A 57671-nucleotide genomic window follows, 5' to 3' on the forward strand; every position below is an offset into this window, starting at 1 on the left:
GCTCGCTGTCATGAGCAGGATTGTGGTCTAAACATGGGTCAACTTAGGATGCAAATTTCCGGGGAAAGTGGGTCAGTTTTTAGTGCAATTCAACATATAGGCCTCTTTGTTTCACCAGTCCCCAATCAGCTTGTCCTGATGTTGGGTTTACTGTGCCAAAACATTCCTAAAATAATGGCGGCCTAAAATCTTCAAGTTATTGATTTTAAGGGTTTTTTTGGTGCGAGGAGGGGGACTCGAACCCCCACACCATTGCTGGCGTCAGGACCTAAACCTGGTGCGTCTACCAATTTCGCCATCCTCGCTGAAGGTGTCGGGCACCGGTGCGATAGCAGTCTGGCAGCGGGTGCGCCGCAGACCTGCCGCTACCGATGCAGGTAGCAATTCGTCAAAGCGCGCCATTGTACTGCAAGGTGTTGTCACTGTGGGCGTTTTTCTGTGGGGACATTTTCTCGTCGCCGCCCATCGGTAGTACCATGCCGCCTGTCTTATTACCGGGCAGGATTCCCATGACACGTTATCGTCACTACAAGGGCGGCATTTATGAATATATCGACGAGGCCATCCTCGAGGCCGACCTGACTCCCATGATCGTCTACCGCGCCGCCGATGGCCGGCTCTGGCTGCGTCCACGCACGGCCTTCTTCGAGATGGTGGACGTCGAGGGCAGGCAGGTGCCGCGTTTCGAGAAGATCGAAGACTGACGCTGCTTGCTCCCCGTCGACGTCGCCGTCCCACCGCGGCGGCACAGCGCTCAAGCTGAACAATGCCTGCGTACGGCGGTCTATCGCACTGTTGTCTGTCTTTTTCTCTGTTTGATTCACTTTATCCGGGCATCCTCATGAACCATCAAGCACGCGCCCTGGTTGGCGCGATGTTCTCCTTCTTCGCAATCGCCGCCGCTGTTCCACATGCCGCCTCGGCCGAAGAGCTGGCCGATGTCAGCACGGCCTTCCGCTGGCTCGGCAAGAACGACCGCGTGGTCATCGAAGCCTATGATGATCCCAAGGTGGTCGGCGTGACCTGTTACGTCTCGCGCGCCCGCACCGGCGGCGTGAAAGGCACGGTTGGCCTGGCCGAGGACAAGTCCGAAGCCTCCATCGCCTGCCGCCAGGTGGCACCGACCCTGCAATTCCAGGACAAGCTGCCGGTCCAGGAAGATGTCTTCAGCGAGCGCATGTCGATTCTGTTCAAGCGCCTGCACGTGGTGCGCGTGGTCGATACCAAGCGCAATACGCTGGTCTACCTGACCTATTCCGACAAGCTCATCGATGGCAGCCCAATGAACGCGGTGACCGCCGTGCCGGTGGCACCTTCCACGCCGATTCCGGTGAAATGAGGGAAATTCTCTAAATTCTTTACGCCGGACTTTGCCGGCAGGCAATCCATCAGCGGCGGTAGCGCGTTGGCGGGCCGCGCCGGGGCTGGTCCTGCGGGCTTTGGAGGGGATTTGCCGCTCTTTGCAGCGTGGCAAGCCCATTTTTGGACTATCGGCGCTTTTTGCGTATAAAATAGCGAGCTTTAGCGCGGCCGGGCAGGGCGCTTTTCGTCTGCAGTCTGATGATTGGGATGGAAGACAGCATGCTCCGGCTTACGGAATTCTTAACATTTGGACGATTTAAATGGCAACTGCAGTCGAAACCCTGAGCAAACTCGAACGTCGTATGACCCTGTCTTTCCCGCTGGCCGATGTTCAGGCTGAAGTGGAAAAGCGCCTGAAGGTGCGCGCCCGTACCGCCAAGGCACCGGGTTTCCGTCCGGGTAAAGTGCCGATGAAGATGGTTGCCGCCCAGTTCGGCTACCAGGTCGAAACCGAAGTCCTGAACGACAAGGTCGGCCGCGCATTCAACGACGCCGCTGTCGAAAACAACCTGCGCGTGGCTGGTTTCCCCCGCATCGAACCCAAGACCAGCGAAGAAGCCGGTGAAGGCAAGCTGGCCTTCGACGCCACCTTCGAAGTCTATCCGGAAGTCACCCTGGGCGACCTGTCCGGCGCTGAAGTCGAGAAGACCACCGCAGCCGTCTCCGACGCCGAAATCGACAAGACCATCGACATCCTGCGCAAGCAGCGCGTGCACTACCACGTCAAGGGCGAGCAAGGCGCGCACGGCGACGGCGGTGCCGACCAATCGGCCCAGAACGGCGACCGCGTGACCGTGGACTTCGTCGGCAAGATCGACGGCGTCGAATTCCAAGGCGGCAAGGCCGATGCCTTCCCGTTCGTGCTGGGCGAAGGCCGCATGCTGCCGGAATTCGAAGCAGCGACCATCGGCCTGAAGGTCGGCGAGTCGAAGTCCTTCCCGCTGGCTTTCCCTGAGGACTATCACGGCAAGGACGTGGCCGGCAAGACCGCTGAATTCACCATCACCGTCAAGAAGATCGAATGGGCCCACATGCCTGAAGTCGATGCAGTCTTCGCCCAATCCCTGGGCATCGAAGACGGCGACCTGACCAAGATGCGCGAAGACATCAAGAAGAACCTGGAGCGCGAAGTCACCGCCCGCACCAAGGCCAAGACCAAGGACAGCGTCATGAACGCCCTGATCAAGGCGTCGGAACTGGAAGTGCCCAAGGCCCTGATCGATCAGGACGTCGAGCGCCTGTCCGAAATGGCCCGTCAGGACATGGCCCAGCGCGGCATGGACCCGAAGGTCATGCAACTGCCCAAGGAACTGTTCACCGCCCAGGCCGAGCGCCGCGTGCGCCTGGGTCTGATCCTGGCTGAAGTGGTCAAGCAGAACAAGCTGGAAGCCACCGAAGAACAGGTCAAGGCGCAGATCGAAGATTTCGCCCAGAGCTACGAAGATCCGCAACAAGTGCTGAAGTACTACTTCTCCGACCGTCGCCGCCTGGCTGAAGTCGAAGCTCTTGTTTTGGAAGAAAACGTCGTCAACTACGTTCTCGGCAAGGCCAAGGTCTCGGAAAAGCCGGTTTCGTTCGACGAACTGATGGGTAATCAGGCGCAAGCGTAATCCGGTTTTCTCTAGTAGTATCAGAAAACTCTTACGCTTAAGGATGCATACATGACAGGTCTGATGAAGCAATCTGCACTGGATACGCAAATGCTCGGCATGGTGCCGATGGTGATCGAACAGAGTGGTCGTGGCGAACGTGCTTACGACATCTATTCGCGCCTGCTGAAGGAACGCATCATTTTCCTGGTCGGACCGGTCAATGATGCGATGGCCAACCTGATCGTGGCCCAGCTGCTGTTCCTGGAAAGCGAAAACCCGGACAAGGACATTTCCCTGTACATCAATTCGCCTGGCGGTTCGGTCTCGGCCGGCATGGCGATCTTCGACACGATGCAATTCATCAAGCCGCAAGTGTCGACGCTGTGCACGGGTCTGGCCGCGTCCATGGGGGCTTTCCTGCTGGCTGCCGGCGCCAAGGGCAAGCGTTTCTCGCTGCCGAACTCGCGCATCATGATTCACCAGCCCCTGGGCGGCGCCCAGGGCCAGGCATCGGATATCGAGATCCAGGCACGTGAAATCCTGTACCTGCGTGAACGCCTGAACACCATCCTCGCTGAAAAGACCGGCCGTAGCGTCGAGCAGATCAGCAAGGACACCGATCGCGACAATTTCATGTCGGCCGAGGCCGCCGCGGAATATGGCCTGATCGACCAGGTGCTGACCCAGCGCGCTTGAGTTTGCGTCATCGCATTGGCGACCATCCAACGCGAAAAAATGCCCGAACGTAATACGGTTCGGGCATTTTTTTTGGCCAAATTTTGACGAAATTGGCACAGAGCGGCTTTTTGGGTTCTGTTTGCTTGATAAATGGCACCTGGGCTGACATATAACGGTCATACGGCAGTCCTGTGAAGCAATTTGGGACATCAAAAATGACCAAGCCGTGACGAATCCGGATTTCGCGGGTATGATCGGGTCGTAACTTTTACTCTAGTAGCTCTATGTCCGAGAAAAAATCTTCCAGCGGCGAAAAACTGCTTTACTGCTCCTTCTGCGGCAAAAGCCAGCATGAAGTGAAGAAGCTCATCGCCGGTCCTTCGGTCTTCATCTGCGACGAATGCATCGATCTGTGCAACGACATCATCCGTGATGAAGCCGCCAGCGTGGAGAGCGTTACCGGCACCAAGTCGGATCTGCCGACCCCGCAGGAAATCACCGACCTGCTGGACCAGTACGTGATCGGACAGGCTACCGCCAAGCGCATCCTGTCGGTGGCGGTCTACAACCACTACAAGCGCTTGAAGCACCTCGGCAAGAAGGATGACGTCGAACTGGCCAAGAGCAACATCCTGCTGGTCGGCCCCACCGGCTCCGGCAAGACGCTGCTGGCACAGACCCTGGCGCGCATGCTCAACGTCCCGTTCGTGATCGCGGATGCGACCACCCTGACCGAAGCCGGCTATGTCGGCGAGGACGTCGAGAACATCATCCAGAAGCTGCTGCAAAACTGCAATTACGAAGTCGAGAAAGCCCAGAAGGGCATCGTCTACATCGACGAGATCGACAAGATTTCGCGCAAGTCGGACAACCCCTCCATCACCCGCGACGTCTCCGGTGAAGGCGTGCAGCAGGCCCTCCTGAAGCTGATCGAAGGCACCATGGCTTCGGTGCCTCCGCAGGGTGGCCGCAAGCATCCGAACCAGGACTTCGTGCAGATCGACACGACCAACATCATGTTCATCTGCGGCGGCGCCTTCGATGGCCTGGCCAAGATCATTTCCGACCGTTCCGAGAAGAGCGGCATCGGTTTCTCGGCCAGCGTCAAGAGCCAGACCCAGAAGAGCAATTCGGAAGTGCTGTTGAATGCCGAGCCGGAAGATCTGGTCAAGTTCGGCCTGATCCCGGAACTGGTCGGCCGTCTGCCGGTGATCGCCACCTTGAACGAGCTGGATGAGGAAGCCCTGATCCAGATCCTGGTCGAGCCCAAGAATGCGCTCATCAAGCAATATGCCAAGCTGTTGCAGATGGAAGGCGCCGAGCTGGAAATCCGTCCGGCCGCCATGCATGCCATCGCCAAGAAGGCCCTGGCGCGCAAGACCGGCGCACGTGGCTTGCGGTCCATCCTTGAGCACGCCCTGCTGGATGTGATGTATGAACTTCCGAGCGAGCAGAACGTGGCCAAGGTGGTGGTCGACGAAAACACCATCACCAACGGCGCCAAGCCGCTGTTGATCTATCACGACCAGCCGAAGGTGTCGGGTGGTTGATTGTCCCGGCAGGTGAAGTAAACAGTAAAGAGTAAAGAGCAGGAAAAGGAAGGCCTCATCCGGGGCCTTCCGGTAGCAAGAAGCCACCACGAAGTCCGGTCACCGCAAACACGGTAAAATAAACCGGCGCACATTACTGGCTTCCATCGAAAAGCCACCCGGAGCTAGCTTCGCGTGTGGCTTTTTTATTTTGTTGCGATCATGACAACGCGCAGCTGGTGAATATTTATTCCGCCGGACTTGTGTTTTGGTCACTCGTGCCAACATCATTCACAGTACTTATTGATAAGGCCCGCCATGACGACTCCTATACTCACAGAACAATCGCAATTGCCGCTGTTGCCCTTACGGGATGTGGTTGTCTTCCCGCATATGGTGATCCCGCTCTTCGTCGGCCGCCCGAAGTCGATCAAGGCGCTGGAAGCGGCCATGGAGCAAGGCAAGAGCATCATGCTGGCAGCCCAGAAGGCGGCTGCCAAGGATGAGCCTTCGGCCGAAGACATTTATGAAATCGGCTGCGTGGCCAATATCCTGCAGATGCTGAAGCTGCCTGACGGCACCGTGAAGGTGCTGGTCGAGGGCGCGCAGCGTGCCCGCATCCATCACATCAGCGAACTGGAAACCCACTTCGTCGCCGAACTGACCCCGGTCGAATCCGAGCAGGGCGACGAGGCTGAAGTCGAAGCCATGCGCCGTACCATCGTGCAGCAGTTCGACCAGTACGTGAAGCTGAACAAGAAGATCCCGCCCGAGATCCTGACCTCGCTGGCCGGTATCGACGACGCCGGCCGCCTGGCCGACACCATCGCCGCGCATCTGCCGCTCAAGCTTGAGCAGAAGCAGGTGATCCTGGAGATTTTCAACGTCACCAAGCGCTACGAGCATCTGCTGGGCCAGCTGGAAGGCGAACTGGACATCCTGCAGGTGGAGAAGCGTATCCGTGGACGCGTCAAGCGCCAGATGGAAAAGTCGCAGCGCGAGTACTACCTGAACGAACAGGTCAAGGCCATCCAGAAGGAACTGGGCGAAGGCGAAGACGGTGCCGATCTGGAAGAGCTGGAAAAGAAGATCGCCGCCGCCAAGATGCCCAAGGAAGCCCTGGAAAAGGCGCAATCCGAGCTCAAGAAGTTGAAGCTCATGTCGCCCATGTCGGCTGAAGCGACCGTGGTGCGCAACTACATCGACACGCTGGTGGCGCTGCCCTGGAAGAAGAAGTCCAAGGTCAACAATGACCTCACCAATGCCGAGAAGGTCCTCGAAGGCGATCACTATGGTCTGGAGAAGGTCAAGGAACGCATTCTGGAATACCTCGCCGTGCAACAGCGCGTGGACAAGCTGAAGGCACCGATCCTGTGCTTCGTCGGTCCTCCGGGCGTGGGCAAGACCTCGCTGGGCCAGTCCATCGCCCGTGCGACGAACCGCAAGTTCGTGCGCATGGCGCTGGGCGGCGTGCGCGATGAAGCCGAGATTCGTGGCCACCGCCGCACCTACATCGGTTCCATGCCGGGCAAGATCCTGCAGAGCCTGTCCAAGGTCGGCGTGCGCAATCCGCTGTTCCTGCTGGATGAAATCGACAAGCTGGGCATGGATTTCCGTGGCGATCCGTCGTCGGCCCTGCTGGAAGTGCTGGATCCGGAGCAGAACCACACCTTCTCCGACCACTACATCGAAGTCGATTTCGACCTGTCGGACGTGATGTTCGTGGCGACCTCGAACTCCTTCAACATCCCGCCGGCGCTGCTGGACCGGATGGAAGTGATCCGCCTGTCGGGTTACACCGAGGACGAGAAGACCAGCATTGCGCAGCGTTACCTGCTGCCCAAGCAGATCAAGAACAACGGCCTGAAGGAAGGCGAGATCAGCGTGGCCGAATCGGCCATCCGCGACATCATCCGCTACTACACCCGTGAAGCCGGTGTGCGTTCGCTGGAACGCGAAGTCTCGAAGATTTGCCGCAAGGTGGTCAAGCTGCTGCTGCTCAAGAAGCAGGAGAAGAAGGTCACCGTCACCTCGCGCAACCTGGACAAGTTCCTGGGCGTGCGTCGCTATGACTTCGGCATCGCCGAGAAGGAAAACCAGATCGGCCAGGTGGTCGGCCTGGCATGGACCGAAGTCGGTGGCGACCTGCTGACCATCGAAGCGGTGAACATGCCCGGCAAGGGCCAGATCATCCGCACCGGTACCCTGGGTGACGTGATGAAGGAATCGATCGAAGCCGCACGTACCGTGGTCCGCAGCCGTGCCCGCAAGCTGGGCATCAAGAACGAAGTGTTCGAGAAGAGCGACATCCACATCCACGTGCCGGAAGGTGCGACGCCCAAGGATGGTCCGTCGGCGGGTATCGCGATGACCACGGCGCTGGTGTCCATCTTCAGCGGCATTCCGGTGCGGGCTGATGTGGCGATGACTGGTGAAATCACGCTGCGCGGCGAAGTGCTGCCCATCGGTGGTCTGAAGGAAAAGCTGCTGGCGGCGCATCGTGGCGGCATCAAGACCGTCCTGATTCCTGAGCAGAATGTGAAGGATCTGGCCGAGATTCCGGACAACGTCAAGAACAAGCTGGAGATCATTCCGGTGCGCTGGATCGACAAGGTCCTGGAAGTCGCGCTGGAACGCCAGCCGGTTCCGCTGACGGAAGATGAAGCCATTGTCGAAGCGGCCGTCAAGCCCAAGGAAGGCGCGACGGATCCGGTGGTGAAGCATTGATCCGGCGGGAGTCTTCCGCCTTGAAAGGCGCCTCAGTTGAGGCGCCTTTTTTATGTGCCAAAAGGATTCATGTATCGGCTCATGGGAATGAGCTTGAAAATCTCACTGAAAATCGCATCAAGCCTGCAGCTTGGCTTGACAGGGCTCTGGACGGGCTTGTTTAATAGCCGCTGCGGAAAATTTCCGTCAGGCAAGCGATGGTGTGGAGGGCTCTGTCGCGATGTGTTGGAGCCGAGGCACCGTCGTTTGAAATCAAACAACCAGAAACTTGTTCGAGGGGCGTAAGTGAATAAAGGCGAACTGATTGAGCACATTGCCGGCGAGGCCGACATCTCCAAGGCAGCAGCGGGACGTGCGATAGACGCATTCATTGGTGCAGTGAAGAACACGCTGAAGAAGAACGGCACGGTCACCCTGGTAGGTTTCGGGACCTTCGCCGTGGGCAAGCGCGCTGCGCGGACGGGCCGCAATCCGCAGACGGGGGCTGCCCTGAAGATCAAGGCATCGAAGGTTCCTAAATTTAAAGCTGGCAAAGCTTTAAAAGATGCTATAAAATAATGTTCTTTCGTTGCTGAGGTAACAAAGCAACGAGACTGTCAAGTTTGCCGGGGCGCTTAGCTCAGTTGGTAGAGCGGAGCCCTTACAAGGCTTAGGTCGGGAGTTCGAGCCTCTCAGCGCCCACCAGCATCTTGCAGTCGGCACCAGTTTAGGAGCGGTAGTTCAGTTGGTTAGAATACCGGCCTGTCACGCCGGGGGTCGCGGGTTCGAGCCCCGTCCGCTCCGCCAAATAAAACGCCTCATTCGAAAGAATGAGGCGTTTTTGTTTTTGCGAAGCAAAAACCTGCGGAGTGGAGGGAGCCGCCTGCGCGGCTCCCGGCTGGGCGAGAAGGGAATCGCTTGCAAGCGATTCCGCGGCCTGCGCTTGTGTAGGAGAGCCCCGTCCGCTCCGCCAAATAAAACGCCTCGTTCGTAAGAACGGGGCGTTTTTGTTTTTGCAGATGAATTTTCTCTCACTCGCCGCATGAATCCGATCTGAGAAAATTACGCCACACGTATCAAATAAATGTGAGTTTCAAGTACTTTTCCACATGGAAATGTTTACACTGGTCTCGAATTTGCAGTTTCTGAAAAAACAGGAGACCGGCACAGCCGGGGCAGACAATGTTTTTGAGGGAACCCGGCCCGCTGCATGCGAGCCGAGGAAGAAGGGCAAGAGCCGCTCCCCAAAGATGTGAAGAGAACCCACGAAACGCATTGCGGATTCGCAAAGTGGTGCAGTGTCATGGGCAAGCAGGGCAATGAGTGACGGCGCGGGGCAGCGTCGTCCGGCCAGGGCCTGCACGTGGACATCAAATGGGATCAACAAGGGGGTAGCGATGAAGCTCGCCAATTTCAATATCGGCGTCCGCCTGGGCGCCGCGTTTGCAGTAGTTTTGCTGCTGATCGTGGTCACGGCCATGGTGGGCATCAGGAACCAGGCTTCCAACAATGCTGAAATCAACAGCATCGTCAACGAGAAATACCAGCTCATCGCCTTGAGCAACCAGATCAAGAACAATGGCTACAAGGCCAATGCATTGCTGTCCAACATCTTGCTGGCGACCGCGCCCGAGGCCTCGGCGAAGTACATGGATGACTACGCCGGCCTGCGCAAGGCCAACACCGAGGCTTACCAGAAGCTGGAAGGCATGCTCGATTCCGACAAGACCAAGTCGCTCTACGCCGAACAGACCACCGCCCGCTCGGCCTACGGTGTGGCCGTGCGCAAGTTCTTCGAACTGATGAAGAGTGGCGAGCGGACCGAGGCGACCACGCTCTACCAGGGCGACATGTCACGCCTGCAGGTGGAGTACTTCGTCATGGTCGACAAGATGGTCAATTCGCTGGCACAGGAAATGGTGGAAGACTCACACCAGGTCGCCGTGGATGGACAACTGGCCGTGATCCAGATGATCGTGCTGGCAGGCGTAGCCGTGGTGCTGGCGTCGGTCATCGGCGTGCTCATCACGCGCTCCATCACCGCTCCGGTGCGCCACGCGGTGGTGCTGGCCGAGGCCGTGGCGCAGGGCGACCTGTCGTATCGCCTCAATGCCGCCGGCAAGGATGAGATCAGCCGACTGCTGCAGGCACTGCAGCACATGAGCGATAACCTGCATGACACCGTCTCCAACGTGCGCAATGGCACCTCCGCCATTGATATGGCCGCGCGTGAGCTGGCGCAGGGCAACCTGAGCCTGTCTGACCGCACCGAACAGCAAGCCAGTTCGCTGGAAGAAACCGCCTCGGCCATGGAGCAGCTCACCTCGGCTGTGCGCCAGAACGCCGACAATGCGCGTCAAGCCAGCGAACTGGCCGTCTCGGCCTCGGATGTGGCCGTGCGCGGCGGGGCCTCGGTGGAGCAGGTGGTCAACATCATGACGGCCATCAGCACCTCCTCCGGCAAGATCGCCGACATCATCACGGTCATCGATGGCATCGCCTTCCAGACCAACCTGCTGGCGCTGAACGCGGCCGTTGAAGCGGCGCGCGCCGGCGAGCACGGACGTGGTTTTGCGGTAGTGGCCAGCGAAGTGCGCGGCCTGGCCCAGCGCAGTGCAGTGGCAGCCAAGGAAATCAAATCGCTCATCGAGGGCTCGGTCGGCCATGTGAAGGCCGGCAGCGCCATCGTCGAACAGACCGTCTCCACCATCGACGAAGTCATCGCCAGCATCAAGCATGCCACTGACCTCATCACCGATATCAGCGCCTCCAGCAAGGAGCAGAGCGAGGGCATCGAGCAGATCAACCAGGCCATCAGCCAGATGGACCAGATGACCCAGGAAAATTCGGCCCTGGTGGAACAGAACGCGGCCGCCTCCCAGGCCTTGCAATCGCAGGCCGAGCAGCTGTCGGCGCTGATGGGCCGCTTCCGCCTCAGCGAGTTGCTGGCCAACGGCGCTGCCGGCGGCTACGCCACTTCCCCGCGCAACGGTCCGCGCGAAAAGATCATCCAGCCCGAGCTGTCCCTGATCCAGGGCTGAGGCTTCCCCCGGGCGGCGTGCCTGCCGCCTGACCCCGTATCTGCGAGGAGACCGCGCCCGCTGCATCACTGTGGGCGCGACAACAACAAAGTGTCCCCCTGCAAGCTGCTGCCGCACCAGGCCGGAAAAGGCCTGGCAGCCGGCTGGCAGGAGCGGACACGTCCGTTGCGTGCGTCGCTGCTGCTGCAGGGCGCTGCGCGCTGCACCGTCCCCGTCCTTGCCCAGAAAGGTTACTCATGACGCTCCACCACGCCCACGCCAGCAGCACCGAACAGATCTCCGATGCGCGCCAGGCCCTGGCCCATGCCCGCATCCAGTCCTTCATCGAAGCCTATCGCCACGAAGGCTACCGCATCGCCGACATCGATCCGCTGGGCACGGTCTCGGTACCGGAGATCCCCGCCTTGCTGCCGCAAAGCCATGACCTGAAGGATGAGGACCTGGCCTTGGGCCAGCACCGCTTCCTGGAGGGACTGGGTCTGACCAACGTGAAGGAACTGACGCATTTCCTGAGCCGCCTCTATTGTGGTCCGCTGGCGCTCGATGCCAGCGGTGTGCGCGACGAAGGCCGGCGCCAGTGGCTCTTCGCCCGCCTGGCTGCGCGCGAGCACGGTGGTGAGGCGGCCCTGGGCGAACGTGCTGCCGTCCTGGCCCGGCTGGCCGCCGCCGAGCAATGGGAGCACTACCTGCAACAAGACTATCCGCAGGCCAAGCGTTTTTCGCTGGAGGGTTGCGAAGCGTTGCTGGTGCTCATGGATGCACTGGTCGAGCGCAGCAGTTTCTACCAGCTGGAGCAGCTGTTCCTGGCCATGCCGCATCGTGGTCGCCTGAACCTGCTGGTGAACCTGATGCAGATGCCGGCGGCAGAGATCGTCGCGTATTTCGACGCCAAGCGCACCACGCAAGCCGCCGCGGGCGCGGTCGACCTGCCTTACCACCTCGGTGCCGAGACCGTGCGCAGCACTGCCCACGGCAAGCTGGGCCTGTTCATGGCCCACAATCCCTCGCACCTGGAAAGTGCCTATCCCGTCCTGCTGGGCATGGTGCGTGGCTATCGCAGCGCGCATCCGCAATCGCCCATGCCGGCCTCGGTGGTGATCCACGGTGACGCCGCCTTCTGCGGACAGGGCGTGGTGATGGAGTCGCTCAAGCTGGCCCAGCATGCGGGTTACGGCGTGGGCGGCACGGTGCACGTGATCGTCAACAACCAGATCGGCTTTACCACCCCCAATCCGCTCGATCCGCTCAATCACGGCTACTGCACCGACATCGCCCGCATCGTTGGCGCGCCCGTGCTGCACGTCAATGCCGACCAGCCGGAGGCGGTATTGAGGGCGGCACGGATCGCCTTTGACTACCGCATGCAGTTCGGTGCCGATGTCGTGATCGACCTGGTCGGCTATCGCCGCTGGGGGCATGCCGAGCAGGATACGGCGACCGTGACCCAGCCGCTGCTGCACGGTTTCATCGACAAGCATCCGCCGGTCACGCAGCTCTATGCCCAAGCCGGCTGGCCGGGCTCGCACGAGGGGGCGGCGCTGCTGGCCGCCAGCAGTCAGGAGGCCCTGGCGGGCTTTCGCGCCAGCCGCCCTGCGGCGCCTGCTGCGGCCAAGGCCACGCCGATGGCCGCGAGCCCGGTTGCACCGGACCTGCAGCGCCTGCGCCAATTCGTCGAACGCATGACGCGCTTGCCCGAGGGCTTCGACGCCCATGCGGCCATCACCCGCCTGATCACGCAATGGCAGGACAGCGTGAGCGCTCCCGATCATCCCTGCAGCTGGAACTTTGCCGAAAACATGGCCTATGCCAGCCTGCTGTCGGAAGGAATGGGTCTGCGGCTGTCGGGCATGGATGTGCAGCGCGGTACCTTCATGCAGCGCCATGCCGTCTGGCACGCGGTCGATGCCGCACAAGGCGTGCAGCAGGCCTTCTGGCCGCTGCGCCAGGTGGCGGCACCCGGCGCAGCACTGGAGGTCATCAATTCGCCGCTGAGCGAAGAGGCCGTGGTGGGCTTCGAATACGGGTTCAGCGTCCAGGCCGGCGCCGGTGCGCTGGTGATCTGGGAGGCCCAGTTTGGCGACTTCGTCAATGGCGCGCAGATCATGATCGACCAGTACATCAGCTCCGGGCGCGGCAAATGGGGCTATGCCTCGGCCCTGACGGTGCTGCTGCCGCACGGCTATGAAGGCGTGGGCCCGGAGCATTCGACCGGCTACCTGAGCCGCATGCTGCTGCTGTGCGCGCAGCAGAACATGCGCGTGGCGTATCCCTCGAACTCGGCGCAATGGTTCCATCTCTTGCGCCAGCAGGCGCTGCAGGGCGATCGTCCGCTGGTCGTCTTCACGCCCAAGTCGGTGCTGCATGCCGAGGTGCGGTCCCAGTCGCCGCTCTCGGCGCTGTTGCACGGAAGCTTCCAGCCGCTGCTGCCGGATGCGCAAGCGCTGCCCGCCGCACAGGTGCGGCGGGTGGTGCTGTGCAGTGGCAAGGTCAGCCATGACCTGGTGGAGGCGCGCCGCCAGGCGGGCGATACCGCTACCGCGCTGCTGGCCGTGGAGCAACTGCATCCCTTCCCGGTGGAAAGCCTGGCCGCGCAGTTGCGGGGGTATCCGCAGCTGGAAGAGGTGATCTGGGTCCAGGAGGAAGAACGCAAGCAGGGCGCGTGGCTGTGCGTGCGGGATGCCATCGAGGCGGCCATGCCGACGCAGGCAGGTCTGCGGGCCGTGACGCGCCCCGATACCGACTCGGGTCCGACCGCCTCCAAGAGCACTCACTACATGCAGCAGGCTGCACTGGTGCAGGCCGTGTTCCCGCTGTAAACGAACGTCGCTGAAAAGGGCGAAAAAAAACGGTGTACTTCATCCTGAAGTACACCGCCCACCCCCTCCGGTTTCCCCGGTATGCATCGCAACTGATGTTGTAGTCCGCGCCTTGCTACATCGTCAAGCTGCAGCGCAATGCCGGCAGCGGGATCCTGGTGTCAAAAGCGCGTCATCCTGGCACATCAGCTCGTCCATCGGGCTTGGTTCAATAGGTCAGTGTCACGGTATCCGAGTAGGCGCCGGCCAGCGGTGTCTGGGATGCAGGAATCTGGCCATAGACCGTCAGCGTCTGGGTCAGGCCCGAGCCGGTGCCTGCCTGGGTATCGGTACCGATGGTGGAGCCCCAGTTGTTGGTGCGAGCCGAGTCGCGGTACAGCGCATAGTTCAGGGTGCCGCCGCCGGCCGCGCTCATCTTGCGGTTGCTCACCGTTGCGCCCGTACCTGTGCCGGCATCCAGGCCAACGTTGTAGGTCGTGCCGTTGGTGCAGAGTACCGTGATGGTGCCGCTCTGGTTGACTACGCTCTGGGTGTAGGCGCCAAAGGCGATGGCCGAACCGACCACGGTGCAGGCTGCGACCACCGAAGCGCTGATGGTCAGCGTGCCGCTGGCGGTAGCCGCGATGGAAGCCGGTGCGCTGGAGGCCAGCACGACAGCAGCGATGGAAGCAGCAACGAAGCGGTTTTTCTTGATGAAGAACATGTGTTTCTCCTTGTCTGGCTGCCCCGTCCTCGCCCCTTGCAAGAACTTCCCTGTGCAGCGTTGGTATGGAGATACTTTAATTTCCGGGGCCCGCATCCGACATCCGGGGATTCCCTATCAATCATCAATTCACGTCAGGGAAAACCTGAATCGCAACGAGAAGCCTTCTCAAGCTCATCCGTTTTATCAGGGCTTGTTCACATGCAGTCGGCACTCGCAGCTTGAACATGAACAGGCCTAGTAAGTGATGAGCACCGTGAGGGTGTCGAGATAGCTGCCGGCCTTCACGTTCTGGCTGCCCGGCACGCGCCCATAGACGGTGTAGGTCTTGCTGACCGGGGTGAGGACCTGCAGCAGGTAGCCATCGGTGACAAAACTGGTACTGGAGGAGCCGTCGCCCCATACCGAAGTGCGTGCGGCGTCGGCGTAGGCCTGGTAGTTCAGGCTATTGGCGCCACTGAGCATCTTGCGCTGCGCGTAGGCGCCGCTGCTGCCGGCGCTGAGTTTGACGGTATAGCCGATCAGCAGCGACACGGTGGCCTGGCAGGTCACGGTGATGCTGCCGGTATTGTCGAGGTGGGCGCTCGATTGCGGGTCGTACAGGCCGAAGGACACCGGATTGGAGCTGGCCGAGCAGAGTTGCTGAGCCTGGGCCGGGCGGCAGCCCAGCATGAATGCCAGCGGCAGCAGCAGCGTGGCCAAGGGCAGGGGATGGACATTTTTCTTCATGTGCTCTCCATGATGCGGGCCATTTCCTGACAACACTAACGGCAGATCACGACTTCGTTGCGCATGCCGCCATCGCTGCCGGCCTGCAGCGTCAGGGTGGCCTGGCAGCGCGCGCCCGAGGGCAGCAGTACGTCCAGGGTATTGACCGGACCCAGCTCAGGCAGGTAGCTCACGCCGTCATAGCCGACCGGTGCCTGCAGGCCGCTTTCGCGTACGCGGATGGAAGCGCCCAGGGGGATGAATTCGCCAGCCGCATCTTTGAGCACGATGGTCACATCCGAGGCGCGCCGGGCATTGAAGTGCACCACCACGCCGGATCGGTCACGCGGCTTCACGTACTGGTCGGACTGATCCAGCTGCAGGGTCAGCGGCAGGTCCAGCACGTCCACCGAAATCTTGTTGACGTCATAGGCGCGCAGGTCGGTCAGCAACAACTGGCCGTTGTCGTCGGTCCGGCCGGCATAGCGGTTCTCGTTGTAGATGCCGACATTCTTGACACCGCTGGCATTGACCACCGCAAAGCTGTCATCGATCCAGTCGGTGGCAAAGGCGCTGCCATCCATGAAGGCCAGCGCGCCACGCGCGCCCAGTCGCTGGCTGGTGGCGTTGGCCGACTGCGAAGCAGCCGCACTCACGCTGCCGTAGCGGCTCTTGTAGTTGAGCTGGCCGATGCGCTGGCGATAGCTGCCTTCGGTATCCTGCAATTGCCAGCCGAGGTCGCCGATGGCCACCGTCGAGCGGCTGGCCTGCAGCGTGCTGGTGCGCTGGCCGTTGTTGTTGCTCACGCTGGCACCGGCCACGTCGCGCCCGCCGAAGGGGATGATCAAGCCGATGGTGGCACCGTAGCCGCTGCTGCGAAAGTCGCGGTAGGCGGTGAGATAAAAGTTGGAACTGCTGCCGACCGACTTGAACCAGGTCAGGGTGACGGTCTCGCTGTCGGCCAGGCTGCTGGTACCAAGCCCGGTGAAAAGCAGCGGGCTCTTGCTGCGTGCATAGGCCATGCTGAGCGACCCGTATTGCCCCAGGTTCAGGCCCAGCGTGGCAAGGGTAGCGCTGCGCGAGACGGGAGCCCCTTGCAGCGCGCCGATATCCTGGTAGCCGCGGGTGGACTGCGTGCGCGACAGGGACAGGCTCACCGGGTCGGCATTGCGTTCGATGGCCAGCGCCATTTGCTGGCCGGAATTGCCTTCGCTGCTGCTGGCGGCCAGCGAGCTTGCCAGCACCGCGCGGTTACCCAGGTTGAAGACCGCGCCCCCGCCGGCCAGCTTGAGGCTGCGCATGGCTTCGGCGTGGCCTTCCAGCGTGAGCCAGTCGCTCATGCCATGGCGCGCCGTCCCGGATAGCGCGAACTGCCCATAGTCATTGCTGCGCAGCCCATAGTTGCGCCGCACCCAGCCACCCTCGGCGGAATAGGAGGACAGCCCTGGCTTCAACAACCGGTCGGTGGCGTAGAAGTTGATGGTGCGGAAGGTCTGGCGGCCCAGTTCATCGGTCACCGCCACGGCGATCTGCCCGGCGCCGCTGGCGATGGGGGGCTGGCGGATCTCGAAGGGACCGGGTGGTACCGGCTGGGAGAGCTGGCGCACGCCATTGACGAACAGGTCGACGGTGGACGGCACCACCGTTTCCCCGCCCAGGGACGGTGTGGGAAAGCGCACCAGGTCCGGCCGCAGGTTGAAGTCGGAGGCATACTGGAAACCGCCCAGGCGCACCGAGCGGCTCCACGCCAGGCTGCCGTTGATGACGTCGCCGACGCGATAGCGGGTCAGGGTGGCCGGTTCCGAATAGGTGTAGGTCGACTCCAGCCGGGCTGACACGCCGCCGCTGTTGCCGGTATAGCCCAGGCCGGTCGAACTGAAGACACTGCTGCCGGAGAACCAGCGCGCATCGAACAGTCCGCCCAGCGCATGCTGGCGCTGACTGCTGGAGGCCAGCAGGTCGTAATTGAGCACCAGACCGCTTGCGCCGGGTGACAGGGGCACTTTGCTGGCAATGCTGGCAGCGTCGATGTCGGTGGTGTTCATGAAACGGGCCGGGACCATGAGGTTGATCTTGGCGCCGGCCTCGTCGAGGTCGACGGCAGTCGCCAGTGCGCGCAGGGCGATGAGGTCCTCGTCAGCACCATCGACCCGCAGCTTGAGGCTGCGCAACTCCGCTGCAGTGACGTAAAGCACTTGCTGGCGCCGGGTGAACTGCGCCACCAGGTTCGTTGCGCGACCGTTGATGGAGACTTCCAGCAGCAGGATCTCGTCGCCCGGCTCAGCAGTGGCTGCTCGCGCCAGCGTTGCCATGGCCATGAGCGTGGCCACGGTGAGGGACAGGAGCCAATGTGTCGTGCGAATCAAGGCGCCACGGTCAGTTCGGCATCAATCGGCCCGGCATCGCTGTTGGCAGTCAGCTTGACTCGGCTGCCCACGGCAAGCGGGGTATCGGTCTCGATCAGGTACTGCCGGGTGATGCCGGCCAGGGTGTAAGGATTGCCGCCGGCCGGGGCGCTGAGCTTCTTGCCATTGGGCAGGGTCAGGGCCAGGTCCAGCAGTCGCGCGCGCCGGTTGCCGCTGTTTTCCACCAGCAGGCGCAGCGGCTTGCCGGCGCGCAACTGGTATTCCAGCTGGGCCCTGGGCGAGCCGACCGGCGCAATGAAGACCGGCATGGAAATGCGGAACTTGAAGTTGATGGCGGCCCCTTCGGTGGCCGAGGGGATTTCATCGATCAGCAGGCGATAGGCGATCTCATTGCTGGCGGCGGGCTGTTTGGCCACTACCCGGATCACCTGCGAGGCGCCGGGCGCGAGGTTGAATACCGGCGGGCTGAGGATCAGGTTCTGCGAGGGCTGCAGTTCATCCTTGCTGTCAGCCTGGTTCCAGTCGTAGGCGCGCAGTTGCAGGGAAACGTTGTGATTGTCGTTGTTGACGATCTTGATCACGCCGGCCGTACGCGAAGACGACAACTCCAATACCACTGGCGCAATCTCGAAGTTGGAGGCCCACGCCGCCTGCACCACCCCCATCGCCGCCATGCCGGCCAGCGCCAACAAGCGCAGACCTTGTCCCCATCCGGATGCTGATTTTTTCACGCTACGGCATCTCCACTCTGGTTGTCAGACCATTGTCAGTTTCTTTCTAGATTAAAACGAAACAGGACAACAAGTGTGAAGAGAGTTACATTTCAGCTACGAATGTGACCAATAATCAACAAATAGTTTTCTGTAAGGTAACTGCTGAGCAGGTGGGCGGGCATACAAAAAGGCGTGGCTTCGAAGAAAGCCCACGCCATTGCATATTGCATTTGCTGCGTCACCGGCGCTGAGCCGGCGCACCCCGACCAGTCACCGGGGATCAGTAGGAAAGGGTGATCGCCACCACGTCGCTGTAGCTCCCCGCGCGCACGGTCTGGCCGCCCGGGATGTAGCCGTAGACAGGGAGGCTCTGGCTGCTGCCGTTGCCAACCCCTGAGACCGTATCGCTGCCATTGCTGTTGCCCCAGGCACGAGTGCGGCCGGCATCCTGGTAGAGCCCGTAGTTGAGGGTGTTGACGCCATCGGCCGTGCTGAGCTTGCGGCTGGCCACGCTGGCGCCGCTGCCGGTGCCGGCATCCAGGCTCACGGTGTAGCTGGTGCCATTGGAACAGTGCACGCCGATCTGGGCATTTTGCTGCACGGCCCCGGCGGCGTAGGTGCCGAAGGGCAGGGCGGCACTCTGCACCACGCATTGCGAGGGCACGATGGCGGAAATATCAAGGTTGCCGGTCGACGAGGCGGCCTGCGTCTGCAGGTTCACGCAACACAGCAGACCAACGGCCAGCAGCAGGGAATGTGAATGTTTCATCGGAACAGGGCGCCGGCAGGACCTAGGCCAACGGCCTGAAAAAACGGGTAAATACCGGAATCTATTATAGAATTAATTCGAATAAACAATCGGAAAATGCCGAAGGACAGCGTTTGAAGCGCCTTGCTTGGCGCATTCCCGCAACAGCTTTTCCATGAATTCGAAGAACTTGGTTCCATTTGCTGACAGAAAGAAAACAGTTGATATCGGTTAAGCCTCCTTCCGATATCGGGACAGGCAGCAAGGAGACACTTCAGCAGCTCCATCGATACCCTGGCGCAGACGGGGTGGCAGGGCTGCTGCGGGGGAGAGGGCGAGGCCCGGTTGCGGTGCTTCGCCGTGCGCGATTCCCTGACATGCATCATGTGAAGATCGAGTGCAGCCTTGCTTCATGCACGCCGCTTCCGGGCGGGTGGCCGGGTAACCGGCTGTCAAACCGGGCGCGTGACTTGCAGACCAATGAAACATGAACCATGCCGATAACTAGACAAAGCGGACTGGCCCGCGCCAGCACCGGCATCTTCTTCCTGCTGGCCTTGCTGCTCTCGGTGGGGGTGGCGGCTTTTTCCTACCACAGCGTGCGTGACTTCGAGCGTCGTGCGGTGTGGCTGCAGCACAGCTACACGGTGCTCAACAAGCTGGAAGAAGCCAATTCCACCGTGCGCGACGCCGTGAGCACGTCGCGCGGCTATGCGCTGTCGGGACAGCAGGAATACCGCAGCAATTTCGAGGCCGGCGTGCGCCACCTCAACGCGTTGCTGCAGGACCTGCGCCGCCTGCTGAGCGACAACCCGCAGCAGGCCGAGCTGCTGGGCCAGACCGAAGATCTGGTCATGCAGCGGCTGACGATGTCGCGTCAGCTGATGGAGCTGACCCCCGAAGAAGGTCGCGCCCGCGTGCTCGAGGGCAGGGAGCTGGGCGAACGCATCCGTGCAGGCTTTGAGCAGATGAAGGGCAACGAGAATGCCTTGCTGGCTACCCGTTCGCATGACACCGCCGTGAGCGCCAACCTGACCATCTTCATGGTGATCTCCGGCAGCCTGCTCAGCATCGCCTTGCTGCTGCTGGTCTACCGCAAGCTGCGCAAGGAAATGACGCGCCGGGTCGAAGCCCAGCAGCGCGCCCAGGCCTATTCGGACGAAATCGAAGACCTCTACAACAACGCCCCCTGCGGCTATCACTCCGTCGACGAGACCGACAAGCGCATCATCAAGATCAACGATACCGAGCTCAAGTGGCTGGGCTACACGCGTGAACAGGTAGTAGGCCGCATGACCCAGGCCGACCTGCTGGCCCCGTCCAGCGCCGAGCGCTACCTGCGGGAGCTGCATCCGCAGTTCCTGCTCAGGCGCGAGATCAGCGGCATCGACCTTAATTTCCGCCGCGCCGACGGCAGTGAGTTCACGGCGCTGGTCAATGCCACCGCCATCCCCAGCCGTGACCGCAGCAAGCTCATCAGCCGCACCGTGATTTATGACATCTCCGATCGCAAGCGCGCCGAAGACGAGATCGAAGCCCTCAACGCCGACCTGGAGCGGCAGGCCCAGCACTTGCACAACGTGAACAAGGAACTGGAGAGCTTCTCCTACTCGGTGTCGCACGACTTGCGCGCGCCGCTGCGCGCCATCTCCGGTTATGCCATGATCCTGGAAGAAGATTACGCCCACGCCATCGACGAGAAGGGGCGCGAACAGTTGCAGGTGATCCGGCGCAACGTGCGCAAGATGGACGCGCTCATCAATGACTTGCTCAAGCTGGCCAAGTCCACCACCGGCGAGCTGACCCTGCAGCGCTTCTCGATGGAAGAACTGGTGGGCCAGGTGGTGGCGGGCCTGCAGCAGGAGAACCCGGCCGTGGTGTTCGAGGTGGCACGCCTGGAAGGGGCCGTGGCCAATCGCGGCCTGATCGCCCAGGTGTGGGAAAACCTGCTCTCCAATGCCGTGAAATTCAGCAGCAAGAGCGAGCAGCCGCGCGTGCGCGTGACCATGCAGGCCACGGCCGAAGAATACGTCTATGGCGTGCACGACAACGGGGTCGGGTTCGACATGCGCTACGCCCACAAGCTGTTCGGGACCTTCCAGCGCCTGCATCGGCAGGAAGAATATGCCGGCACCGGCATTGGCCTGGCCCTGGTACAGCGCATCGTGGTACGCCATACCGGGCGCGTCTGGGCCGAGAGCAAACCGAAGGAGGGCGCCAGCTTCTACTTTGCGCTGCCGCGCAAGGGCGTGGTGCCCAGCCTGGGCGAGTCGCGCCGCTCGTCCGATGACAACTGAACCGGCACACTGAGCCCGAAGGAGAACAAGGTCCCATGAGCATTCCGTTGCGCGTACTGTTCGTCGAAGACATGGAAGAAGACGCCGTACTGATGGTGCGCGAGTTGAAGCGCGGCGGCTTCGAGCCGACCTGGGAGCGGGTCGACGACGAACAGGCCCTGTTGGCGGCGCTGCAGGCGCAGCGCTGGGATATCGTCATCTCGGATTACTCCATGCCGATGTTCTCCGGCGTGGAAGCCTTGAAGCTGGTCAAGGCCGACAATGACCAGACGCCCTTCATCATCGTCTCCGGCGTGATCGGCGAGCAGACGGCGGTGGAAGTCATGAAGGCCGGCGCCCAGGACTATTTCCTCAAAAGCGCCATCGCCCGCCTGCCGCATGCGGTGGACCGCGAACTACGCGACGCCCAGGCGCGGCGCAAGCAGCGCGCCAGCGCCCAGGCCCTGCGCGAGATGCAGGCGCGCTTCAATGCCTTCATGAACGCCGCACCCATGCCCACCTGGATCAAGGACGGGCAGCTGCGCTACAACTACGTCAATCCGGCGCAGTCCGCCTTCTACGGCATGACCCCGCACGACATGGACGGCATGACCGATGCCGAGCTGATGACCTCGGGCGGCGCTGAAGCCTCGCGCGAATACGACCGCAAGGTGCTGGAAGAAAAGTGCGAGTTGCACACCCAGGAAACCGTCTTCGACCACAACCACAATGCCCGCATCCTCGATGTGGTGCGGTTCCCGATCAGCGGCGAAGGCAAGGGCGACATGGTGGCCGGCCTGGCCATCGATGTGACCGAGCGTGAACAGTCGCGGCGCGAGCTGGAACTGGCCATCCAGCGCCAGCAGATCCTGTCCTCGCGCGTGATCGAGGTGCAGGAGCGCGAACGCCAGCACCTGGCGCGCGGCTTGCATGATGATGTGGGCCAGTCGCTGACGGCCCTGAAGATCAACCTGGAAACCATCAAGAAGACCGGTTCGCTGGAAGGCCCCTCGCTGCAGAACGGCATCGACATCGTCACCGCCGTGCTGGCCCAGGTGCGCAGCCTGTCGCTGGACCTGCGCCCGCCGCAGCTGGACAACCTGGGCTTGATTGCCGCCCTGCGTTCCTACGTGGAGCAGAAGTCCAAGCTGGCCAACGTGAATGGCTGGTTCGAGAGCAGCGGGCATGATGGACAATTGCACCACGACATCGAAAACACCGCCTTTCGCATCGTGCAGGAGGCCGTCACCAACATCCTGCGCCATGCGAAATGCCAGAACATCTGGGTCAAGATCGACCGCCAGCAGGACCAGGTGTACCTCAGCATCCGCGATGACGGCAAAGGTTTCGACATCGAGCGTGCGCGCAGCAATGCCATTTCCGGCACCAGTTTCGGCCTGCTCAACATGGAAGAGCGGGCGGTGCTGGTGGGCGGTTCCATGGATATCACTTCGGCGCCCGGCGCAGGGACGGAAATCGTCATGCACCTGCCGGTCGCCCCTATCGTGAGGAGAATGTAAATGCTGACCCGAATCATGCTGGCCGACGACCACGCGCTGGTGCGCAGCGGCATCAAGGCGCTGCTGACCGCCATGCCTGGGGTAGAGGTGGTGGGCGAGGCGTCCGATGGCGCCGAAGTCATCGAGATGATCCCCCAGCTCAAGCCCGACCTGGTGCTGCTGGACATCGCCATGAAGGGCATGAACGGCCTGGAAGCCCTGCGCCGCCTGCGCGGCGACTATCCGACCATCCGTTTCCTGATGCTGTCCATGTATGGCAGCGAGGAATACGTGATGCAGGCCTTGAATGCCGGCGCCAATGGCTATCTGTTCAAGGATTCGGCCGCCACCGAGCTGGAAAAAGCCCTGTATGAAGTAAAACATGGGCGCCAGTACCTGGATTCGCACATCTCGCGCGAGGCGCTCGACAACTATATGAAGCGCGTTGCACAAAACGGGACCCCCGTCGAAGTGCTCACCCCGCGCCAGCGCGAAATCCTGCAGTTGATCGCCGAAGGCAACAATACCAAGGAGATCGCCTACCAGTTGAACGTCAGCGCCAAGACCATCGAGACCCACCGGGCGCAGTTGATGGAGCGGCTGGACATCCGCGACGTGCCCGGCCTGGTGCGCTATGCGATTCGTACCGGCATTGCCACTCCGGACAAGTGACAAAGGGCCTGGGTGAAGACATATTCACATTCAGGAAATTTCTGATTTTTTTTGAAAATGCCTGTGCAATAATCCCCTGACAGTACGGGGATCGGCGTCCGTAGTGGTATTTCAAGCAGACCGCCGATGCTGGAACGAGGCCGCGGTGCAGTCGCAGCAGTGAAGCTCACTGCCGGGCGCTGTCCGGGGGATGGACCGGGCGGGCGGCAGTGGTGCGATACAGGGTGGCCAAGGAATGGTCATTCAGACAATAAATGTTCCAGCTTGAAATTAATTGAAGAAAGCGATCCATCCATGGATATCGAGCAATATGACATCATCCTCGTCGACGACAGCCCTGAAGTGGCCGAGTTGACACGCCTGGCGCTGGGCAGCCGCAAGCTGGCCGACAAGCTGACCTGGTTTGCCGATGCGGAGCTGGCCGAGGAATTTTTCTTCCAGGGGGAATATGCGAGCCGCCGCGACCTGCATCCCTACCTGATCTTGCTGGACCTGAACCTGCCGCTGATGAGCGGTCACGATTTCCTCAAGATCATCAAGTCCAATGCGGCCACCTCGCACATTCCGGTGGTGATGTTTTCTTCTTCCGACGACCAGCGCGACATCAACCAGAGCTACGAACTCGGCGCCAATGGTTACGTTGTCAAATCCACGGACCCCAAGGAATTCATGGGCACGGTGGTCGATACCGGCATCTACTGGCGCAACCGCAATCGTCCGGCGCGCGGGGATGAACTCGCCAAGGCCACGCCCTGAGCGGCGCGGCAAGCCAACGAAAAAGCGCGGCCTGGCCGCGCTTTTTTCATTTCCTCACGTCTTCCTGTCTTCAAGCCGCGTGAGCGCGGCTGCGTTTCATCCCGGAAATTGCCGCAGGCCTTCGAGGTCATTGATGGTGATGCTGCCATAGTCCACCTTCAGCAGGCCGGCCTTTTCCAGCACCTGCAGGGCCTGGTTGGCACGCTGGCGCGAAGTACCGGAGAGGTTGCCGACTTCTTCCTGCGAGATCTGCAGGTTCAGCCCGATACCGGGATTCAGGTAGGGGTTGAACAGGGCTGCCAGGCAGCGCGCCACGCGCGCATCCGGCTCCAGCATGCGGTCATACTCCACCAGTGAAATGAACAGCGCCAGGCGCTCGTTCAATTGCGTCACCAGGAAGCGGTTGAAGGGAATGCTGTTGTCCAGCAGCCAGAGATAGGTGGCCTTGGGCATGTAGAGCAATTCACTCTCGCGCAGGGCCACCACATCGTACTTGCGCGGTTCGTCCTTGAGCAGCGAGCCTTCGCCCAGCCAGCCGCCATTGGCCATGCCGGCGAAGGAGACGGTCTTGCCTTCGGGCGAGACGCTGCTCATCTTCAGCAAGCCCTCGTGCACACCGATCCAGTGCGCCACCGGATCGCCCTTGCGGCAGACGTAGCCCCCGGCCGGAATCTTGCGGCTGACCACCTCCGCTTCCACCCGGGCCAGCTGTTCTTCGGTCAGCGCCTGCGCCCAGATGCTCTTGGACAGCATGCGTCGAATTGATGTCTCCATGATGATGCGTCGCAATATCGAAAGTTTTGTCAATTGTCGGTGAGATGACATCCACTGGCAACCACTGCCTCTACTATCATCGCAAAAAAGGCCCAGGCAAAAGCCTGGCCAATCATAGAGACAGGACAGCTGGCATGCCCGACACAATGACTGCCGCAGTAAGAGCAGCGTAAGCCTGGCAGCACAGACTGATCCGACACCGGGTTCGTATCCTCATGCAATCCAATGAAGGAAACGGATCTTTCGAACCTGCACAAGAAGGTGGGAAATGGTGGAGACGAGACAAGACAAGGAAGCCGCGACCTTTCCGCGGCTGCTGCTGGCGCATGCCCAACGACGCCCCGAGCGGGCGGCCTTCCGGGAGAAGGACCTGGGCATCTGGCAGACCACGACCTGGCGCCAGGTGGCCGACGAGGTACGCAGCTTTGCCTGCGGCCTGGCCGCGCTGGGATTCAAGCGCGGCATGAGCCTGGCCATCATCGGCAACAATTGCCCGCGCCTGTACTGGGCCATGAGCGCCGCCCAGGCGCTGGGCGGCATGCCGGTGCCGCTCTACCAGGATGCGCCGGCGGCTGACATGGCCTACGTGCTGGCCGACGCCAACGTCGACTTCGTCATGGCCGAAGACCAGGAGCAGGTCGACAAGGTCTTCGAGATCAAGGAAAACCTGCCCCGCATCGCCCACGTCATCTATGACGACGAACGCGGCATGCGCAACTATCACCAGCCCGAGCTGCTGTCCTTTGCCCGCGTGCAGGAACTGGGCCGCGCTTACGAACGTGCGCATCCGGGGTTCTTCGAGCAGGAGGTGGCGGCGGGCTCGCCCGATGATGTGGCCATCATCCTCTACACCTCCGGCACCACGGGCAAGCCCAAGGGCGTGTGCCACTCGCACCGCGCGATGATCACCACCGCCACCACGCTGGTGGAGTTCGATCACCTGGATGAGAACGACGACATCCTCTGCTATCTGCCGCTGGCCTGGGTGGGCGACTTCCTGTACTCCTTCGCCCAGCAGCATGTGGCCGGCTTCTGCCTCAATTGCCCGGAGTCGCCCAATACGGTGATGACGGACCTGCGCGAGATCGGCCCGACGTATTACTTTGCGCCACCGCGCGTCTACGAAAACATCCTCACGCAAGTGATGATCCGCATCGAGGACGCCGGCTGGATCAAGCGCAAGATGTTCCATGGTTTCATGAAGGTGGCGCGCCGGGTCGGCATGCGCATCCTCGATGGCAAGCCGGGCGTGTCGCTGGCAGACCGCCTGCAATACGCCATCGGCGACCTGCTGGTCTACGGACCGCTGAAGAACGTGCTGGGCATGTCGCGCCTGCGCGTGGCCTATACCGGCGGCGAGGCCATCGGGCCGGACCTGTTCGACTTCTACCGTTCGCTGGGCATCAACCTGAAGCAGCTCTATGGCATGACCGAGACCTGCGTGACGGTGTGCATGCAGCCCTCGGGCGACGTCAAGCTCGATAGCGTGGGCCGCCCGATGAAGGGCGTGGAAGTGCGCATCGATGCCAATGGCGAAGTGCTGGTGCGCTCCCCGGGCCTGATGAAGGAATATTTCAAGCGGCCCGATGCCACCGCCGAAGCCATCGACCAGGACGGCTACTTCCATACGGGAGATGCAGGTTTCTTCGACAGCGACGGCCACCTCAAGATCATCGACCGCGCCAAGGATGTCGGCAAGATGGCCTGCGGCAGCATGTTCGCGCCCAAGTACATCGAGAACAAGCTGAAGTTCTTCCCCTTCATCAAGGAAGCGGTGACCTTCGGCAATGGCCGCGAGCAATGCATGGCCTTCATCAACATCGACATGGATGCCGTAGGCAACTGGGCCGAGCGCCGCAACCTGCCTTACAGCGGCTATACCGACCTGGCCGCCAATCCGGCGGTCTACGACCTGGTGCGTGACTGCGTGGAAAAGGTCAACGCCGACCTGGTGGCGGACCCCCTGCTGGCCGATTCGCAGATCCATCGCTTCCTGATCCTGCACAAGGAACTCGATCCCGATGACGAGGAGCTGACCCGTACCCGCAAGGTCCGGCGCGGCTTCATCGCCGACAAGTATGCGGTCCTCATCGAGGCGCTCTATGCCGGCCATGCGTCGCAGTACATCGAAACCCAGGTCAAGTTCGAGGATGGCCGCCAGGGCATGATCTCGGCCGACCTCAGGATCGCCGACGCCAAGACCTTCAAGACGCTGCAGAGCGCCGCCTGAGCAGCACGCAGTCCCGTCCCGGCAGCGCCAGCGCTGCCGGCTTGCAGCGTAGCCCGACCAGACCACTGCTGAATGAACCCGATCATGAAACGACACCTGAGTTCCGAAATCCTGCCCGCGGGCCTGCCTCCCGTGACCAGCCCCGATGACGAAGCCCCGGCGGTCGCCGCCAATGGCCGACGCATCGGCGAGGTCATCCTCGACCTGCAGAACATTTCGCTGTCCTTCGGCGGCGTCAAGGCGCTCACCGATATCTCCTTCGATGTGCGCGAGCATGAGATCCGCGCCATCATCGGCCCCAACGGTGCCGGCAAGAGCTCGATGATCAACGTCATCAACGGCGTCTACCATCCGCAGAAGGGCAGCATCCTCTATCGCGGCCAGCCGCGCCTGGGCATGCATCCCAGCAGCATCGCGCGCCAGGGCATCGCCCGTACCTTCCAGAACATCGCGCTCTTCAAGGGCATGACGGTGCTGGACAACATCATGACCGGCCGCAACACCAAGATGCGCTCGGGCCTGTTTTCCAATGCGCTGTGGTGGGGCGCGGCCCGCAACGAGGAAATCGAGCATCGGCGCAAAGTCGAAGAAGTGATCGATTTCCTTGAAATTCAGCACATCCGCAAAACTCCCGTGGGACGCCTGCCGTACGGCCTGCAAAAGCGCGTGGAACTGGCGCGTGCACTGGCGGCTGAGCCGCACATGCTGCTGCTGGACGAACCCATGGCCGGCATGAACGTGGAAGAAAAGCAGGACATGTGCCGCTTCATCCTCGACGTCAACGACCAGTTCGGTACCACCATCGTGCTCATCGAACATGACATGGGCGTGGTCATGGACATCTCCGACCGCGTCGTGGTGCTGGACTACGGCAAGAAGATCGGCGACGGCACGCCCGATGAGGTGATGAGCAATCCGGAAGTCATCAAGGCCTATCTCGGGACTTCCCACTGAAGACGAACACTGAAGACGAAAACAATATAAATAATAAAAACAATATGGACATGGCAGGCAAGGAGACGACATGCAATTCTTCCTCGAAGTCACCCTGAGCGGTTTGCTCTCGGGGCTGATGTATTCCCTGGTGGCGCTGGGTTTCGTACTGATCTACAAGGCCTCCGGCGTCTTCAATTTCGCCCAGGGTGCGATGGTGTATTTCGCCGCGCTGGCCGTGGTGGGCCTGATGGAGAAGGGCATGCCGATGTGGGCGGCCATCATCGGGGCCTTCGTGGTGATGATCCTGGTGGGGCTGGCCACCGAGCGCTTTGTCTTGCGCAAGCTGGTCAACCAGCCGCCCATCACGCTCTTCATGGCCACCATCGGCCTGACCTTTTTCCTAGAAGGGCTGGGTCCCTTGCTGTTCGGCAGCGAAGTGCGGCCTATCGACCTGGGCATCGTCGATGAGCCGATCCAGTCGGTGATGGACGGCATCGGCATCGGCATTTCCAAGTTCGACCTGTTCGCCTCCGGCATGGTGGTGGCGCTGGTGGCGGCATTGGCGCTGTTCTTCCAGAAGACCAAGGTGGGCCGCGCCCTGCGTGCGGTGGCCGATGATCACCAGGCGGCGCTGTCGCTGGGTATCCCGCTGCAGCACATCTGGGCCGTGGTCTGGGGTGTGGCCGGCTTCGTGGCGCTGATTGCCGGCCTGCTGTGGGGCTCGCGCAATGGCGTGCAGTTCGCGCTGACCATGACGGCCCTGAAGGCCTTGCCGGTGCTGATCCTCGGGGGCTTCACCTCGATTCCCGGGGCGATCGTGGGCGGGCTCATCATCGGTGCTTCCGAGAAACTGGCCGAGATCTACATCCCGCCGGTCATGCAGGATGCCTTTGGTGGCAACTTCGGCGGCATCGAGGGCTGGTTCCCCTACGTGTTCGCGCTGCTGTTCCTGCTGGTGCGGCCCGAAGGCTTGTTCGGCGAGCGACATATCGACCGCGTATGACAATGTGCTCATTCCAATGTTGGCGATATGTCGCCATGGGTGCCATGCAGTAACAAGGAGAACGCAATGCTGTACCGTGAAGCAGGACAATTCAAGACAAGCTACATCGCCGACAGCCAGATCTTCCCGATCCGCCAGGATCGCATCATCTTCACGCTCTTCATGGTGTTCGCCTTCGTGGGCGTGCCGCTGTTGGGCAGCGAATACTGGTTCTCGGCCATCCTGGTGCCGTTCCTGGTGTTTGCGCTGGCTGCACTGGGCCTGAACGTGCTGACCGGTTACGCCGGCCAGCTCTCGCTGGGGTCGGCCGCCTTCATGGCCGTCGGGGCCTATGCGGCCTACAACTTCCAGCTGCGCGTGGAGGGCATTCCCATCGTCGCCACGCTGCTGCTCTCGGGCGCCTGTGCGGCCATGGTGGGCGTGCTCTTCGGTTTGCCTTCGCTGCGCATCAAGGGCTTCTACCTGGCCGTGGCTACGCTGGCGGCGCAGTTCTTCGTGGTGTGGGCGCTGACCAAGTTTCCCTGGTTCTCCAACAATTCGTCCTCGGGCGTGATCAGCACACCCAAGATCGATTTCTTCGGCATCGCCATCGATACCCCGGTACGCAAATACCTGTTCGTGCTGGCCGTGGTGAGCTTGCTGGCGCTGGTGGCCAAGAACCTGGTGCGCTCCTCCACCGGACGCGCCTGGATGGCCGTGCGCGACATGGACGTGGCCGCCGAAGTGATCGGCATCCCGCTCATGCGCACCAAGCTGACCGCCTTTGCCGTGAGCTCCTTCTACTGCGGCGTGGCCGGTGCCCTGTACGCCTTCTGCTACCTGGGCTCGGTGGAGCCGGACGGTTTCTCGCTGGACCTGTCCTTCCGGATTCTCTTCATGATCATCATCGGTGGTGTGGGCAGCATCCTCGGGTCCTTCCTGGGCTCGGCGTTCATCCTGCTGCTGCCGATCTTCCTGGATAACGCATTGCCGCCGCTGGCGTCGCTGTTGCACCTGCCGTTCACCAATGCAACGGTGTCGCACATCCAGATGATGGTGTTCGGTGCCCTGATCATCTTCTTCCTGATCGCCGAGCCGCACGGTCTGGCGCGGCTGTGGCAGATCGCCAAGGAAAAACTGCGCCTGTGGCCGTTCCCGCACTGAGCGCGGCAAGACCGTATTGAGGTAGGCGGAGACCGGAACACCGGCCTCCGATAAAAGTCGGCAACGACAACAACAAGGAGACGAGACCATGAAAACCATGAAGCATCTGCGGCAGTGGCTGCTGGCCACCGCCTGCGCCGCCAGCCTGCTGGCCCCGGCGGCACCGGTACTGGCGCAGGCCAGCGACCAGTTCATCGCTATCCCCAGCTACCGGGTCGGACCCTATGGCACCAATGGCCAGTCGTATTACGGCGGCTATGTCGATTACCTCAACTACATCAACATCAAGGAAGGCGGCGTCAATGGCGTCAAGCTGTCCTGGGAAGAGTGCGAGACCGAGTACAACAACGCCAAGGGCGTGGAGTGCTACGAACGCATGAAGAACAAGAATCAGGTCACGCGCGGCACCGCCATCAACCCCATGGCCACCGGCATCTCCTATGCGCTCATCGACAAGACCGCCGAGGACAAGGTACCCCTGGTGATGATCGGCTATGGACGTACCGACGCGGTGGATGGCTCGGTGTTCCCGTACGCCTTCCCGCTGGTGACGACCTACCAGATGCAGGTCTCGGCCATCGTGAAATACCTGGCCGGCAAGAACAATGGCTCGCTGGCGGGCAAGAAGATCGTCTTCCTGTACCACGACTCGGCCTATGGCAAGGAGCCTATCGTGGCGTTGCAGGCGGAGTCCTCCATCGGCAAGTTCAAGCTGGTGGAAATCCCGGTGGCGCACCCCGGCAACGAGCAGGGCGCGCAGTGGCTGCGCATCCGCCAGGAGAACCCGGACTACGTGATCTTCTGGGGCTGGGGCGTGATGAACCAGACCGCACTGAAGGCCGCGCAGAAGGTCGGCTATCCGCGTGACAAGATCGTCGGTTCCTGGTGGGCCGGCTCGGAAGAAGACACCATCCCCGCCGGTGACGCCGCCAAGGGCTACCTGTCTGCGACCTGGAACGTGGCCGGCAAGGATGTGCCCGTGATTGCCGACATCGACAAGGTGGTCTATGGCGCGGGCAAGGGCAACATGCAGGACAAGAACAAGCTCGGCTCCATCCTCTACAACCGTGGCGTCTCGGCAGCCATTGCCACCGTGGAAGCGGTGCGCACGGCCCAGGACAAATACGGCAAAGGCAAGGTCATGAGCGGCGAGCAGGTGCGCTGGGGCTTTGAAAACCTCAACATCACCGATGCCCGTCTGAAGGCCTTGGGCGCCACTGGCCTGCTGCCTGAAATCAAGACCTCGTGCGACAACCACGAAGGTTCGGGCAAGGTCAGGATCCAGCAATGGGATGGCAGCAAGTGGGTGCTGGTGTCGGACTGGATCGAGGGCAACAAGAACCTGATCCACCCGCTGTTCAAGGCATCGGCCGCGAAATACGCAAAAGAAAAAGGCATCACTCCTGCCTGCATGAAGTAGGCGCTTGCGCCGGCGGCTCTGCACGTCTCCCACGGCCGCCGGTGCTTTTTTGGGAATGCGAACGACCATGAATGCCACACCGATCCAGACCAGTGCCGCGCCTTCCGCCGCTACGGCAGCGGTGGCCAAGGCGCTGGCCATCAACAACATCGAAGTGATCTATGACCACGTGATCCTGGTCCTGAAGGGCGTCTCGCTGGACGTGCCCGAAGGGAAGATCGTGGCCCTGCTCGGCGCCAATGGCGCCGGCAAGAGCACCACCTTGAAGGCCATCTCCAACCTGCTGCACGCCGAGCGCGGCGATGTGACCAAGGGCAGCATCGAATTCCGTGGCGAGCGCGTGGACCGCATGACGCCCAACGACCTGGTCAAGCGCGGGGTGATCCAGGTGATGGAAGGGCGGCATTGCTTCGGTCACCTGACGGTGGAAGAAAACCTGCTGACCGGCGCCTACACGCGCGGCATCAGCAATGCCGAGGTGAAGCACGAACTGGAAAAGATTTACGATTATTTCCCGCGGCTGAAGGTGCGCCGCAAATCGCAGTCCGGCTACACCTCGGGCGGCGAACAGCAGATGACCGCCATTGGCCGCGCCATGATGGCCAAGCCTTCCATGATCCTGCTCGATGAACCCTCAATGGGGCTGGCGCCGCAGATCGTCGAAGAGATCTTCGAGATCGTCAAGGACTTGAACAGCAAGGAGAAGGTCTCCTTCCTGCTGGCCGAACAGAACACCATGGTGGCGCTGCGCTATGCCGACTTCGGCTACATCCTCGAAAACGGCCGCGTGGTGATGGAGGGCGCCGCCAGCGAACTGGCCGATAACGAAGATGTGAAGGAATTCTATCTGGGCGTCTCCGGTGGCGGACGCAAGAACTTCCGCGACATGAAGTTCTATCGCCGCCGCAAGCGCTGGCTGGCGTAAGGGGGGAGGGCATCATGTCCGATCCGACACAGGTACTGGCCGAACTGGATGCGCTGGAGCGGCGCGATCCGCAACAGCGCGAGCAGGAACTGATGCGCGCCTTGCCGCAACTGGTGGCGCGCGCGCAGGGTGCACCGGGCTGGGCGCGCATCCTCAATGGCGTGGAGGCGGGGGCGATCACCTCGCGCGCGGCGCTGGCGAAATTGCCGGTCACGCGCAAGTCCGACCTCAAGGAACTGCAGACCCGCGAGAGCCCCTTTGGCGGCCTGAACACCACCCCGGCGCGGCAACTGCGGCGGCTCTTCGTGTCGCCCGGTCCGATCTTCGATCCCGAAGGGCAGGGCGCGGACTGGTGGCGGTTTGCCAGCCCGATGAAGGCGCTGGGGTTGCAGGGCGGGCACATCCTGCAGAACTGCTTCGCCTATCATTTCACGCCGGCGGCCTTCATGGTCGAGGGCGCGGCGGCGCGGCTGGGCTGCGCGGTGATCCCGGCCGGCATCGGCCAGACCGAATTGCAGGTCAATGCGATGGCGGCCTTGAAGCCTGATGCTTATGTCGGCACGCCCTCGTTCCTGAAGATCATCATCGAGAAGGCAGGCGAGATGGGCGCCGACATCTCCAGCGTGCAGCGCGCCCTGGTCAGTGCCGAAGCACTGCCGCCGTCGCTGCGCAGCTGGTTCCATGAACACGGCGTGCCGCAGGTGCTGCAGCTGTATGCCTCGGCCGACATCGGTAACATCGCCTACGAGACCATGAGTGAGGGCGCGGTGCATCCCGGCATGGTGCTGGACGAATCGCTGATCCTGGAAATCGTGCGTCCCGGCACGGGCGACCCCGTGGCCGAGGGCGAGGTCGGCGAAGTGGTGGTGACTTCCTTCAATCCCGACTATCCGCTCATCCGCTTCGGTACCGGCGACCTGTCGGCGGTGGTGCAGGGCATCTCTCCCTGCGGACGCACCAATACGCGCATCAAGGGCTGGATGGGGCGCGCCGACCAGACCACCAAGGTACGCGGCATGTTCGTCCATCCTTCGCAGGTGGCCGACGTACTGCGCCGCCATGGAGACATCTTGCGGGCGCGCCTGGTCGTGTCGGGCGAGATGGCCAATGACATCATGACCCTGCATTGCGAAGTGGGTGACCCGGAAGATCCGGCCATCGATGTCAATGCGCTGGCTGGCAGCCTGCGCGAGGTCACCAAGCTGCGGGGCGATGTGCTGCTGGTGGCGCCGGGCAGCCTGCCCAATGATGGGAAGGTCATTGAGGACGCCCGGAAATACGAATGAGTGAAGGAGCTTGCAGGGGATCGAAGGTGCAGGGCGATTTGTGCTTGTGCAGGTGAAGCTTCGCGCATAGAATCGGCAACGGAACATTGGTTCCAACGTCGCTCGGACGGTTCCGGGCGCTTACGTGAAAGACACCCATGACGCAATCTGCCGATTCGCGCGATCCCTCGCGCACGCCTGCTGTTTCCTCTTCCCCTGCCACGTCCCCGGACGCCTTCCCGGTCAGCTTCCCGCGCATCGAACGGCTGCCTCCCTACGTCTTCAACATTACCGCCGAACTGAAGATGGCCGCGCGCCGCCGGGGCGAGGACATCATCGACATGTCCATGGGCAACCCCGATGGCCCCACGCCGCCGCACATCGTCGAGAAGCTGGTGGAAGTGGCGCAGCGGCCCGATACCCACGGCTATTCTTCCTCCAAGGGCATCCCGCGCCTGCGGCGGGCGATTGCGCACTGGTATCGCAGCCGCTACGAAGTGGACTTCGATCCCGACAGCGAAGCCATCGTCACCATCGGATCCAAGGAAGGCCTGGCGCACCTGATGCTGGCCACCCTCGACAAGGGGGATACCGTACTGGTCCCCAATCCCAGCTACCCCATCCACATCTATGGCGCGGTGATTGCCGGCGCCAACATCCGCTCGGTGCGCATGAGTCCGGGCGTGGACTTCTTCGACGAACTGGAACGCGCGGTGCGGGAGAGCTATCCCAAGCCCAAGATGATGATCCTGGGCTTCCCCTCCAATCCGACCGCGCAATGCGTGGAGCTGGAATTCTTCGAGCGCGTGGTCAAGCTGGCGCGCGAACACCAGATCCTGGTGGTGCACGACCTGGCCTATGCCGACATCACCTTCGATGGCTGGAAAGCCCCGTCCATCATGCAGGTGCCGGGCGCGCGCGAGGTCGCGGTGGAATTCTTCACGCTCTCCAAGAGCTACAACATGGCCGGCTGGCGCATCGGCTTCATGGTCGGCAATGCGCGCCTGGTGGCGGCGCTGGCGCGCATCAAGAGCTATCACGACTATGGCAGCTTCACCCCGGTGCAGGTGGCGGCCATCGCGGCGCTGGAAGGTGACCAGTCCTGCGTGGAGGAGATCCGCGCCAATTACGAAAAACGCCGCAACGTGCTGGTCAAGGGCCTGCATGAGGCGGGCTGGATGGTCGATGTGCCCAAGGCCTCGATGTACATCTGGGCGCGCATTCCCGAACCGTATCGCCAGTTCGGCTCGCTGGAATTTTCACGCATCCTGCTGGAACAGGCCAAGGTCTGCGTCTCGCCCGGCATCGGCTTCGGCGAATACGGCGACGAATATGTGCGCTTCGCGCTGATCGAGAATGAATCGCGCATCCGCCAGGCCATCCGCGGCATCAAGACCATGTTCAAGAACGCCAAGGGCGGCTGAAGGACGCGCCGGGCCTTGGCCATGTAAAGGCCGGAACTGCAAGGGCCCGGCGTGTGTCTTACAAGCATCTTCACCCCCTGACTGTTCTATATGATGAAAAAAATAATATTCGCCAGCCTCGTAGCGCTGGGCGCGTCGGCGGCCGTGCTGCCGGTTGCCCAGGCGCAAGTTTCCGTGAACATCAACATCGGCGCACCGCCGCCGCCCCGTGCAGAACCGCTGCCGCCGCCGCGCCACGGCTACGTGTGGGCGCCCGGCTTCTGGGATTGGGATGGCTACCGCCACATCTGGCGTGAAGGTCACTGGGTACGCGAGCGGCCCGGTTACGTCTATGCGCAGCCGGTCTGGCGCCAGGGGCCGCGTGGCTGGGAACTGGATCGCGGTGGCTGGCGCGGTGGTCCGCCGCCGGGGCGCGGTCCGCGTCATGATGATTTTGACGACGACCATCGTGGTCCGGGACGCGGACGCGACTGCCCGCCGGGCCATGCGCGCAAAGGTGAGTGCTGAGGCTCACCGGTATTGATCTGAATTGAAGTGATGAAACGAAACGGCCGCAACGTGAAGACGTTGCGGCCGTTGTCGTTGGCGCTTCGCGCAGGTGGGCTCAGGTCTTGTCCATGAGCGCGGAGACGGCGAAGGAGACGATGCCGGCCGTGATGCAGATGACCGCCAGGCGGTAGTGGGGAATCAGCTTGCCGATCCAGGGCAGCAGGAAATACAGGACGATGGCGATCAGGATGCTGGTCAGGAGTCTTTTCATTGTCGTAGCGGGAGGGTTGAACGCTGGGGCCTATGATAGTGCGAATCGTGTTGCGATGGCAGCGTCAGCCAGGGGCCAGTCCCTTCATGCCGGGGCGCGTGGGTGCAGGCGCGGCAGGCACGGGCGGCTTCGTCGGCAAGGGGGAGGCCGGTGTGGCAGGCGGCGCGGGCAGCGGTGTGGCGCCGGGCGGGAGATTGTCGTCCACCTGCTCGTTCTGGCGGCCACCGCCGTGGGCATTGAAGAAGTTGATGACGGTGCGCGAGGCATCCAGGTTCTGTGACGACTTGCCGCCATTGACGATGGGCACCACGCCGCCTGGCCAGGCATGGCCACCGCCCTTGACCTCGTAGAGCACCACGGCCTGCGGGTCGCTCTTGCTGGCGTAGGTGTACTGGCGAATGGTGGTGCCATCGTTGGCGGTATCGGGGATGTCGTTGACCGTCGGCCGCGCACTGGCGCCATCGGCCTTGACGAAAGCTTCGATGCTGCGCGCCACCGACAGGCGCGGCAACTGCGAGACTTCCTGCTTGCCGATGCCACCCAGGAAAGGAATGAAGGGATCATCGCTGCCATGGATGTGCAGCAGCGGCATGGCCGCCTTCACGGACTCGGGCGGCACATCCAGCACGGCGCTGACCACGGCGACCGCCTTGAACAGTTCAGGTGCTTCAGCGGCCATGCGATAAGCCATCATGCCGCCATTGGACACGCCCACCAGGTAGATGCGTTGCGGATCGGCCAGGCCATCCTTGACCAGCTTGTCGATCAGCGCGCGCAGGAAGGCCACGTCATCCACCTTGTGCATTTGCGCATAGCCGCAGCAGCCGCCGGAATTCCAGGTGCGGGCATCGATGGCCAGCCCGGTGCCGTTGGGGTAGACGATCATGTAGCCGGCCGCCTCGGCAATCTCGGTCAGCCCGGTGGCGCGCGCCATCAACGAGCCACTGGAGCCGCTGGCATGGAGCGCGACGATCAGCGGCTGTGCTTCACCGACGGCGTTGCGTTCGGAAAAATAGGCGCGCGAGAGATTGCCCACGCGGATCGTCTTCAGCGACAGGTCAACCGCCTGCGCCGGCAGGCTGGCCAGCAGTGGCAGCGCGCACAGCGCAGCCAGCAGGCCACGGCGCACGAGGCGGGCGCGATCAGGAGGGCAAGACGGAAATCGGTTCGTCATGGCAGGCAGGATGCGTTCGCAGTGATGGGCGCCATGTTAACGCGCGGGACCGGACGGTGCAAAACGATTTACACCTTGCGCCGCCCGGTGCCCGGCTGGCAGAGGCCGTCGATCAGCCGCGCGCCGGAATGTTCAGTCCGCGCACCACGGCCGGACGCGCCACGAAGGCTTCCAGTGCGCGGGCGACGTTGGGGAAGTCCTGGAACCCGACCAGTTCGGCGGCTTCATAAAAGCCGATCAGGTTGCGGATCCACGGGAAGGTGGCGATATCGGCGATGGAATACGCGTCGCCGCCCAGCCATTGGCTCTGGGCCAGGCGCTTGTCCATCACGCCCAGGAGGCGCCTGGATTCGTTGACGTAGCGGTCGCGCGGACGCTTGTCTTCGTACTCCTTGCCGGCAAAGCGGTGGAAGAAGCCCAACTGCCCGAACATCGGACCCACGCCGCCCATCTGGAACATCACCCACTGGATCACCTGGTAGCGTGCAGCGGGATCGGCCGGCAGGAACTGGCCGGTCTTCTCGGCCAGGTAGAGCAGGATGGCGCCCGATTCGAACAGCGGCAGCGGTGCGCCGTTGGGGCCGTTGGGATCGATGATGGCGGGGATCTTGTTGTTCGGGTTGAGCGACAGGAATTCCGGCGAGAGCTGGTCATTGGTCTCGAAGCTCACCAGGTGGGCTTCGTAGGGCAGGCCGGTTTCTTCCAGCATGATCGAGACCTTCACGCCATTGGGCGTGGGCAGCGAATACAGCTGGATGCGGTCGGGATGTTGGGCCGGCCATTTTTGATTGATGGCGAAGGCGGACAAAGCGTGACTCATGAGATCGGACTCCTAGGCAGCGGATATGAGGAGGTCGCGGTCCTGGGCGAATTTTTCGAAGGCCTCGACCGTTACCGGCCGGCAGAAGTAATAGCCCTGGTAGGCATGGCAGCCGGCATCGGCCAGGAAGGAGCGCTGGGCATCGGTTTCCACGCCCTCGGCGATCACCCCCAGCCCCAGGCTCTGGGCCAGGTTGACGATGGTCTTGGCTATCGAGGCGTCGTTGGGATCGATCAGGACATCGCGCACGAAAGACTGGTCGATTTTAAGCTGATTCAGCGGCAGCCGCTTGAGGTAGGACAACGAGGAATAGCCGGTGCCGAAATCGTCCAGCGAAAACTCCACGCCATAGGCCTTCAAGGCAAACATCTTCTGGATGATGTCTTCGACGTTGTCCACCAGCAGGCTTTCGGTCAGTTCCAGCTTCAGGCGGCGCGGGTTGGCGCCGGTGCGTTCGATGATGTCCAGCACGGTCTGCACGAAATCAGGCTCGCGCAACTGCGGCGCGCTGACGTTGACGGCAATGCTGAGCTCAGCCATGCGCGGTTGCTTGGCCCACGCGGCCAGTTGTTTGCAGGCGGTCTGCAGCACCCAGTTGCCCAGCGAGAGGATCAGCCCGGTTTCTTCGGCCAGGGGGATGAAGTCGCCCGGCGGCACCATGCCCCGCTGCGGGTGCTGCCAGCGCACAAGCACTTCGGCGCCGGTCACGCGGCCGCCTTCGACCACCTGCGGCTGGTAGTGCAGCAGCAGCTGGTTGCCGTCGATGGCCTTGCGCAGTCCGGCTTCCAGCGTGGCGCGTTCCAGCACGGCGGTCTGCATGGCCGGATCGAAGAAGCGCAGCGCGTTGCGGCCGGTTTCCTTGGCCTTGTACATGGCCAGGTCGGCCTGCTTCATGAGTTCATCCACCGAGGCTGCGCGGCCCAGGAAGACGGTGGCGCCGATGCTGGCGGTGGTGCGGTATTCCACTTCGTCGAGCTGGTAGGTCTCGCCCAGGGCGGCCAGGATCTTCTCGCCGATGGCGCGGGTCTGGGTGGCGGCTTCCTGCTGGGTGTCGTTGAGTCCTTCGAGCACCACCACGAATTCGTCACCGCCCACGCGCGCCACCGTATCGTTTTCACGCACGTTGGCCAGCAGGCGCTGGGCCACCTGCTTCAGGAGCGTATCGCCCTTTTCATGGCCGACCGTATCGTTCAAGGTCTTGAAGTGGTCCAGGTCGATGAACAGCAGGGCGCCGCAGGTGCGCGTGCGCAGCGACAGCGCGATGGCCTGCTTGAGCCGGTCCAGCAGCAGGGTACGGTTGGGCAGGCGGGTCAGGGCATCGAAGAAGGCCAGTTCGCGGATGCGCTCCTCGGCCAGCTTGCGGTCGCTGATGTCGTGATGCGTGCTCACGTAATGGGTGACCTGGTTGTCCTTGTTCCTGACGGCCGAGATGGTCAGCCACTCGGGATAGACTTCGCCGTTCTTGCGGCGGTCCCAGATTTCACCTTGCCATTTGCCGAAGCGGCGGATGCTCTCGCGCATCTCCTGGAAGAAGGCCGGACCATGGCGATCCGAGCGCAGCAGCTTGGGATGCTTGCCAACGATTTCCTCGGCGGTATACCCGGTGATCTCGGTGAAGGCCTTGTTCACGCGCAGGATCTTGCTGTTGGCGTCGGTGATGAGCATGCCCTCGCGCGAATCGAAGGCCACCGCCGAAATGCGCAGTTCGGCTTCGATCTGCTTGCGCTCGGTGATGTCGCGCGCGCTGGTGCGAAAACCGGTGAAGCTGCCCTGGGCGTCGGCAATCGGCGCCGACGACAGCGAGAGCCAGAACACCGTGCCATCCTTGCGTACGCAGCGGAACTCGACGTCTTCGCGCTTTTGTCCATCCATGCAGCGTGCCAGTTCGGCGCGGATGCGGCGCTCGTCGTCCGGATGGACGATGGTGCCGATGAAGTCCGGCATCGACAGGCATTGCTCCACCGTATAGCCGGTGTAGTCGCGCACTGCATGATTGATCCAGCGCGGACGGCCATCCAGGCCCCACCAGACTTCCCAGTTGACGGTGCAGTCGGCGATGGCACGGAACTGTTCTTCGCTGGCGCGCAGTTCGGCGGTCATTTTCTCGGCCAGGCGCACGGCACGCTTGCGGCTGGACATCATCAGCCAGGCCAGCAATGCCAGGGTGATGCTGGCGCCGATGCCGGTGGCGGCGATGAGGTGCTCGGCATTGCGGCCGAACTGGGCGGTGAAGGCGTCGGTGGTGCTGATGGACAGGGTCCAGTTGTGGTTGGCCACCACCAGGTATTCGTCGGCCTGCAGCCGCGGCCGATGCATGGGGCCGCTGGCCAGGGGCGAGCGATAGAGCAGGGCTTCCGGTTGCTGGGTCACGCCGTCGTAGAGCGTGAAGGCGATGGTGCGGCTGCTCTCGCCATAGAGGCTGGCGATCACGTCGCTCATGCGGAAGACCGCATGCACCCAGCCAATCAGGCTGGCGCGTCGTTCGGTGATGGTGGACTGCGGCTTGCCGCGCTCGTAGAGCGGCAGGTACATCATGAAGGCCGGCGCTGCCGGACCTTCGCCGGCCAGTTCGATCTTGCCGGAAACGGTCGCCATGCCCGAGTCGCGCGCCTTCTCCATGGCCGCGCGGCGCACCGGATCAGACCACTGGTCATTGCCGAAGGGAAGACGGTTGCGCCCCACATAGGGTTCGCGCAGGATGGTCGGGGCATAGGCCATGCGCGCGCCGGGCGGGCGGATCTTGTAGTCGGCCAGGCCCTGGCGCGTCATGCGGGCCAGGTGCGCATCCAGCTGCGATGCCGGCACCCACTCCTCGATGCTGATGGCCTGGATGCCCGAGAAATTGGCGTCCAGGTTGAGCGCCTCGACATAGTCCCGGAACTGGTTGCGGTCGATGTTGCCGGTGGCCGAGACCAGTCCCTGCACGCCATGCAGCATCTGTTCGTAAGAGGCCATGCGCTGCTCGATGCGGCTGACCGTCTCGCGCAGGACCGAGGCGAACTGGGTGTGGACTTCCTTGGCGGCGGCTTCGCGCTCGTGGTCCCAGGCGGTCCAGGTGACGCCCAATCCTGTGGCCAGGATGATGACGGGTAGCAGGATCGGGCGGATCCAGTTCACGGCTTGCTCTGGAATTCAACCATGGCCGCCGCCAGTTCCGCATTGAAGTACTTGCGGAAGATGCGCAGCACCGTGCCGTCGGCCAGCATGCCATTGACCAGGGCACGCCATTTGTCCAGTTCGGCCGGCGAGAGCGCCTTGCGCGACATGATCAGGCCATGCGGTACCGAGGGGTCCTCGAAGCCGATGATGTTGGTGGCATCACGAATGCGTTTTTCTTCCACCACCGGGTAATCGAAGGGCTCCATGATCATGCCCTGGATGCGGTTCTGCAGCAGGGCTTCGTAGAGCGGTTCCAGGCCGCCGGCCAGGGTGACGCGGTTGGCGGCAGCGAGCTGGTCCACCATGCGATTGGCATTGCTGCTGTAGCGGAAGCTGCGGATGACGCCCAGCTGGAAGCGTTCGTTGCGGGCGACATCGGACAGCTGGTTGATGCCGGCATCCTTGCGCACCAGCAGGTAGTACTTGTTGCTGAAGTACCAGGCGAAGGCGGCGAACTTGTCGCGGTCCGGATTGGTGATGCCCGAGAGGCTGAAGTCCAGCGCGCCCGATTCGATGAGCTGCCAGATGCGCGCCCGCGACATCAGGCTGACATTGACCTTGCAGCCGCTGCGGCGGATCAGCTCATCGGCGAAATCCTTGTCGATCCCGGTGTCCGTTGCGGCCGAGTAGAGCAGGCCGTGGTCGTGCAGCGCCAGCGTGAAGGGGCGCGAACAATCCGGCCCGCCGGCGATGGCAGGGCCAGCAGCGTGGGAAAGCGGGGAAGCCAGCAGTGCAGTGAAAAGCGTGGCCGCGCTCGCACAGGCACGTACTGCGCGATTGCGAAAGAGTCGACTGAAAATACTGCCCCCCATGAATACGCCACTGTGTGGACGCCAGCCAGCGCCGCATGCGCAATCCTGCGCGGGCCCGTGGCGTGTCGTCCTTCCCTGAAATCACCATGCCAGGAGCTTGTCCTGGCTTGTCGCTGTTGTTGTGTATCTGCCGCCCGTGGAGGTGGTGTGATGACCTGTTCTGCTGGCGTGCGTGCCATGGCTGCATGAACGGTCCTTCATCAGATGCCGAGCGATGTTACCCGAGCAGATTCCAATGCGCAACATAATGCGTCATTGGCTGCAGCGGCAGGCTGCATGCGGCTGCGCGGCTTGTGCATGCGGGCCTCGAAAAGCCAGGATGCGCTGCTGCCGAAGTGAATGATCATGCATAAAAAAACCGGCATTTCCTGGGCGGAAACGCCGGTCTTGTGGTCACGCTCGTGATCAGGCCGCAGGGGCCTGGCTTGCTCAGATGGAGAAGCCGCCCGAGACCTCCACGCGCTGGGCGTTGATCCAGCCATTGTCTTCACGCAGCAGCGAGGCAATCGCGGCGCCGATGTCGTCCGGCAAGCCCACGCGGCCCAGTGCGGTCTGGCCGGCGATGAGGGCATTGAGCTCGGCATTGTCGCGCACGCGGCCACCGCCGAAATCGGTCTCGATGGCACCCGGTGCCACGGTGTTGACGGCAATGCCGCGTGCACCGAATTCCTTGGCCATGTAGCGCGTCATCACTTCCACGCCGCCCTTCATGGCGGCATAGGCGCCATAGCCCGGCAGCGTGAAACGCGCCAGCCCGCTGGAGATGTTGATGATGCGACCGCCATCGGCCAGCAGCGGCAGCAGTGCCTGGGTCAGGAAGAAGGGGCCTTTCAGATGGACTTTGTAGAGTGCATCGAAGTCGGCCTCGCTGGTCTCGGCAATGGCGCCATAGATGCCCATGCCGCCGTTGTTGACCAGGTAGTTGAATTGGCTGGCCTGCCAGTGCCGGTACAGTGCATCGGACACTTGTTGTGCGAAGGCCGTAAAACTTGCGCTGTCAGCCAAGTCCAGTTGCAGGGCCGCCACCGGCACACCCAAGGCTTCGATTTCTGACACCGTGGCGTCGGCAGCAGTACGGTTGCCCACATAGGTGAAGAGGATACCCACGCCTTGGCGGGCCAGGTGCAGGGCCGCGTTCTTGCCCAGGCCGCGGCTGCCGCCGGTGATCAGGGCGATGCGGGGAGAGGTGTTGTTGGAAGAGGTTGCTGCGTTCATGTGAGGCTCCGGAAGTCGTTGAGAGAAGCGATGCAAGGGATGTTGCAAGACCACGGAGGCCAGTATATTGAGAAGGAAAAAGCGAATAAATTTCGGATTTGCTATTAGACTTTTCAATATTTAATAATAATCGGATGAGCGCATGAACCAGTTGGATACCCTCAAGATCTTCCAGCGCGTGGCCGAACTGGCCAGTTTCAGCGGTGCGGCGCGCCAGCTGGGGCTGCCCAATGCCAGCGTCTCGCTGGCCGTGCAGCAGCTGGAACAGATGCTGGGCACGCGCCTGCTCCAGCGCACCACGCGGCGCGTGCAGCTGACCGCCGATGGCGAAGCCTTCTACCGGCGCAGCCAGGATTTGCTGGATGAATTCGAGTCCCTGCGCGGCATGTTCCGCGCGGGCGGGCAGCCTTTGAGCGGCAAGCTGCGGGTCGACATGTCCAGCGCCATGGCGCGTGAAGTGGTATTGCCGGCCTTGCCGACTTTCCTGGCGCGGCATCCGCAGCTGGAGATCGAGCTGTCGGCCAGTGACCGTCGCGTCGACCTGGTGGCCGAAGGTTTCGATTGCGTGCTGCGGACCGGCACGCTGGATGATTCCTCGCTGGTGGCGAGGCCCATCGGGCATCTGGCACAGATCAACTGCGCCAGCGCCGCCTACCTGAAAAAGCACGGCACGCCGCGCACCCTGGAGGACCTGGCCCATCACCAGCTGGTGCACTACCGCCAGGTGCTGGGCGGACGTTCACCGGGCTGGGAGTGGTTCGACGGTACCCAGACCCGCACGCTGCCCATGGCCGGCAGCGTCACGGTCAACAGCACGGAGACCTATTACGCCGCCTGCCAGGCCGGCCTGGGCCTGATCCAGCTACCGCTGGTCGGCGCGCAGAAACGCAAGATGCTCGACGGTGGCAAGCTGGTGGAAGTGTTGCCGCAATATCGCCCGGCGCCCATGCCCATCAACCTGCTCTATGCCAGCCGGCGCCATGTGCCGGCACGGCTGGCCGAGTTCATGGACTGGCTGCATGCGTTGATCTTTCCGCTCACGCAGGAAGGCGGCCTGACGCGTTGATCGCCCAGGCCGGCCCTTGATGGCGCCGTTCAGGCCAGCAGGGTCTGGCCGACCGGATCGATGGTGACGGTCCCCCGTCCGATCTCGATGACGCGGCCGCCGACCTGGATTGCGCCATCGCTGCCGACGGCCAGGCGCAGGCGCGACGGGCGGTCGACGGCGGCGCCCTGGTCGATGGCATAGCGCGCCGGCAGGCTTGCGCCGGTGGCAATGAGCCAGCCGCCCAGGTTGGCGCAAGCCGAGCCGGTGCCCGGGTCTTCGGCCACACCGCCGCCTTGCTTGGTGAAGAAGTAGCGCGCCAGCACCTGGCCGGGGGCCTCCTCATCAAAGGCGAACACATAGGCCGTCTTGCGCCCCAGGCTGCTGGCCGGCCAGCGGTCCAGTAGGCCGCTGTCGGGCTGGACACGGCGCACTGCCTCGGGCGAGCGCAGCGCAATGAGGAACTGGTCGGCACCGGTATCGACCCACATGGGATCGGCGGCCAGGTCGCTTTCGTCCAGGCCCAGCAGGGCGGCCACCTCGCGGCGCGACAGGGGCGATGGCGCCGTGCGCGGGCCGCCGGGGCAGGGTGCGGTGAAGGTCCAGACGTCGCCCTCGGCTTGTACCGGCACTACCCCGGCCTTGAATTCCAGGCGCAGTGCATCGCCGCCACCCAGGAGCGCGCGCACGACCTGCGCGCTGCCCAGCGTGGGATGTCCGGCAAAGGGCATCTCGTAGCCCGTGGTGAAGATGCGCACCCGCGCATCGGCCACGGTCGAAGGCAGGATGAAGGTGGTTTCCGAGAGATTGAATTGCAGGGCCAGCGCCAGCATGGTGGCCTCATCGAGGCCGCGCGCATCCTCGAAGACGCACAGGGGATTGCCGCCGAAGGTCGATTCGGCGAAGACGTTGAGCAGGCGGTAAGCGTAGGTGGCAGGCATGAAAGTCTCGCAGCAAGGTCAGGGGACCTGCGCCAAAGCGCAAGCAGGAAGGCCGATTGTAGCGACGGCCTTCGCTGCGAGACAGGTACAGTTCACTCGTCCACGGCAATACAGTCACGGCCCAACTGTTTGGCGCGGTACAGGCGGCGGTCTGCCTGCTCCAGGAAGGCGATGCGCTGGTCCATGGGCGAGGGCACGATGGTGGCCACGCCCAGGCTGATGGTGACGTGCTCGGAGATCTGCGACTTGGCGTGCGGGATGGCGGCTTCGTTGATGAGCGCGCGGCAGCGCTGGGCCACCTGCAGGGCGGCCTTTTCATCGCACTCGGGCAGGATCAGCACGAATTCCTCGCCGCCATAGCGGGCAAAGAAATCGCGGCTGCGGGTGGCGCTCTGGCTGAGCAGCTGGGCCACCTGCTTGAGGCATTCGTCACCCCGGATATGGCCGTAATGGTCGTTGTACTGCTTGAAGTAATCGATGTCGAGCATGATCAGCGACAACGGTGCGCGCGTATTGACCGCATTGGCCCATTCCACTTCCAGCGCCGAATCGAACATGCGGCGGTTGGCCACATTGGTCAGGCCGTCGCGATAGGACAGCGCCTCCAGCTCCTTCTGCAGCTCGGCCAGGCGCGCTTCGGTCTTCTTGCGCTCGGTGATGTCGAACATGAAGCCGATCAGCGCATTGGGGCTGCCATCGGGATTGCGCACCACGTGCACCACGTCGCGGATCCAGATGTGCTCGCCATCGCGGGTCAGGGCACGGTAGTCGGCCTCGTGATCGGCACCTGCCTTGGATTGCGAGATGCAGAAGTTGACCACGGCCTCGCGGTCTTCGGCGTGGATGCGCATGGCCCAGTCATCGGCCGTCTTCCAGCTCTCCGGGGTCCAGCCCAGCAGTTGCTCGATCTGCGGGCCGATGTAGGCGAACTGCATGGTGCTCCAGTCGATCTTCCAGGGAATCGCCTTGGTCGATTCCAGCAGGGTTTTGTAGACGGCGCTGTCGGGTTCCATCTGTTCTTGGATCGGATTGCTCATGATTCGTGGTGGCGGCGTGGTAGTGGCGGGTTGTCGTCAAGAAATGCTGCCGCAAGGCAGCACAAAAAATTTTGCCGGCAAGCATAACGCGTATCGCTGTCAAAACGATGAAAAAGTGTGGCAATCCTTGCGCATGGCCCCTGGATTTCCACGTGGCAATGAGCTGGAGCCGGAGCCCTTTGCGCTCTCCAGGGCTATCGTTTTTCCTTATACCCCTATCCTCATTCGGTATTTCCGCATTGTTGGCCCCTGCGGATAGACTTCAGTCACAGCAGTTTTCGAGACGGAGATTGTTGTGTGGACCGCTACCACGGTCGATGTGTCTGGCAGTGATGTGCCGTACCCGGTGCAGTAATGGCAGACGCTATCTGAAACAAAAATTTTGGAGACAAGCAATGCAATTCCGTTCGGCAGCTGAGCCTGCCGCAGCGGCGACGCCAACCGTAGAAGGCGTTCGCGACTGCGCACAGGCTGTGACCCCAGTGAGCGCTCACTCGCCGGTCCTCGACCAGACACCCGGCACCCCCGCGACTGACGGCTTGCATACCGTCACCGCACACTTCATTGACCGGACAGGCAACCGTACCGGTACAGCTACAGACACTTCCGGACTGGCACCTGTCAGTTTGGACGACAAATACACCGCCACCGAAGGCGCCATCTATCTCTCCGGCATCCAGGCGCTGGTCCGCCTGCCGATGCTGCAGCAAATCCGCGACCGTGCGGCGGGCTTGAACACGGCAGGTTTCATTTCCGGCTATCGCGGCTCGCCCCTGGGCGGACTGGATGAAGCCCTCTGGCACGCCCAGCCGCACCTGGCCGCGCACCGCGTGAAGTTCCAGCCCGGCGTGAACGAAGACATGGCCGCCACCGCCGTCTGGGGCACGCAGCAGGTCAAGCTGATCGGTCCTTCCGACTATGACGGCGTCTATGCCATGTGGTACGGCAAGGGGCCCGGCGTGGACCGCTGCGGTGATGTGTTGAAGCACATGAACCACGCCGGCACCTCCGCCCAGGGCGGCGTGCTGCTGGTGGCCGGGGACGACCACGGGGCGTATTCCTCGACCCTGCCACACCAGTCGGACCATATTTTTTCGGCATCGATGATCCCGATGCTCTATCCCTGCAACGTGCAGGAATACCTGGACCTGGGCCTGCACGGCTGGGCCATGTCGCGTTATTCCGGCTGTGTGGTCGGGTTCAAGGCGCTGGCTGACACCGTCGAGTCCAGTGCCTCGGTGGATGCCGATCCCTTCCGCGTCGAGATCCGCCTGCCGACCGATTTCGCCATGCCTGCGGGCGGCCTCAACGCACGGCTTTCCACCGATACCCTGGGCGTGCAGGCGCGCAAGCAGGAAGCGCTGATGCAGGATTACAAGATCTATGCCGCGCTGGCCTACGCGCGCGCCAACAAGCTCAACCGCGTGATGATCGACAGTCCCCGGGCGCGGCTGGGCATCATCGCCTCGGGCAAGTCCTATCTGGATGTACTGGAAGCCTTGTCCGAACTGGGCATCGACGAAGCCTTTGCGGCCGAGATCGGGCTGCGGGTCTTCAAGGTCTCCATGCCCTGGCCGCTGGAGCCGGATGGCGTGCGTGAATTCGCGCAGGGCCTCGATGAAATCCTGGTGGTGGAAGAAAAGCGCCAGATGGTCGAATACCAGTTGAAGGAGCAGCTCTACAACTGGCGCGATGATGTCCGTCCGCGCGTGATCGGCAAGTTCGACGAAAAGGGCGAATGGGTGGCCCCGCGCGGCGAATGGCTGCTGACCTCCAAGGCCGATTTCTCGGTGGCGCAGATCGCCCGCGTGATTGCCGCGCGCATCGCGCGTTTCCATACCAGTGACCTGATCAAGGCGCGCCTGGCCTTCCTCGATGCCAAGGATGCGGTGCTGAGCAAGGCTGTCAATACGCCGCCGCGCCCGGCTTACTATTGTTCGGGCTGTCCGCACAATACCTCCACGCGCGTGCCCGAGGGCAGCTTCGCGCTGGCAGGGATCGGCTGCCACGTCATGGCCACCGCCATCTATCCGGAATTCAACAAGCTGACCACCCACATGGGCGGCGAGGGCGCGCCCTGGATCGGGCAGGCGCCATTCTCCAAGGTGCCGCACGTGTTCGCCAACCTGGGCGATGGCACCTATTTCCATTCGGGTTACCTGGCCATTCGCGCAGCCGTGGCCGCGCGGGTCAACATGACCTACAAGATCCTGTACAACGATGCCGTGGCCATGACGGGCGGACAGCCGGTGGACGGCACGGTGTCGGTGCCGATGATCGCGCAGCAGATGGCTGCTGAAGGCGTGCAACGCATCGCGCTGGTCTCGGAGGACATCAGCCGTTACGCCGACCGCAGTGGCCTGCCGCAGGCAGTGAGCCTGCACGACCGCAGGGACATGGATGCCGTGCAGCGCGAGCTGCGCGAGATCCCGGGTGTGAGCGTGATCATCTACGACCAGACCTGCGCCGCCGAAAAGCGCCGCCGCCGCAAGAAGGGAGAATTCCCTGACCCCAACGAACGGCTCTTCATCAATGCCGCCGTGTGCGAGGGCTGCGGCGATTGCGGCGTGCAGTCCAACTGCACCTCGATCCTGCCGCTGGAGACCGAACTGGGCCGCAAGCGCGTCATCGACCAGTCGTCCTGCAACAAGGATTATTCCTGCGTGAAGGGCTTCTGTCCCAGTTTCGTCACCGTGACTGGCGGCCAGTTGAAGAAGTCGCGCAACGGCGTCCACAAGAAGGGCGCGCCCGATGATTTCCGTGTGCTGCCCGAACCGGCCATTCCTTCCTGCGAGACGCCCTTCAACATCCTCATCAACGGCATCGGTGGCACCGGGGTCATCACCATCGGCGCACTCATGGGCATGGCCGCGCATCTGGAAGGCAAGGGTGCGTCGGTGCTGGACATGACCGGCATGTCGCAGAAGAACGGTTCCGTGACCTCGCACGTGCGCATTGCCGCCCGGCGCGATTCCATCCGTGCGCAGCGCATCGCTACCGGCGAAGCCGACCTGGTGCTGGGGTGCGACATGCTCACGGCGGGCGCCTTCGATGCCATCTCCAAGATGCGCCCCGGCCGCACCCGGGCGGTGGTCAACCTGCACCAGCAGCCGCCCGGTCAATTCGCCAAGAATCCCGACTGGCAGTTCCCGTTCGAAGAGGTCAAGGCGCTGATCCTGGAATCGGTCGACCAGCAGGCCGACTTCATCGATGCCACACGCCTGGCCACAGCCCTGATGGGCGACGCCATCGCCACCAATCTCTTCATGCTGGGCTATGCCTGGCAGCGCGGTGAACTGCCCTTGACCGAAGCCGCGCTGCTGCGTGCGATCGAACTCAATGGCGTAGCGGTCGAGGCCAACCAGACCGCCTTCCGCTGGGGACGCCGCGCTGCCGTCGACTTGCGCCGCGTGGAGCAGATCGCGCTGCCGGCCCAGCCGGTGGTGGTGCATCTGCCGCAGTCGCTGGACCAACTGATCAAGCGCCGGGTGGCCTTGCTGACCGGGTATCAGGATGCGTCCTACGCCGCCCGGTTCGTCGAAGTGGTAGAGGCCGTGCGCGCCGCCGAAGCGCCGCTGGGCAGCGACAAGCTGGCCCTGGCCGTGGCCCGCAATCTCTCGCGCCTGATGGCTTACAAGGACGAATACGAGGTGGCGCGGCTCTATACCAACGGCCAGTTCCAGAAGGACCTGGCGCAGCAGTTCGAGGGCGATTTCACCCTCAGCTTCAACCTGGCACCGCCGATCTTCGCGCGCAAGGATGGTCAGGGGCGACTGGTGAAGGCGCGCTATGGCAGCTGGATGATGACGGCCTTCAAGCTGCTGGCACGCTGCAAGGGCTTGCGCGGCGGGGTCTTCGATCTCTTCGGGCGCACCGCGGAACGGCGCATGGAGCGGGCGCTGATCGTGCAATATCGCGAGATGGTGATGGAGCTGCTGCCCGCATTGACGGCTGACAATCTGGCCGAGGCCATCGCCCTGGCGCAGTTGCCGGAACAGGTGCGCGGCTTCGGCCATGTCAAGGAGCAGGCGGTACAGGCCATGCAGGTGCGGCAGGCGCAATTGCTGGCAGCGTTTGCGCAGGCCGGCACGAAGCCAGCGCCTGGCGCAACGCCGGCTGCGGCCTGACCAGTTCTGGCCGCGCCAGGGTGAGAATACCCTCCAATGTCGCGCCGGTGACAACTGCCTGCCGCGAATTCCATTAAGCTAATCGCCAAAGCGGGAGGCGCCTCGCCATCCCGCATTGCCTGGCAAGAACAACGAACAGGAGACAAGCATGGATTTTGAACTCAACGAAGACCAGCTGGCCTTCCAGCAAAGTGCGCGCGATTTCGCTGCGCGCGCCATGGCCCCCTTCGCCGCCCAGTGGGACGAGGAGGCGCACTTCCCGCTGGACGTGATCGCCAAGGCTGGCGAGCTGGGCTTCTGCGGCCTCTACACCCCGGAAGAGGTGGGCGGCCTGGGCCTCTCGCGCCTGGATGCCACGGTGGTGTTCGAGGAACTGGCGCGTGCCTGTACCTCCACGGCAGCCTATCTCACCATCCACAACATGGTCAGCTGGATGGTCGCCACCTGGGGCCATGCGGAACTGAAAGAAGAATGGTGCGAACAACTGGCCGCCGGCCAGAAGATCGGCTCTTACTGCCTCACCGAACCGGGCTCGGGTTCGGATGCCGCCTCGCTCAAGACCACGGCGCGCCGGGTCGATGACTTCTACCTCATCAACGGGTCCAAGGCCTTCATCTCGGGCGCCGGCAGCACCGACCTGCTGGTGGTGATGGCCCGCACCGGCGGCCCCGGTGCGCGCGGCGTCTCGGCCATCGCAGTGCCGGGTGACACCCCCGGCATCAGCTACGGCAAGAAGGAAAGCAAGATGGGCTGGAACAGCCAGCCCACGCGCTCCATCAGCTTCGACAACGTCAAGGTGCCGACCGGCAACCTGCTGGGCGAGGAGGGCGAGGGCTTCGTCTTCGCCATGAAGGGGCTCGATGGCGGGCGCATCAATATCGCCACCTGCTCGGTGGGCGCGGCGCAGGCGGCGCTGGACGCGGCCCACGCCTACATGAAGGAGCGCAAGCAGTTCGGCCGTCCGATTGCCGACTTCCAGGCCCTGCAATTCAAGCTGGCCGACATGCAGACCGAACTGGTGGCCGCCCGCCAGATGGTGCGGCTGGCAGCGGCCAAGCTGGATGCCGGCTCGCCAGAGGCCACGACCTATTGCGCCATGGCCAAGCGGCTGGCCACTGACCTGGGTTTCCGGGTCTGCAATGAGGCGCTGCAATTGCACGGCGGCTACGGCTACATCCGCGAATATCCGCTGGAACGCTATTTCCGTGACGTGCGGGTGCACCAGATCCTGGAAGGCACCAACGAAATCATGCGCGTCATCATCTCGCGCAACCTGCTCGGCCGCGACACGCTGGACGACATCCGCTGAACCCTCACAAGGAAACGCATGAGCACCTACACCAACCTGAAGCTGGAAAAATGCGGCCACACCGCCGTGCTGACCCTGTCCAATCCCCCGGCCAACACCTGGACCCGCGAAGCACTGGCCGATCTCACGCGCCTGGTCAAGGACCTCAATGCCGACCGTGAGATCTACACCCTGGTCGTGACCGGCGAGGGTGAGAAATTCTTCTCCGCCGGGGCTGACCTCAAGCTCTTCGCCGATGGCGACAAGGCCATGGCACGGGAGATGGCGCGCCGCTTCGGGGAAGCCTTCGAGACCTTGTCGGGCTTCCGTGGCGTGTCGATTGCCGCCATCAATGGCTACGCCATGGGCGGTGGCCTGGAGTGTGCCCTGGCCTGCGACATCCGCATCGCCGAAGAGCAAGCCCAGATGGCCTTGCCGGAAGCCGCCGTGGGCTTGCTGCCCTGCGCGGGCGGCACGCAGAACCTGCCCTGGCTGGTCGGTGAAGGCTGGGCCAAGCGCATGATCCTGTGCGGGGAACGTGTCAATGCCGAGACCGCCCTGCGCATCGGCCTGGTGGAAGAGGTGGTGCCCAAGGGCCAGGCGCGCGAACGTGCGCTGGCGCTGGCCTTGCAGGCCGAGAAGCAGAGCCCGTCGTCTGTTGCGGCCAGCAAGCAGCTGATCCAGGGGGCGCGTCACAATCCGCTGGGCACCATCCTGCAGACCGAACGCGAACTCTTTGTCGATCTCTTCGATACCCAGGACCAGAAGGAGGGCGTCAATGCCTTCCTCGAAAAGCGCGCACCGAGCTGGAAAAACGCCTGAACGTTTCGGCACATGGCCTGACGTTTTCTGCACCATGACCTGTTTTTGACGCGGCAAATGCGGCGTTGAAGCGGGCGTGGTGCGATGGCCTTGGGCTAGACTGGCAGCCTTGATCCACATGATCCACGTGATTCATTTGATCCATCCGATCCCGTCGAGGCGTTCCATGTCATCACGTATTGCCGCGTTTCTGTTCTCCCTGCTGGCGCTGTCATGCCTGCCCGTGGCGGCAGGTGCTTCCGAACTGTCGGACAAACTGTCCCAGCCCGATCATGTCCTGATCATGCGCCACGCGCGTGCGCCGGGCATCGGGGACCCCGCAGGTTTCACGCTCAATGACTGTGCCACCCAGCGCAACCTGAATGAAGAGGGGCGTGAACAGGCGCGCAAGATCGGCAACTGGTTGCGCCAGCAAGGCGTGGTTCGCGCCATGGTGGCCAGCAGCCCGTGGTGCCGTACCAAGGAGACCGCCACCTTGCTGGGTTTCGGCACACCCGAGGTGCAGGATGGCCTGGCCTCCTTCTTCAACGACGCGGCCCAGGGCGAGACCGCCAACCAGCGGCTGGAACAGTACCTGCGCAAGGCCTTGCCGGGCAAGGGCAGCCGGGCGCTGATCCTGGTCACGCATGACGTGAACATCGGGCGCTGGACCGGCGAGAGCGTGGCCTCCGGTGAAATGGTGCTGGTGCAGGTCGACGCCAGCGGCAAGCCCATCTCGCACAAGGTCTACGCGCGGCCCGACTGATCCGCCGGACTGCGCGAGGCACAAGGGACGCCGCAGCGCTGCATGCCCTGCGGCGTTTTGTGTTAACGTGACCGGCTTCGTCGTCACGTCCGCCTGCGCCCATGCCCATCGTCTACCGTACCGACCTTCCACTGACCGCCGATCAGTTCATCGACATTCTTTCCCGTACTTCGCTGGGCCCGCGCCGTCCGCTCGACGACCGGGAATGCATGGAGGCCATGGTCACCCATGCCAGCCTGACCGCGACCGCCTGGGATGGCGAACTGCTGGTCGGTGTGGCGCGCTGCGTCACCGATTTCGTCTATGCCTGCTACATGTCGGAGCTGGCCGTCGATGAACAGTACCAGCGCCGTGGCATCGGCAAGGAACTCATCCGCGCCGCCCGCAGCCGCCTCGGTCCGCGCTGCCGCCTGCGTTTGCTGGCTGCACCCGATGCCACCGACTACTACAGTCATATCGGTTTCGCCCACAGCCCCCGCTGCTGGGAGCTGACGCCCGGAAATGAACTGAAATAACGTTATAAATCATTTATAAAGAATTGCCATGATCGAGATTCAAGCCTATCGCCCGGAACACGCACAGGGCGTGGTCGACGTTATCCTGCCCATCCAGCAGGAAGAGTTCGGTATCCCCATCACGCTGGAGGGTCAGCCTGACCTGAAGGATATTGCCGGTTTCTACCAGAAGGGCCACGGCAATTTCTGGGTGGCGCTCGATGGCGGCAAGGTGGTCGGTACCATTTCCCTGCTCGATATCGGCAACGCCCAGGTGGCGCTGCGCAAGATGTTCGTGGCGGCCAGCCATCGCGGCAAGGAGCATGGCACTGCCGCGCGGTTGCTGGAAGGCGCCATCGCCTGGGCGCGCGCGCAGGGCGTGCGGCAGATTTTCCTGGGCACTACCGACAAGTTCCTGGCGGCGCATCGCTTCTACGAGAAAAACGGTTTCCGGCTCATCGAGAAGAGCACGCTGCCGCCTGCCTTCCCGGTGATGGTGGTCGATTCCCGCTTCTACGCACTGGATTGCTGAAGCGCTTGCGATTTCACAGCCGACGCTGGCTGTCGACCCCGAAGTAGAACCATTCATTGCCCGGCAAGGCGCGCGGATTGGGGAAGACGATGTAGCCGTCGCCCGGCGCCAGCACCGCCTGGCCGTCATGCCGGTGGCCGATCACTTCACCCTGCTGCACACGGTCGAAGCTGGACCATTCACGGGTGAAGCGGTCCTCGGCATGTTCCATGTCGATCACATCGACCAGGCGGATCAGCTGGATATCGGCCGCCGGCGGCTGCAGGGGGGCATCGATCATGCCGTGCAGCGCCAGCGTCTGAAGGATGGCGCGATAGGCGATTTCCGGCGCTTGCGGATCATCGTGCTGGCCGCATTCCAGGGTCACCCCGTATAAACCCTTGCTGCGCGCGTATTCGGTGGTGCCCACGCCATACTGGCGGTCCAGCAGGTCGGGAGAAACCGCATGGCCTTGCTGGCGGCGGCGCTCCACTCCGCGTACATAGGCCCCCATCCATCCTTCCACCACGCGCTGGCAGCCCAGGTGCGCCACCATGCGCGCTTCGGCGGCCGCATGGGCAAAGGGTTCGACCTCGCCGCCATTGTCTTCCGGTCCTAGCATCGCAAAGGGCATGCCGCCGGTATGGAAGGAATGCAGGTCCAGCAGGATCTCGTGCTCATCGATCCACGGACAGAGCACGTTGCAGAGCTGGTCCTCGAAGTTGGCGGGGGCCGGGTGCGGGCGCAGGTTGCGGTTCAGGTTGCGGTCGCCCTGGCGCTGTTGCCGTTGATAGGCCAGCGGATTGGTCACCGGCACCAGCGTCAGCAGGCCGCGCTGCAGGCGCAGTTGCCCGCTGTCGAGGTCTTGCTGCAGGCGGGCGATGGCCTGGGTGCCGCAGGTTTCATTGCCGTGCACGGCACCGAGGACCAGCAGTCGCGGGCCGGGGGCGAAGGCCGCATATTGCAGCCTGCGCAGGGAAGAGGGAAGGAAAGCGGACGTCATCATCGGCACACACGGGAAGCGGAAAGGGCAACGATACCCCGGTTCGGGCGGCGCTGCCAGTCGCAGCGGCCCGGCATCAGCGCAGCAGCTCCTGCCAGCCAGGCGTTGCAGCGGTCGCCACGGCGTCGTGCGCGTGCAGGCTTTCGAAGTGCGACACGCGCACCGAGCAGGCGGCAAAGCGCGCTTCCAGCGCTTGTTGCAGCCGGCGTGCAGCATCCTCCACGTACATCAGGTTGGCGCCATTGACCAGCGCAAAGGCCTGTTCATCCGCGCGCCGCACGGCCGTCTGCACGGCCGTTCCCAGTGCGGCTTCGGCGCTATCGATCAATTCCACCAGCGGGAACTGTGCGGCATCGCCGCTGACCGCAATGCTCAGCACGGCCTGACTGCGCTGGCTGTGCGGCGTGGCCACACTGGCATGGCGCGCCAGCCAGCCCAGCGCGGCATCGCGGTCGATGGCCTCGTGCTGCGCGAAGTCAGTGGCAAAGGCATCCTGCAAGGCCTGTCGCGATAGCGCTGCCGAGCAGGGGCAAGTGGAAGAATAGGCCACGCTCACCGTCAGGCGGAGATCGAGCGTGTCATCGCGCAGTTGCGCTGACAGGCTGACCGGATAGCTCTTCCAGCCCGTCAGCGCCGGCGTGACCAGCGCAGCCCGCTGCTGCAGCAAGGCGAAGTCCAGCCGCAGCAAGGCGGCGCGTGACTGGCAATCAGCGTGGCTCTCGCGCATCTGGCGCAGCAGTTCATGTACGGCGGCGGGCGTGAGGCGCGATCGACCCGCGAAGGTGTCCAGCAGCAGGTACAGCCGCGACATGTGGATGCCCTTGGCCTGCGGGTCGGGCAGGTCGACCGCCACTTCGGCGCTGGCAGGCAGTGTCGTGCCGTCGGGCAGCCGCAGCGGCAGGGCGATGCCGCACATGCCCACCCATTGCAGGGGCAGGGCGATGCTGGCAGGTTCGTCGCGGGCGACGTCGGGCAGGGGGCTGCGTTTGTCGGTGACGCTCATGCCGTTTACTCCCAGCCGGGGAAAGGATCGGCCATGCGCGCCCAGCCCATCGGGCCTTGCGCCATCTCGGCATCGGTCAGCAGGCAGGCTTCGAGTTTGGCCGTCAATGCCGCCTGGTCCATCTCCATGCCGATCATCACCAGTTCCTGGCGCGCATCGCCGACGTTGTCATCCCATTGTTCGAGGATGAAGTCGATGGACTCCTGGTCCTGCGGCCACTTCTCGCGCGGCACGGCGGCCCACCACTTGCCGGCCAGCCCGTGGCGGCAGACGGCACCGGCCTGCGACCACGAACCCGCATGGGCCGGACGTGTGGCGAGCCAGAAGAATCCCTTGGAGCGCACCACGCCCGGCCATTCGCTGTTGACCAGAGCGTGGAAGCGCTGCGGATGCATGGGCCGGCGCGCACGCCAGGCGAAGCTGGTGATGCCGTACTGTTCGCTTTCCGGGACGTGCTCGCCGCGCAGTTCCTGCAGCCAGCCGGGGGCCTGGCTGGCTTGGTCGAAATCGAACAGGCCGGTGTTCAATACCTGGTCCAGCGCGACCTTGCCGAATTGCGCGGTGACGATGCGTGCGCGCGGGTTGAGCTTGTGCAGGATGGCGTGCAGCCGCTCCAGCTCAGGCGGCGAGACCAGGTCCAGCTTGTTGAGCACGATCACGTCGCAGAATTCGATCTGCTCGATGAGCAGGTCGACCACGGTGCGGCCGTCTTCCTCGCCCATGGATTCGCCACGCTCCTGCAGGCTGTCCTGGGAGCTGTAGTGCTTGAGGAAATTGAAGGCGTCCACCACCGTGACCATGGTATCGAGCCGCGCCACATCGGCCAGGCTGGCGCCCTCCTCATCGGTGAAGGTAAACGTCTCGGCCACGGGCAGCGGTTCGGAGATGCCGGTCGATTCGATCACCAGCTGGTCGAAACGGCGCTCGCGTGCCAGCTTGCGTACTTCCAGCAGCAGGTCTTCGCGCAGGGTGCAGCAGATGCAGCCATTGCTCATCTCCACCAGCTTTTCTTCCGTGCGCGAGAGGTCGGCGCCGCCATCGCGCACCAGCGCAGCATCGATGTTGACTTCCGACATGTCATTGACGATCACCGCCACCCGCCGCCCTTCACGGTTGTGCAGGATGTGGTTGAGCAAGGTGGTCTTGCCGGCACCGAGGAAACCGGAGAGGACCGTCACGGGAAGCCGGCGGTCGCCGGGCTGGCGTTGGGGGGAGGTCATGGAAATCGTGAAATCGGCGAAAGAGTGGATGAAGGGCTGTTGCCATCAGCTGAACTGATGACCGGTCTGCTGAAGTAAATGCAACTGAGTTGCGAATATCTCATAAATGCAACTATGTTGCAATTGGCGAGTGCAAATGGCGCATGCATCGCGCTTCCGGAGGAGGCTTGCCAGTGGCCGTCCACGGGTAGGAAAGCCCGGCTTGTGCTA

Annotated in this window: 47 protein-coding genes and 3 tRNA genes; 32 read left to right on the forward strand and 18 right to left on the reverse strand. The window is 62.8% G+C overall.

Annotated elements, in window-relative coordinates:
- Nucleotides 1-186, forward strand: a 186-nt coding sequence (locus CEJ45_RS25020) for a hypothetical protein (RefSeq protein WP_206601735.1), incomplete at its 5' end; no start/stop codon positions are given.
- A 32-nt stretch (nucleotides 187-218) separates the two neighbouring features.
- Here CEJ45_RS25020 and CEJ45_RS06205 read toward each other — a convergent pair.
- Nucleotides 219-305 (reverse strand) — tRNA-Leu (locus tag CEJ45_RS06205).
- Nucleotides 306-509: 204 nt separating this feature from the next.
- On the opposite strand from CEJ45_RS06205, the gene CEJ45_RS06210 reads away from it, so the two are divergent.
- From CEJ45_RS06210 to CEJ45_RS06260, 11 genes are all read left to right on the forward strand, one after another.
- A complete protein-coding gene (locus CEJ45_RS06210) occupies nucleotides 510-704 on the forward strand; it encodes a DUF1653 domain-containing protein (protein ID WP_088754318.1) in 195 nt (64 codons plus the stop codon).
- Nucleotides 705-841: 137 nt separating this feature from the next.
- A complete protein-coding gene (locus tag CEJ45_RS06215; RefSeq protein WP_088754319.1) occupies nucleotides 842-1339 on the forward strand; it encodes a CreA family protein in 498 nt (165 codons plus the stop codon).
- Nucleotides 1340-1622: 283 nt separating this feature from the next.
- Nucleotides 1623-2972, forward strand: coding sequence for a trigger factor (tig, locus tag CEJ45_RS06220; protein WP_034350407.1), 1350 nt, complete (start codon nucleotides 1623-1625; stop codon nucleotides 2970-2972).
- A gap of 51 nt (nucleotides 2973-3023) precedes the next feature.
- On the forward strand, nucleotides 3024-3650 hold the full coding sequence (gene clpP / locus CEJ45_RS06225; protein ID WP_034341328.1) for an ATP-dependent Clp endopeptidase proteolytic subunit ClpP: 627 nt from the start codon (nucleotides 3024-3026) through the stop codon (nucleotides 3648-3650).
- A gap of 266 nt (nucleotides 3651-3916) precedes the next feature.
- Nucleotides 3917-5182: an ATP-dependent Clp protease ATP-binding subunit ClpX gene (gene clpX / locus CEJ45_RS06230; protein WP_039787216.1), complete on the forward strand. Its 1266-nt coding sequence runs from the start codon at nucleotides 3917-3919 to the stop codon at nucleotides 5180-5182.
- Between the two features lie 297 nt (nucleotides 5183-5479).
- Nucleotides 5480-7888, forward strand: a complete 2409-nt coding sequence (gene lon, locus CEJ45_RS06235; protein WP_088754320.1) for an endopeptidase La — start codon at nucleotides 5480-5482, stop codon at nucleotides 7886-7888.
- 285 nt (nucleotides 7889-8173) lie between these two features.
- The gene (locus CEJ45_RS06240) at nucleotides 8174-8446 is read left to right on the forward strand and encodes an HU family DNA-binding protein (RefSeq protein WP_088754321.1); all 273 of its coding nucleotides are present in this window, start codon (nucleotides 8174-8176) and stop codon (nucleotides 8444-8446) included.
- A 50-nt stretch (nucleotides 8447-8496) separates the two neighbouring features.
- A tRNA-Val gene (locus CEJ45_RS06245) sits at nucleotides 8497-8572 on the forward strand.
- Between the two features lie 25 nt (nucleotides 8573-8597).
- Nucleotides 8598-8674 (forward strand) — tRNA-Asp (locus CEJ45_RS06250).
- Nucleotides 8675-9264: 590 nt separating this feature from the next.
- Nucleotides 9265-10908 carry a methyl-accepting chemotaxis protein gene (locus tag CEJ45_RS06255; RefSeq protein WP_088754322.1) on the forward strand — a complete coding sequence of 548 codons (1644 nt, stop codon included), beginning with the start codon at nucleotides 9265-9267 and terminating at the stop codon, nucleotides 10906-10908.
- A 236-nt stretch (nucleotides 10909-11144) separates the two neighbouring features.
- Entirely contained in the window at nucleotides 11145-13724 is a 2580-nt protein-coding gene (locus CEJ45_RS06260; RefSeq protein WP_088754323.1) for a 2-oxoglutarate dehydrogenase E1 component, read from the forward strand.
- 208 nt (nucleotides 13725-13932) lie between these two features.
- Here CEJ45_RS06260 and CEJ45_RS06265 read toward each other — a convergent pair whose 3' ends face one another.
- From CEJ45_RS06265 to CEJ45_RS06285, 5 genes are all read right to left on the reverse strand, one after another.
- Nucleotides 13933-14427 carry a Csu type fimbrial protein gene (locus CEJ45_RS06265; protein WP_088754324.1) on the reverse strand — a complete coding sequence of 165 codons (495 nt, stop codon included), beginning with the start codon at nucleotides 14425-14427 and terminating at the stop codon, nucleotides 13933-13935.
- Nucleotides 14428-14664: 237 nt separating this feature from the next.
- Nucleotides 14665-15156 carry a Csu type fimbrial protein gene (locus CEJ45_RS06270; RefSeq protein WP_088754325.1) on the reverse strand — a complete coding sequence of 164 codons (492 nt, stop codon included), beginning with the start codon at nucleotides 15154-15156 and terminating at the stop codon, nucleotides 14665-14667.
- A 35-nt stretch (nucleotides 15157-15191) separates the two neighbouring features.
- Nucleotides 15192-17501 carry a fimbria/pilus outer membrane usher protein gene (locus tag CEJ45_RS06275; RefSeq protein ID WP_241517288.1) on the reverse strand — a complete coding sequence of 770 codons (2310 nt, stop codon included), beginning with the start codon at nucleotides 17499-17501 and terminating at the stop codon, nucleotides 15192-15194.
- Nucleotides 17498-18232 (reverse strand): fimbrial biogenesis chaperone, encoded by a 735-nt coding sequence (locus tag CEJ45_RS06280; RefSeq protein WP_241517289.1) that lies wholly within the window; start codon nucleotides 18230-18232, stop codon nucleotides 17498-17500. Before CEJ45_RS06280 ends, CEJ45_RS06275 begins: the two co-directional genes overlap by 4 nt.
- Before the next feature lie 262 nt (nucleotides 18233-18494).
- Nucleotides 18495-18983: a Csu type fimbrial protein gene (locus CEJ45_RS06285; protein ID WP_088754326.1), complete on the reverse strand. Its 489-nt coding sequence runs from the start codon at nucleotides 18981-18983 to the stop codon at nucleotides 18495-18497.
- Between the two features lie 473 nt (nucleotides 18984-19456).
- Here CEJ45_RS06285 and CEJ45_RS06290 point away from each other — a divergent pair, with 473 nt between their 5' ends.
- The 4 genes from CEJ45_RS06290 (at nucleotide 19457) to CEJ45_RS06305 (ending at nucleotide 24165) form a co-directional block, all read left to right on the forward strand.
- A complete protein-coding gene (locus CEJ45_RS06290; protein ID WP_088754327.1) occupies nucleotides 19457-21259 on the forward strand; it encodes a sensor histidine kinase in 1803 nt (600 codons plus the stop codon).
- Nucleotides 21260-21294: 35 nt separating this feature from the next.
- Entirely contained in the window at nucleotides 21295-22758 is a 1464-nt protein-coding gene (locus tag CEJ45_RS06295) for a hybrid sensor histidine kinase/response regulator (protein ID WP_088754328.1), read from the forward strand.
- Complete coding sequence (locus tag CEJ45_RS06300) at nucleotides 22759-23409, forward strand: response regulator (protein ID WP_088754329.1); 651 nt, start codon at nucleotides 22759-22761, stop codon at nucleotides 23407-23409.
- 294 nt (nucleotides 23410-23703) lie between these two features.
- Nucleotides 23704-24165 carry a response regulator gene (locus CEJ45_RS06305; RefSeq protein WP_088754330.1) on the forward strand — a complete coding sequence of 154 codons (462 nt, stop codon included), beginning with the start codon at nucleotides 23704-23706 and terminating at the stop codon, nucleotides 24163-24165.
- 96 nt (nucleotides 24166-24261) lie between these two features.
- On the opposite strand, the gene CEJ45_RS06310 is transcribed toward CEJ45_RS06305, so the two are convergent.
- Nucleotides 24262-24939: a Crp/Fnr family transcriptional regulator gene (locus CEJ45_RS06310; RefSeq protein WP_034334324.1), complete on the reverse strand. Its 678-nt coding sequence runs from the start codon at nucleotides 24937-24939 to the stop codon at nucleotides 24262-24264.
- A 268-nt stretch (nucleotides 24940-25207) separates the two neighbouring features.
- Between CEJ45_RS06310 and CEJ45_RS06315 the strand changes: the two genes are divergently transcribed.
- From CEJ45_RS06315 to CEJ45_RS06355, 9 genes are all read left to right on the forward strand, one after another.
- Complete coding sequence (locus CEJ45_RS06315; protein ID WP_088754331.1) at nucleotides 25208-27169, forward strand: AMP-dependent synthetase/ligase; 1962 nt, start codon at nucleotides 25208-25210, stop codon at nucleotides 27167-27169.
- A 72-nt stretch (nucleotides 27170-27241) separates the two neighbouring features.
- The gene (locus tag CEJ45_RS06320; RefSeq protein ID WP_088754332.1) at nucleotides 27242-28123 is read left to right on the forward strand and encodes an ABC transporter ATP-binding protein; all 882 of its coding nucleotides are present in this window, start codon (nucleotides 27242-27244) and stop codon (nucleotides 28121-28123) included.
- Nucleotides 28124-28193: 70 nt separating this feature from the next.
- Complete coding sequence (locus tag CEJ45_RS06325) at nucleotides 28194-29108, forward strand: branched-chain amino acid ABC transporter permease (protein ID WP_088754333.1); 915 nt, start codon at nucleotides 28194-28196, stop codon at nucleotides 29106-29108.
- A 66-nt stretch (nucleotides 29109-29174) separates the two neighbouring features.
- The gene (locus tag CEJ45_RS06330) at nucleotides 29175-30251 is read left to right on the forward strand and encodes a branched-chain amino acid ABC transporter permease (protein WP_088754334.1); all 1077 of its coding nucleotides are present in this window, start codon (nucleotides 29175-29177) and stop codon (nucleotides 30249-30251) included.
- 88 nt (nucleotides 30252-30339) lie between these two features.
- A complete protein-coding gene (locus tag CEJ45_RS06335) occupies nucleotides 30340-31671 on the forward strand; it encodes an ABC transporter substrate-binding protein (RefSeq protein ID WP_187697640.1) in 1332 nt (443 codons plus the stop codon).
- Between the two features lie 67 nt (nucleotides 31672-31738).
- Nucleotides 31739-32596, forward strand: a complete 858-nt coding sequence (locus tag CEJ45_RS06340; RefSeq protein WP_187697641.1) for an ABC transporter ATP-binding protein — start codon at nucleotides 31739-31741, stop codon at nucleotides 32594-32596.
- Between the two features lie 14 nt (nucleotides 32597-32610).
- Nucleotides 32611-33882, forward strand: coding sequence for a phenylacetate--CoA ligase family protein (locus CEJ45_RS06345; RefSeq protein WP_088754335.1), 1272 nt, complete (start codon nucleotides 32611-32613; stop codon nucleotides 33880-33882).
- Between the two features lie 137 nt (nucleotides 33883-34019).
- On the forward strand, nucleotides 34020-35285 hold the full coding sequence (gene alaC / locus CEJ45_RS06350; protein WP_034331604.1) for an alanine transaminase: 1266 nt from the start codon (nucleotides 34020-34022) through the stop codon (nucleotides 35283-35285).
- Nucleotides 35286-35375: 90 nt separating this feature from the next.
- Nucleotides 35376-35792: a YXWGXW repeat-containing protein gene (locus CEJ45_RS06355; protein ID WP_088754336.1), complete on the forward strand. Its 417-nt coding sequence runs from the start codon at nucleotides 35376-35378 to the stop codon at nucleotides 35790-35792.
- Between the two features lie 97 nt (nucleotides 35793-35889).
- On the opposite strand, the gene CEJ45_RS24905 is transcribed toward CEJ45_RS06355, so the two are convergent.
- From CEJ45_RS24905 to CEJ45_RS06380, 6 genes are all read right to left on the reverse strand, one after another.
- On the reverse strand, nucleotides 35890-36045 hold the full coding sequence (locus CEJ45_RS24905) for a hypothetical protein (protein WP_008329375.1): 156 nt from the start codon (nucleotides 36043-36045) through the stop codon (nucleotides 35890-35892).
- A 64-nt stretch (nucleotides 36046-36109) separates the two neighbouring features.
- A complete protein-coding gene (locus CEJ45_RS06360; protein WP_241517290.1) occupies nucleotides 36110-37219 on the reverse strand; it encodes a CE1 family esterase in 1110 nt (369 codons plus the stop codon).
- Between the two features lie 112 nt (nucleotides 37220-37331).
- Nucleotides 37332-38039, reverse strand: a complete 708-nt coding sequence (locus CEJ45_RS06365; protein WP_088754337.1) for a glutathione S-transferase N-terminal domain-containing protein — start codon at nucleotides 38037-38039, stop codon at nucleotides 37332-37334.
- 12 nt (nucleotides 38040-38051) lie between these two features.
- Nucleotides 38052-41156: a bifunctional diguanylate cyclase/phosphodiesterase gene (locus CEJ45_RS06370; RefSeq protein WP_088754338.1), complete on the reverse strand. Its 3105-nt coding sequence runs from the start codon at nucleotides 41154-41156 to the stop codon at nucleotides 38052-38054.
- Nucleotides 41153-42010, reverse strand: a complete 858-nt coding sequence (locus tag CEJ45_RS06375; protein ID WP_088754339.1) for a substrate-binding periplasmic protein — start codon at nucleotides 42008-42010, stop codon at nucleotides 41153-41155. Before CEJ45_RS06375 ends, CEJ45_RS06370 begins: the two co-directional genes overlap by 4 nt.
- Nucleotides 42011-42439: 429 nt before the next feature.
- Nucleotides 42440-43225 (reverse strand): SDR family NAD(P)-dependent oxidoreductase, encoded by a 786-nt coding sequence (locus CEJ45_RS06380; RefSeq protein ID WP_088754340.1) that lies wholly within the window; start codon nucleotides 43223-43225, stop codon nucleotides 42440-42442.
- A 142-nt stretch (nucleotides 43226-43367) separates the two neighbouring features.
- Between CEJ45_RS06380 and CEJ45_RS06385 the strand changes: the two genes are divergently transcribed.
- Nucleotides 43368-44291, forward strand: a complete 924-nt coding sequence (locus tag CEJ45_RS06385) for a LysR family transcriptional regulator (RefSeq protein WP_088754341.1) — start codon at nucleotides 43368-43370, stop codon at nucleotides 44289-44291.
- A gap of 29 nt (nucleotides 44292-44320) precedes the next feature.
- On the opposite strand, the gene CEJ45_RS06390 is transcribed toward CEJ45_RS06385, so the two are convergent.
- Both CEJ45_RS06390 and CEJ45_RS06395 read right to left on the reverse strand, forming a co-directional pair.
- A complete protein-coding gene (locus CEJ45_RS06390; RefSeq protein WP_088754342.1) occupies nucleotides 44321-45211 on the reverse strand; it encodes a PhzF family phenazine biosynthesis protein in 891 nt (296 codons plus the stop codon).
- Between the two features lie 92 nt (nucleotides 45212-45303).
- Entirely contained in the window at nucleotides 45304-46224 is a 921-nt protein-coding gene (locus CEJ45_RS06395; RefSeq protein ID WP_088754537.1) for a sensor domain-containing diguanylate cyclase, read from the reverse strand.
- Nucleotides 46225-46787: 563 nt separating this feature from the next.
- Here CEJ45_RS06395 and CEJ45_RS06400 point away from each other — a divergent pair.
- The 6 genes from CEJ45_RS06400 to CEJ45_RS06425 all read left to right on the forward strand — a co-directional run bounded on the left by CEJ45_RS06400 (nucleotide 46788) and on the right by CEJ45_RS06425 (nucleotide 54256).
- On the forward strand, nucleotides 46788-50375 hold the full coding sequence (locus CEJ45_RS06400) for an indolepyruvate ferredoxin oxidoreductase family protein (RefSeq protein ID WP_420913286.1): 3588 nt from the start codon (nucleotides 46788-46790) through the stop codon (nucleotides 50373-50375).
- Nucleotides 50376-50523: 148 nt separating this feature from the next.
- Nucleotides 50524-51684, forward strand: coding sequence for an acyl-CoA dehydrogenase family protein (locus CEJ45_RS06405; protein WP_088754343.1), 1161 nt, complete (start codon nucleotides 50524-50526; stop codon nucleotides 51682-51684).
- Nucleotides 51685-51702: 18 nt separating this feature from the next.
- A complete protein-coding gene (locus CEJ45_RS06410) occupies nucleotides 51703-52485 on the forward strand; it encodes an enoyl-CoA hydratase (RefSeq protein WP_039787174.1) in 783 nt (260 codons plus the stop codon).
- Between the two features lie 166 nt (nucleotides 52486-52651).
- Nucleotides 52652-53230 carry a histidine phosphatase family protein gene (locus CEJ45_RS06415; protein ID WP_158214895.1) on the forward strand — a complete coding sequence of 193 codons (579 nt, stop codon included), beginning with the start codon at nucleotides 52652-52654 and terminating at the stop codon, nucleotides 53228-53230.
- Between the two features lie 101 nt (nucleotides 53231-53331).
- Nucleotides 53332-53745 (forward strand): GNAT family N-acetyltransferase, encoded by a 414-nt coding sequence (locus CEJ45_RS06420; protein WP_088754345.1) that lies wholly within the window; start codon nucleotides 53332-53334, stop codon nucleotides 53743-53745.
- Nucleotides 53746-53773: 28 nt separating this feature from the next.
- Complete coding sequence (locus CEJ45_RS06425; protein ID WP_088754346.1) at nucleotides 53774-54256, forward strand: GNAT family N-acetyltransferase; 483 nt, start codon at nucleotides 53774-53776, stop codon at nucleotides 54254-54256.
- 13 nt (nucleotides 54257-54269) lie between these two features.
- On the opposite strand, the gene CEJ45_RS06430 is transcribed toward CEJ45_RS06425, so the two are convergent.
- From CEJ45_RS06430 to zigA, 3 genes are all read right to left on the reverse strand, one after another.
- Nucleotides 54270-55238 (reverse strand): M14 family metallopeptidase, encoded by a 969-nt coding sequence (locus tag CEJ45_RS06430; protein ID WP_088754539.1) that lies wholly within the window; start codon nucleotides 55236-55238, stop codon nucleotides 54270-54272.
- Nucleotides 55239-55314: 76 nt separating this feature from the next.
- Nucleotides 55315-56241, reverse strand: a complete 927-nt coding sequence (gene folE2, locus CEJ45_RS06435; RefSeq protein WP_088754347.1) for a GTP cyclohydrolase FolE2 — start codon at nucleotides 56239-56241, stop codon at nucleotides 55315-55317.
- 5 nt (nucleotides 56242-56246) lie between these two features.
- Nucleotides 56247-57461, reverse strand: coding sequence for a zinc metallochaperone GTPase ZigA (gene zigA, locus CEJ45_RS06440; RefSeq protein WP_088754348.1), 1215 nt, complete (start codon nucleotides 57459-57461; stop codon nucleotides 56247-56249).
- Nucleotides 57462-57671: the final 210 nt, after the last annotated feature.

Source organism: Herbaspirillum aquaticum (assembly GCF_002213425.1).
GTDB classification, from domain to species: domain Bacteria; phylum Pseudomonadota; class Gammaproteobacteria; order Burkholderiales; family Burkholderiaceae_D; genus Herbaspirillum; species Herbaspirillum aquaticum.

What these genes read in the sequence shown, in the direction of transcription:
- CEJ45_RS06210 (WP_088754318.1), top strand. Translation starts at nt 510, where the DNA reads ATGACACGTTATCGTCACTACAAGGGCGGCATTTATGAATATATCGAC.
- CEJ45_RS06215 (WP_088754319.1), top strand. Translation starts at nt 842, where the DNA reads ATGAACCATCAAGCACGCGCCCTGGTTGGCGCGATGTTCTCCTTCTTC.
- tig (WP_034350407.1), top strand. Translation starts at nt 1,623, where the DNA reads ATGGCAACTGCAGTCGAAACCCTGAGCAAACTCGAACGTCGTATGACC.
- clpP (WP_034341328.1), top strand. Translation starts at nt 3,024, where the DNA reads ATGACAGGTCTGATGAAGCAATCTGCACTGGATACGCAAATGCTCGGC.
- clpX (WP_039787216.1), top strand. Translation starts at nt 3,917, where the DNA reads ATGTCCGAGAAAAAATCTTCCAGCGGCGAAAAACTGCTTTACTGCTCC.
- lon (WP_088754320.1), top strand. Translation starts at nt 5,480, where the DNA reads ATGACGACTCCTATACTCACAGAACAATCGCAATTGCCGCTGTTGCCC.
- CEJ45_RS06255 (WP_088754322.1), top strand. Translation starts at nt 9,265, where the DNA reads ATGAAGCTCGCCAATTTCAATATCGGCGTCCGCCTGGGCGCCGCGTTT.
- CEJ45_RS06260 (WP_088754323.1), top strand. Translation starts at nt 11,145, where the DNA reads ATGACGCTCCACCACGCCCACGCCAGCAGCACCGAACAGATCTCCGAT.
- CEJ45_RS06265 (WP_088754324.1), bottom strand. Translation starts at nt 14,427, where the DNA reads ATGTTCTTCATCAAGAAAAACCGCTTCGTTGCTGCTTCCATCGCTGCT.
- CEJ45_RS06270 (WP_088754325.1), bottom strand. Translation starts at nt 15,156, where the DNA reads ATGAAGAAAAATGTCCATCCCCTGCCCTTGGCCACGCTGCTGCTGCCG.
- CEJ45_RS06285 (WP_088754326.1), bottom strand. Translation starts at nt 18,983, where the DNA reads ATGAAACATTCACATTCCCTGCTGCTGGCCGTTGGTCTGCTGTGTTGC.
- CEJ45_RS06290 (WP_088754327.1), top strand. Translation starts at nt 19,457, where the DNA reads ATGCCGATAACTAGACAAAGCGGACTGGCCCGCGCCAGCACCGGCATC.
- CEJ45_RS06295 (WP_088754328.1), top strand. Translation starts at nt 21,295, where the DNA reads ATGAGCATTCCGTTGCGCGTACTGTTCGTCGAAGACATGGAAGAAGAC.
- CEJ45_RS06300 (WP_088754329.1), top strand. Translation starts at nt 22,759, where the DNA reads ATGCTGACCCGAATCATGCTGGCCGACGACCACGCGCTGGTGCGCAGC.
- CEJ45_RS06305 (WP_088754330.1), top strand. Translation starts at nt 23,704, where the DNA reads ATGGATATCGAGCAATATGACATCATCCTCGTCGACGACAGCCCTGAA.
- CEJ45_RS06310 (WP_034334324.1), bottom strand. Translation starts at nt 24,939, where the DNA reads ATGGAGACATCAATTCGACGCATGCTGTCCAAGAGCATCTGGGCGCAG.
- CEJ45_RS06315 (WP_088754331.1), top strand. Translation starts at nt 25,208, where the DNA reads ATGGTGGAGACGAGACAAGACAAGGAAGCCGCGACCTTTCCGCGGCTG.
- CEJ45_RS06320 (WP_088754332.1), top strand. Translation starts at nt 27,242, where the DNA reads ATGAACCCGATCATGAAACGACACCTGAGTTCCGAAATCCTGCCCGCG.
- CEJ45_RS06325 (WP_088754333.1), top strand. Translation starts at nt 28,194, where the DNA reads ATGCAATTCTTCCTCGAAGTCACCCTGAGCGGTTTGCTCTCGGGGCTG.
- CEJ45_RS06330 (WP_088754334.1), top strand. Translation starts at nt 29,175, where the DNA reads ATGCTGTACCGTGAAGCAGGACAATTCAAGACAAGCTACATCGCCGAC.
- CEJ45_RS06335 (WP_187697640.1), top strand. Translation starts at nt 30,340, where the DNA reads ATGAAAACCATGAAGCATCTGCGGCAGTGGCTGCTGGCCACCGCCTGC.
- CEJ45_RS06340 (WP_187697641.1), top strand. Translation starts at nt 31,739, where the DNA reads ATGAATGCCACACCGATCCAGACCAGTGCCGCGCCTTCCGCCGCTACG.
- CEJ45_RS06345 (WP_088754335.1), top strand. Translation starts at nt 32,611, where the DNA reads ATGTCCGATCCGACACAGGTACTGGCCGAACTGGATGCGCTGGAGCGG.
- alaC (WP_034331604.1), top strand. Translation starts at nt 34,020, where the DNA reads ATGACGCAATCTGCCGATTCGCGCGATCCCTCGCGCACGCCTGCTGTT.
- CEJ45_RS06355 (WP_088754336.1), top strand. Translation starts at nt 35,376, where the DNA reads ATGATGAAAAAAATAATATTCGCCAGCCTCGTAGCGCTGGGCGCGTCG.
- CEJ45_RS24905 (WP_008329375.1), bottom strand. Translation starts at nt 36,045, where the DNA reads ATGAAAAGACTCCTGACCAGCATCCTGATCGCCATCGTCCTGTATTTC.
- CEJ45_RS06360 (WP_241517290.1), bottom strand. Translation starts at nt 37,219, where the DNA reads ATGACGAACCGATTTCCGTCTTGCCCTCCTGATCGCGCCCGCCTCGTG.
- CEJ45_RS06365 (WP_088754337.1), bottom strand. Translation starts at nt 38,039, where the DNA reads ATGAGTCACGCTTTGTCCGCCTTCGCCATCAATCAAAAATGGCCGGCC.
- CEJ45_RS06375 (WP_088754339.1), bottom strand. Translation starts at nt 42,010, where the DNA reads ATGGGGGGCAGTATTTTCAGTCGACTCTTTCGCAATCGCGCAGTACGT.
- CEJ45_RS06380 (WP_088754340.1), bottom strand. Translation starts at nt 43,225, where the DNA reads ATGAACGCAGCAACCTCTTCCAACAACACCTCTCCCCGCATCGCCCTG.
- CEJ45_RS06385 (WP_088754341.1), top strand. Translation starts at nt 43,368, where the DNA reads ATGAACCAGTTGGATACCCTCAAGATCTTCCAGCGCGTGGCCGAACTG.
- CEJ45_RS06390 (WP_088754342.1), bottom strand. Translation starts at nt 45,211, where the DNA reads ATGCCTGCCACCTACGCTTACCGCCTGCTCAACGTCTTCGCCGAATCG.
- CEJ45_RS06395 (WP_088754537.1), bottom strand. Translation starts at nt 46,224, where the DNA reads ATGGAACCCGACAGCGCCGTCTACAAAACCCTGCTGGAATCGACCAAG.
- CEJ45_RS06405 (WP_088754343.1), top strand. Translation starts at nt 50,524, where the DNA reads ATGGATTTTGAACTCAACGAAGACCAGCTGGCCTTCCAGCAAAGTGCG.
- CEJ45_RS06410 (WP_039787174.1), top strand. Translation starts at nt 51,703, where the DNA reads ATGAGCACCTACACCAACCTGAAGCTGGAAAAATGCGGCCACACCGCC.
- CEJ45_RS06415 (WP_158214895.1), top strand. Translation starts at nt 52,652, where the DNA reads ATGTCATCACGTATTGCCGCGTTTCTGTTCTCCCTGCTGGCGCTGTCA.
- CEJ45_RS06420 (WP_088754345.1), top strand. Translation starts at nt 53,332, where the DNA reads ATGCCCATCGTCTACCGTACCGACCTTCCACTGACCGCCGATCAGTTC.
- CEJ45_RS06425 (WP_088754346.1), top strand. Translation starts at nt 53,774, where the DNA reads ATGATCGAGATTCAAGCCTATCGCCCGGAACACGCACAGGGCGTGGTC.
- CEJ45_RS06430 (WP_088754539.1), bottom strand. Translation starts at nt 55,238, where the DNA reads ATGACGTCCGCTTTCCTTCCCTCTTCCCTGCGCAGGCTGCAATATGCG.
- folE2 (WP_088754347.1), bottom strand. Translation starts at nt 56,241, where the DNA reads ATGAGCGTCACCGACAAACGCAGCCCCCTGCCCGACGTCGCCCGCGAC.
- zigA (WP_088754348.1), bottom strand. Translation starts at nt 57,461, where the DNA reads ATGACCTCCCCCCAACGCCAGCCCGGCGACCGCCGGCTTCCCGTGACG.